We start from the raw sequence: 57,671 nt of genomic DNA, 5'->3' as shown, positions 1-57,671 counted from the left end.
CGGGTTTGCTTCATACGATAGTACAACACCAGATGTTCCTATGCTACAAAGTGTTTTTCCATCCTCTAAAATTCCTGAGCCAATTGCACCACAAGCATTATCCGCACCACCTGCAAACACACGAGTTGTTGCTGAAAGACCGGTAGCTTGTGCAACACTTAAAGAAATAGTACCAACTTCGTCATGCGAATTTAACAATGGTGGACACAGACTAGGTTCGATATCCAATGACGCACATATAGGTGTGCTCCATTCTTTCCTACTAACATCCAATAGAAGTGTTCCTGCAGCGTCCGAATACTCCATATGAAGCTGGCCTGTGAGCCTGTATCGTAAATAGTCCTTCGGGAGTACAAATGTCTTTGCCTGCTCAAATATTTGTGGTTCATGTTCTTTGACCCATAATATTTTGGGTAATGTAAAACCCTCTAAAGCAGGATTTTTTGTTATTTCAAGCAGTCTATCCTCACCTATCACATCATAAATTTGCTGACACTGAGCTGTAGTGCGTGTATCATTCCAGAGAATTGCAGGACGTAAAACATCATTTTTCTTATCTAATAGAACAATGCCATGCATTTGTCCTGAAAAACTCATCCCTTCAATATTCGCTACATCGCCTTCAAAATCCTTCAACAGTTCTTTTAATCCCAATAGCGTTTGGTCCACCCAGTGCTCGGGGTTTTGTTCACTATAGCCCGTTTTCTCCTGTATTAAAGGATAGGATTTAGATACACTTCGAACAACTTCCCCATTTTTATTAACTAGCAATATTTTCACAGCGCTCGTTCCTAAATCTACACCAATAACATATTTCATAGCTCAGCTCTCCTACCAAATGCATTCAAATTATTTACTAAATGATTGCAATAAATACTGATTGATTGTCGCCTTGATTTGCTCCAAACGTCCAGAAGTCTGTTTAATATCTTGAAGTCCCAAAGCATACGCCTCTAGCTTATGGAAATCTGTTTTGCCTTCAACAATATCTAGTCCGATACCTACTTCATACGTTTTGTAGCGTTCATCTACAACATTTTCAAGCACTTTATCATCTATCAAGTTTTGTGCAACTCGCAAACCTACTGCAAAAGCATCCATTCCAGCAATATGTGCATGGAATAGATCCTCCGGTTCAAATGATGCTCTTCTAACTTTCGCATCAAAGTTTAAACCTCCCCTGCCTAGTCCACCGTTTTGCAAAATTTCATACATTGCAAGAGTTGTAGTCCATAGATCTGTTGGGAACTCATCTGTATCCCAGCCTAAAAGTGGGTTACCTTGGTTCGCATCAACGGAACCTAACATTTTATTAATACGAGCATAATGTAGCTCATGCTCAAATGTGTGACCAGCAAGTGTTGCATGGTTTGCTTCGATATTAAATTTAAATGAATTTTCTAAGCCGTAGCTTTGTAAAAATGCATGGGCAGTTGCAACATCATAATCATATTGGTGAGTAGAAGGTTCTTTGGGTTTTGGTTCGATTAAGAATTGTGCATCAAATTCAATTTCTTTAGCATAGTCTACAGCCATATGATAAAAGCGAGATAAGTTATCCAACTCTAGTTTCATATTTGTATTTAGTAAAGTATCATAGCCTTCGCGTCCACCCCAGAAAACGTAATTTTGTGCGCCAAGCTCCTTACCAATTTCTAATCCTTTTTTCACTTTAGCAGCAGAGTATGCAAAAACATCTGCATTACTTGAAGTTGCTGCGCCATGAACAAAGCGAGGGTGCGTAAAGTTATTCGCCGTATTCCAAAGCAATTTTGCTTTACTATTTTTCATATAATCCTTTATCATGCTAACAATCACGTCTAAGTTATGATTACTTTCTTTAAGATTACTTCCTTCCGGTGCAATATCGATATCATGGAAGCAGAAGAACGGGACATCCATCTTTTCATAAAACTCAAACGATGCCTCTACTCGCGCTTTTGCTAAATCCAACCCACTAAATTTATCCCAAGGGCGGTTCATACTTCCTGCTCCGAAAGGGTCCGATCCATCCATCGTAAACGTATGCCAGTAAGAAACAGCGTACCTTAAAATTTCTTCCATCGTTTTACCGCCAATTTTCTCTTCTGGATTATAAAATTTAAACGCATAAGGATTTTTAGAAGTTGCACCTTCAAATTTAACTTTCTCGACATTTTGGAAATAGACCATTATTTTTACCTCCTGAATTTTATCTACACTAATCACCAACGGTTTTTGTGTGAAATTAGATTGTTTAATTAGTTTGTTAATCATACGAACAAAGTTGTATTATTGTAAATAAAAAGTGTATGCTATTAATAATTATTAAACTCTTGCAAATAAATTGATAACAAAGGACGGTTCTCTATGAATGCAACAAGTAGTTTTATATATAATATTGCCGAATGGATTACGAAATTTGCCTATTTAAACTTGCTATGGATTTTATTTACGATACTCGGCGGTGTGATTTTCGGGTTTTTCCCTTCAACTATTTCGATGTTTGCCATAGTGAGAGAATGGTTGAAAGGTGAAACAGATATACCATTGTTTAGCACCTTTTGGAAATGTTACCGAGATGAATTCGTTAAAAGCAACTTGTTAGGAGTCATAGTCACGCTAATTACAGTTATAATAGTATTGGATCTTTTTTACATACAATCTACTGATAGCAATTTGTTAACTTGGACTTACCTGCCATTGTTTTCTTTTATGTTAATATTCATCATGTTCCTATTTTATCTTTTTCCTTCTTTTGTACACTTCAACTTAAAGTTAGGACAAGTTATCAAAAATTCATTTTTTATCATGCTTATAAATCCAATTACAACTCTACTAATTTTCCTAAGCCTATTACCGTTTTTCTACTTAATAAGCCTTCTCCCTGCAATCGGATTCATATTTGGCGGAAGTGTATACGCTTTTATATCGATGAGGTTTAGTTTACATGCATTTCAGAAAGTCAGCGAAAAGCAAGAAGCATTAAAAATGAGCAATGAAATATAATTTCCCATAGCGTGAAGCTATTTTCTTGTTGTCTAATTCCTGTGCCTAGCCCTTCAAGTCTCTTTAGGATTCAGGGCTTACATAGGCACATGATTTTTCTTCTTACCCTTTTACAGCACTTGCAGAAATACCTTCCACTACTTTATTGCTAAAGAAGATAAAAGCAATAATGATTGGTAGTACACTTATGATAAGAGTTGCCCCTATTGCACCCCAATCCGTCATATATTGACCGATGAAATTTTGGATACCTACTGTTAATGTTTTGTATTTCTCAGAGCTTATAAATGTATTAACGAACACAAACTCATTCCAGTTATAAATCATATTAATGACTACAGTAGTTGACATTACTGGCACTGTCATAGGTAGAATAACTTGGAAAAACATTCGATTCACTGAGCAACCATCTATAACGGCCGCTTCCTCTATTTCCCTCGGTAGCGTGTAATAGAAACCAAGCAAAATCATCATCGTAATTGGTAGATTATAGGCTGTATATGTAATAACAACTCCCAGCGGATTATCTATTAAATTTACACTTAAAAACATACTGTATAGAGGAATTAGTGCTGAATGGATAGGAATCATAAGCCCTATGATGAACAGGCTAAGAACTGCCCCACTTAACTTCCATCTCATTCGAGTTATCGCAAATGTTGCCATACTGGCAAAAAGTACGGTTAACACTATCGCTAGTGCCGTGATCCAAACACTATTAAAGAAGTAAACCCCTATACCTCCATCCCACACTTTTAGATAGTTTTCCCATCTAAACTCCGAAGGTAATGCAAATGGTGAACCCGCAAATATTTCTCGATTATCTTTTAATGAGAAGATGAATAACCATATTAGCGGGACGATTTGAAACAATGCTACAACCAATAGACTAAAATATAGAAAAAAGTAGCCTACACGCTTCATATACAAACCTCCTTAATATTCTATTCTCTCTTTTGGTGTAGTTAATTTACGAACGATAAAGGTTACGATTAATGTAATGATTAAAAGCAGGAATCCAATTGCACTTCCGTACCCAAAGTTATAGCTGGAAAATGCTAACTTATACATATAGGATGCCATTACTTCACTTGCACCATTCGGTCCACCAGAAGTCATCACATATATTAAATCAAAATATTTTAACGATCCAACTATTGCTAGGACGACCGTCACACTTACTACTTCCTTGATCAAAGGCAACTTAATCTTCGTAGCAATTTGGAATGCTGAAGCACCATCGATTCTCGCCGCTTCGATTAATGACTCCGGAATATTCTTTAATGCAGCATAGTAAATCAAAATATAAAATCCCGCATATTGCCACAAAATTGGGATGAAAATTGCAAATAAAACTAAAGATGGATCTGCCAACCAAGCAGGAGGATTTTCCACTCCTATTTGTTTAAGAAACACATTTAAAATACCATTCGATGGGTTATACACTTTAATCCAAAGCTGTGCAATCGCAACAGAGGACAATAGCATCGGTATTAAATATATCTTTCTCAATAAATCCGATCCTTTTATCTTGGATGCCAAGATGAAAGATATGGTCAAATAAATGCCTAAACTCAGTGTTGAGAATATCGCCAGTAAAAACGAATGATAGGCACTACTCCAAAACTTCATATCTTGCAGACCATTTATATAATTCTCTAATCCAATGAATGTTTTATCCCCTATTCCATCCCACTCCATTAAGCCATAATACCCTGATAGAATTAGCGGAATGAATACTAACACCAGAACTAGCAACAGTGCAGGAGAAATATATAAAGCTATTAACAGTTTGTTAGACATTACCTTGTTCAAAACAGTCAACTCCTTCCTTACCAGGTAGAGAAGGGCTATCCAACTAGGCAGGATAACCCTCGTTTTTAGAAATTTCTTTTTAATCCAAAGTCTGAATAATGTCGGTTTCCACTTCAGACGGACGCTTTCCGTAGGCACGGCTTCAATCAACGAAGTCTACTTTATAATAAGTAAATTATGAAATTGACTCGTTCATTCTATTTTGAAAGGGCATCCTCATGTGCTTTTGCAAATTCTTCAGGAGTCATTTCTTTTCCAAATAGAGCTTGAATCGAGTCTAAATGTACTTGTGCTACATCTGGACTCATTTGAACATCCGCAAATAGCGTAATATTACTTGCTTCATTTAATTCATTTAAAATATCAATATACATTTCCGGAAGATCTAATGAATCAGCATCCACTTTAGTAGCAGGGATTACGCCAGCTTGTGTAACTGCTTTTTCTCCCCATTGCTTAACAAAGTACGCTGCAAAATCTTTCGCTTCTTCTTTTACTTTAGAATCCTCAGCTACGAATAGTCCAACTCCAGGACCACCAACAAAACTATTCATATCCCCGTTACCACCTACTGTAGGGAACTTCAGGTATTCAACGGAGTCTCTAAATTCCTGCGGTACAGTTTCATTCGTTGTATAGTTTGGCAAATCCCAAGTTGCGATTAGATACATTGGCACTTGCTCACTCATGAACATACTTTTTGCTTCCTCATCTGCTAATCCGTTAAATCCATTAACAAATGCACCCATATCTACAAGGTCTTGAACCTTTTGCGCTGCTTCTACTAATGCAGGATCTTCGAAAGAACCTGAGCGATCGATTGCCTTATTTAGAACTTCAGCCCCACCAAGGCGGTCCGCTAGATACATATACCAAAGTGATCCTGTCCAAGCATCTTTATTTCCTAATGCAATTGGATCAATTCCATCTTCTTTGAATACTTTTATTACATTCTCTAATTCTTCAAAAGTTTTTGGTGCTTCTAAACCTTGTTCATCAAACATCGCTTTATTATAGTAAAGAGTTACAATGTTCAACTCTAATGGTAAACCGTATGTCTTACCATCTAATGCATATGCTTCTGCAGTTCCCGGTACAAAGCTATCACTTAGTTGATCTCCAATAACATCGTCTAATGGGGCGAACATGTTACCACCAACATAAGGCTCTAAGAAACCTGCTGCCCAAGTCATTCCTACATCAGGAAGTTCTTTAGATGTCGATAAAACTCTCAGTTTATCTTTATATTGTTCGTTACTTAACACTTCGAGATCCACTTTAACCCCTTCATGTTCTTTTTCATAATCCGCTATTATTTCATTTACAACATCGTAATGCTGCTTGGAGCTTCCTTCTGGCCATAAATGCATAAACTTTATTTCTTTGTCTCCACTTGAACTTGATGATGATTCACTTGAATCTGAACAGCCTGCCAATAAATAAAATACAGAAGCAAATAATAGAACTTTAATCATTTTGTTGATTTTCATTCTTATTTCCCCCACCCCAATTATTTTTACAACAATATTCTGAATATTGTATGCGGTTTCATTGTAGCAAATAAAACTATGTTAGTCTAGTGGATAAACAAAGTTTTTTTATTCTTCGTTTATATGATAGAATGATGAAAAAAGATAGAAAGAGCTGAAGAAGGATGAAACTAAGCGCCAACCAAACATGGAATCATCATGTTGTAAAAAAAGGGAACAAATCGCTAGTTCTAGATAAAATAAAATACAACTCCCCTATCTCCAGAGCCTCTGTTGCAAGCCAAGTTGGATTAAATAAAGGAACTGTGTCTTCTTTGGTAAATGATTTACTTGAGGAACATCTTATCTATGAATCCGGTCCAGGTGAATCTAGCGGCGGTAGAAGACCAGTTATGTTACTGTTCAATGAAAACGCAGGCTACTCTATCGGAATAGATTTAGGAGTTAACTATTTACTCGGAGTGCTCACAGACCTTAACGGAAATATTCACACAGAGAAGCAAATAACATTTAAGAATTTATCTTATGAAGAGATTGAGACTAAGTTATTTGAAACAATAGAATACCTTCTTAAGTCCACACCTGAATGCCCACACGGAGTTATTGGAATTGGTGTTGGGGTACCAGGTATTGTGGATAAGGATGATAACATTCTGTTAGCTCCTAATTTAAACTGGCGTAATATAAACCTGAAAGAAGTTCTTGAAGAAAGATATAACGTTCCAATCATTATAGAAAATGAAGCCAATGCAGGTGCATACGGTGAAAAAAATTTCGGTGCCGGAAAAGACTTTGAAAATGTTATCTACGTGAGTGCTGGAATTGGTATTGGAGTTGGTCTAATACTTAATGGTTCTTTGTACAAAGGATCCAATGGCTTTTCAGGTGAACTAGGTCATATGACGATTCAAGCAGAGGGCGCTAAATGCCGCTGTGGAAATGAAGGGTGCTGGGAGTTATATGCTTCGGAGCAAGCACTCACTAGACAGGCAGAAAAGTTGGATATTCCATCAGATATGCAGGATTTAGAGGGCTTAGTAACACTTGCTGAGCACGGAAATGATGAGGTCATTGCATTATTTGAACAAACTGGAGACTACTTAGGTATTGGTATTAATAATATTATTAACATCTTTAATCCTCAGCAAGTCATTATCGGTAATAGATTAGCCTCCTCTGAAAAATGGCTAAAGGAACCGTTAAATAAAAGAGTCGCAAAACAAGCATTATGGTTTCAACAAAATGATTTACAAATCGATTTTTCTGAGCTATCGACAAGATCAACTGCATTAGGGGTTGCTGCTTTTTCCATCGAAAACTTTTTGAGTGTCAGTATTCAGCAAAACAACACTGCCCAGGAATAAAAAAATTTTTTTCTGTTTAACTATCAAAAAATTTAGACTTGCTAATTTTTTTATTCTAGTGTTATATGTATTGTTATATTGAAAAAAATTCTATTTTGGGAATTATTAGGAATAAAAATAATACTATGAAGTTTAGATTCATCATGTATTGTTACGCTACTAAATAGGCTTGAAATGGAAAAACTAGATGCAAAGGATGATGACAGTTGACAACTATACGAAATCCAATATTACCTGGCTTTAACCCAGATCCAAGTATTTGCAGAGTTGGAGAAGATTATTATATTGCCGTTTCTACTTTTGAATGGTTCCCTGGTGTTGGTATTTATCATTCCAAGGATTTAAAAAACTGGCGTTTAATTTCTCGCCCTCTTAATCGTATTAGTCAATTGAACATGATGGGAAACCCTAACTCTGGTGGGGTTTGGGCACCTGCGTTGTCCTACAGTGAAGGGCAGTTTTGGTTAATATTCACGGATGTAAAAGTGACAGAGGGACAATGGAAAGATTGCCATAATTACCTGGTCACTTGCGACACCATCGATGGAGAATGGTCTGAGCCTATCTATTTAAACAGCTCTGGTTTTGATCCATCCTTATATCATGATGAATCGGGTAAAAAGTACTTAGTGAATATGAAATGGGATCATCGTCTCCATCATCATAATTTTTATGGTATTGCACTTCAGGAATATGATGTGGAACAGCAAAAATTAGTCGGGAAATCTACTATTATCTTTAAAGGAACAGATATTAAATTAGTGGAAGCTCCTCACCTTTACAAAATTAATGGCTATTATTATTTGTTAACTGCTGAAGGTGGTACAAAATACGACCATGCAGCAACTATTGCACGATCCAAAAATTTAGAGGGACCGTACGAGGTGCATCCGGATAATCCTTTAATAACTTCATTTCCCTATCCGAGAAATCCATTGCAAAAATCGGGACATGCTTCTATCGTCCAAACCCATACCAATGAATGGTTTTTAGTACACTTAACCGGTCGTCCACTACCAAAAGAAAACCAACCTTTACTGGATCCACGAGGATATTGTCCACTTGGAAGAGAGACTGCTATCCAAAGAATAGAATGGAAAAATGACTGGCCATATGTTGTTAATGGGAACGGACCTTCCCTTGAAATTGAAGGACCTGCAATCGAGGAAGTGGTTTGGGAAAAGGATTTCGAAGAGAAGGATGATTTTAACGGGAAACGATTAAATAATCATTTCCAATCACTGCGTATCCCGCTTGACGAACATATAGTTTCACTAAAAGACAATCCTGGTCATTTGCGACTATACGGGAAAGAATCGCTTACTTCAAAGTTCACACAAGCATTTATAGCAAGACGCTGGCAGCATTTCAACTTCACAGCAGAAACAAAAGTGGCCTTTAATCCGAATACTTTTCAGCAATCTGCTGGATTAGTTAACTACTATAATACAGAAAACTGGACAGCACTTCAGATTTCCTGGAATGAGGAAAAGGGAAGAATTTTAGAACTAACTACATGTGATAACTTTACCTATGACCAACCGTTAAAAGGCAAAGAGATCATTATTCCAAAGGAACATGAATATGTTTACCTAAAAGTGGATGTTCAGACTTCTATTTACGAATATTCTTATTCATTTGATGGGGAGAATTGGACATTAATTCCTATTAAACTTGCTTCACATAAATTATCCGATGATTATATTCAAGGCGGTGGCTTCTTTACAGGAGCATTTGTAGGAATGCAATGTCAGGATACATCGGGTCAAAGTCTCCCAGCAGATTTTGATTACTTTATCTATAAAGAATTGGATTTATTCAACTAAATAATCTTTATTTATATCATAGTTACGCATTTTTTCAGTATTTCAAGCCATATTAAATAAGCATCAAAAATCGTCGAGAGGGGTTTTCTTATGAAAAATGGTACTCATATAGGAGCTAACAAAAGAGGTTCTATGGCGAAACGACCAACTAGTAAGAAAGAAGAGATTTCTCTAGAGTTAGCCGAGCTTGGTTATTTAACACCAAAGCAAGGTTCAATGTCTCCAAATCGACGTGATATGAGTGAGAGGGATAGATCTTACTAATTGAAAGATGCAAAAAAAGGACACAACGCTTAGTTGTGTCCTTTTTTAATCTACTATTGAATCAACCTTAAAATGACTTAATACATATTGTAATACTTCCGCTAAATGCGCTGTTTTTCAGTTGCACTATCTGCCTTGCTGTAACTGATAACCTATTTGAACTTAGCCGGAATCATTTCTGCAGGCAATGGACGGCTATATAAATATCCTTGGAACATATCGCATTTATAACTTTTTAATAAATTTGCCTGTTCTTCTGTTTCTACCCCTTCAGCAATGACCGGCATGTTTAAGTTATGACCAAGTGCAATAATTGTTGCGATTATACTGCGGTCTTCTTCATCCTGTTGAATACCTTGCACGAAGGCTTTGTCAATTTTGAGGTGATCAATAGGAAAACGACGTAAGTAGTTCAATGAACTATATCCTGTACCAAAGTCATCCATCGCTATCAGTACACCGATTGCTTTCAACTCATTTAGCACATGAATAGCAATATCAGGCTGCATCGCAATCGTTTCCGTAATCTCAAGTTCCAAATACTTTGGGTCAAGTTTAGTTTCTTTTAGAATCAATCCAACCTTCTCTACCAGATCGGTTTGATAAAACTGTCGTAAAGAAAGGTTGACCGATACGGGTACTGGCGGCAAACCTTGTCTCTGCCATTCCTTATTCTGGCTGCATGCTTCTCGTATAACCCATTCACCAATCGGTACAATCATACCCGTTTCCTCGGCAAGTGGAATAAAGTCAGCAGGTGAAACCATTCCCAAATCTTTACTATTCCAACGCAACAAAGCTTCAATGCCTGAAACTTCATGTGTGACCGCATCGTATTGAGGCTGGTAGAAAAGTACAAACTCTTGTTTATCCAGTGCTTTATGTAATAGTGTCTCCATGTGAAGGTCTGTCTTTGAAAGACCTTCTATTTGGGCATTGTACATTTGATAATTGTTGCGCCCCTGTCGCTTGGCGTAATACATTGCGTGATCAGAAGCCCTCATTAATCCTTTAATATCTGTGGCATGTTTTGGAAACAAACTTATACCTATGCTCGCAGTTAGAATCGCTTCAAAACCGTCAAGATCGAAGTGTTTTCCTATTTCTGATATTAACGACTGAGCTTTTAGAAGGACTTTACTTTCATTAATATTTTGCATAATAATAGTAAATTCATCTCCTGCGTATCTATAAACTGTACCATCATGGCCCATTATTTTCACTAATCGCTCCGATACTTGTTGTAATAAAGCATCTCCCATTTCATGTCCAAGATAGTCGTTGATAAACTTAAAGCGGTCAAGGTCGATCATTAAAACTGCGGAGTTATGTTTTTCTGAGGTTTGAGTCTCAATCACACTTCGCAGATCCTTCTGGAACAAGCGTTGATTCCCTAGTCCAGTTAGCATATCATGATATGCCATAAAGTTTGCCTTATCCTCATTACGCTTTATGTTTGTTATGTCTTTCCCAATACAATGAACAGCAGAGAGTTTACTTTCGATGAACACAGGGATTACTGTAATGTGTAACAAAACATGTTCACCTTTATGATTATGCAAAGAGGTCTCATATTGATGTGGACGTCCACTTTGAACCTTTTGAAAATTAGCTATTGTCTCCATTTGCTTGTTTTTATCAATGAAGGGAAGGAAAGGCTTTCCAATCAATTCTTCAGAGGGAACACCCAAAATTTTCTCTGTAGCATCATTTACGACTAGAAAATTGCCTTCTAAGTCAAAGGTAATAACAGGATCAATGTTGTGCTCAAATAATGCCCTATACCTCTGTTCACTTTCCTTTAGGAGGTTTTCTATTCGTATTTGTTCAGTAATATCACGAGCGACACAAATAACCTCTACTACTTCACCATCCAGTATAGTAGGAACTGCTGTTATATCAATATTAAAAACTGAACCTTCTCTATTGACGACCGAGATTTTAAACTCTGCTGTATTTCCTTTCAATACTTCAAAAAAGTAATCATTTGTAACATCGAGGTCTTCAGGTACAATCAAATTTCGAAAGCTCATACTAGTGATTTCATCATACGAATATTTTAAAATCTTTAATCCTGTTGCATTTGAGTTTGTGAAAATTCCCTCGGGATTAATGGTAAATACTATATCAGGGTTATGATAAAACAGTGATTCAAACTCTCTCGTCGATTTTTTTAACTTATTTCGTGTATCTTGATGTTCAGTTACATCAATAATAGTTAAAATTAAGTATCGATTCCCATCTTCAAGCTCAATTGCATGCCCTGATACTTTTAATGCTCTACCTTCCAAGTTTTTCTTTAATGGCGAAGAGTCAGCCTTATGCAGCTTTGAAGAATGTTCACTCTTCAAAGCTTCGAAGTCCGAATCACTAGGAACTCCAAACATGTCGTTCCAGTTATATAAACAGATTTCTTCTTTTTCCATACCTGTTAATTTCACAGCAGCCTCGTTTGCATATATAAAATGATCTGGATACTGCCTTTCTTTTAAGGTTAATATACATATTGGTTCAGGAAAGTTCTCAATAAATCGAACAAAATCACTTTTGCTAAACTTTGAATTTAAAGTAGAACTCTCATTATAGTAGATTTCCATCATAGTCACCTCGCTTTTAGTTACTCTTAATAACAAGTCTTTTGTAATACATACTTAAGAAGATTATAACAACCAAGAGCATGCATTACAACACGAATATAAGTACTTAGACTTATTTTTTAACTTATACATTCGCAAAAATAATTCATAATACCTATAAATAGTGACGATGAATTACCAAAAACTTATTATTGTAACTAAATACCCTCACCTAGAACTTTAGTAAACCTTTGAAGGACTCTCACCTATTAGAGAAATAAGTGCTTCAAACACAAAAACGCCCCATACCTCAAAAGGAATGGAGCGAATTTATAGGATTATTATGCAAATTAGAATGGATTAGTCGCTAATAGACTAGCTGTCTTCACGTAAATTCTTGTGTTTAATTTCAATTGAGAAACTATAAATTCTGCTATGTCTTCTGGTTGCATAAATTGCTCAATTTTATCTTTATCCACTAAAGATGATTTAGTAGCAAGTTCGGTTACTACTGTACTTGGAGTCAATGCTGTCACACGTATATTATTTCGACGAACTTCCTGTGCCAATGATTCTGTTAGCCCAATAACGCCGAATTTAGATGCACTATAAGCACTTGAACCAGGTGCTCCATTTAAACCATTCGTAGAAGAAATATTTATAATATCTCCTCCATTTTTTTCGATCAATTGCGGAAGTACTGTATGTGTCACATAATAAGTACCCATTAAGTTAACATCAATGATTTTTTTCCACTCCATAGGGTCTGTATCTACTAGTTTCACAAAGCCACCAATTCCTGCATTGTTGATCAATATATCGGCAGTTCCTAATTCATTAGTTAATTTCTCTATTGCTTGTTTCACTTCTTCTAATGAAGAAACATCAGCTGGTGCATATGCCACTTTAACACCTAAGCCATCTATTTTCTTGGCTACATCCTTTAACGCTTCCTCTGTTCTAGCTAGTAGTCCAACGTTTACTCCTTCTTTTGCCAAAGCAAAAGCTATAGCTTCTCCAATACCTCTCCCTGCTCCCGTCACAAATGCTACTTTACCCTTTAATGATTGTCCCATTTTTAGCAACTCCTTTGAAATAATAATCTATCTCCATCATAATGCTGAAAAATGGAAAACTCCAATAAACGCACTTTATTTGGTCAACCTCGCGAAATTGCACAAGCTTCTCTATGGTTAGCATCTGATGCATCATCTTACGTGACGGATACGGCTATTCACGCGGATGCAGGTTATACTTCACGTTAATTAAAATAAAACTTTGCATCTAAAAAACGAGAGAAGTGATAATCACTTTTCTCGTTTTTTTTTAGTCTTCTACCGGTAACCAGCCTTTTACATTCATCAGTCTATCCCACAATGGATCTGGAATAACTAGCTCTTCTTGCGCTTGCCTAGAAAGGGTTTTACGTATTTGATCTTCCTGACCAGCTTGAACTTTCTCCACCCAGTTTGGTTCCATCAATAATTCTCGACCTAGTGCAATGAAGGGTACACCTGTTTCAAGTGCTTCTACTACTTCATCTGGTGTATGCAATGAACCTACCCCAACTACTGGAGTACGATTCCCTACTCTTTCATGTATCTTAATAATTCTAGACTCTGTTTTATCTTCTTCACGGAAGGAGCCATTCCAAAAATGATTAACAGACACATGTAAATAATCTAAGCCTTGATCTGCTAGCTTATCTACAAAATGAAGTGTATCTTCCAATTGAATACCTGGATTACTGCCCTCTTCTGGGGATATTCGATAACCAACTACAAATGGTTTTTTTGCATGATCCTTGACTGCTTTTTTAACAGAATTTACGATCGCCATAGGAAACTTCATCCGATTCTCAAGGGAACCACCCCACTGGTCTTCTCTTCTATTTGAATGCGGCGAGAAGAATTGTTGTAATAAGTAAGTGTTTGCTCCATGGATTTCTACACCATCAAAGCCTGCTTCAATAGCTCTTCTAGTAGCATCTCCAAAGTCCTGGATTGTATTATTAATTTCATCCTCTGACATTTCTCTCGGAACTATTGCACCTTCACGTTCCGCAGCAACTGCACTTGCTGAAACAGGTTGTTTATCTGGAAGTAATTCTGGAGGTGACTGTCTGCCTCCATGATAAATTTGGATAATCGCTTTTGTACCATTCGACTGAATAGCTTTTGCTAGTTTTTTCAATCCCGGCAGAAATTTGTCATCATCTATACTGAATTGGCCTGGAAATCCCTTTCCATCCTTACTTACATACGCACAAGCGGTAATGAATGTCCCCACTCCACCAGTACGTTCTTTATAATAAGCTAGCTCTCTTTCAGAAACTTCCCCACTTTCTTCAGAGGAATAGTTAGTCATCGGCGCTACCATTATTCGATTTTTTACTTCTACACCTGATGGAAAAGTAAATTCTTGAAAAATCTTCTCGTATTTTTGCTTCATAGTTTTTTAACTCCTCTACTAGCCCTTCCGGCGAAGGACAATGTGTGATCTCTTTTTAATAGTACAGAAGTTGGCCGTAATCTTCCAACAATCTGCAATCCAAAAATCCCTATGAACAAACTATTCAATGATAGTATGCTACATAGGGATTTATTTATTGCTCTGCTCTAATTTTTTCTATTTCATTTGCCCAAGCATCGATGTTTTGATGAATGCGCTCATACTCATCATCAACCTCTTTGTCTTTAGCGGTTTTTAGTTCTTTATTGATGGCAAGTAATTGGTCCTTACGCTGATTAACCATCTCGGTAAGTTCTTCTCCTTGTTCCTTCGTAATCATCTCTTCCGTAACTAATAACTGAATCATTTCTCTGAAGCGACTACTTTCTATTGTGACTGCATTATTTAGTTTCAATGACAGTTGTCCTATTGAATATTTTGCATTAGATACCGCAAAACCATTAGGTCCTGATAGCTTAATATGAACTACATCTGTCATACTAGGGATAACCCACTTTTCAGCAATACTATTATTTAATTCTTCGCTATTATTTGCAGAAATATACTCTCCATTACCAGCTTCAGCTACTGCTTTTAACTGGTCTTCTCCTTTTTGGTCCACATTAAATCCAATAATATTCACTTTACGATTCTCGTTATCCTGCGCAAACTCTTCTGCTGCTTTAATCGGATCTCCATCACAAGTTTCTGCTCCATCACTTACAATATAGACTGTTAATGGACCTTCCATATCTTTGCTCGCCGCATTGACCGTCTGAATAGCAGCAGCTAATGGAGTCCACCCTTTGGCAGCCACCGCATCTACCGTAGTATCAAATTCTTTTTCCTTATAACTTTGGAATGGAAATACTTCATCTATTTGTGTACATGAGAGTTCTTTGTCCTTATCTTCCTGTGTTCCAGCATGTCCATAAACATAAAGGGAGACTTCATTGTCTTCTCCTAAAGTTTTCGCAAACCGTTTAACCGCAATTTTAGCAATACCCATTTTTTGCTTCCCATCTACTGAAAGTAGCATACTGGAGCTAGCGTCCAACAACAGAAAGGCTTTTGGTGGTGCAACCTTCTCATCATTCTCCTCTGCACCGAATTCTTTTGTTGGTTTTGGTAAATATGGCTCGTTCATGACCGCAGCATAGTTAATCTGCTTATCTAGTAAATCTTTATATACATTACTTCCAAAGTAATATTGTAAAGCCTGCAACATTACACTGGTATCATCTGTTGCTGTTACTACACTTTCTATCTGTTTCTTTTCCTCCGAGCTTAGTTCCCTAGCATCCTTTGGCCAGCTAGATGTTTCATAATCTAATGTATAGTCAAGTGCAAACAATCCAGGCTCCGTATGCTTCCATTCTTCTATTGTTGTGGGAATCACTACTTTGTCGATGACACTAAGGTCTGCTTCTTTAGATTTCTCCATACCTTTTTGTTCCTTTACAACTGTCTCCTCTAACTGCTCAGTGACCTCTGCTTTTTCATTTTCACTACAGCCCGAGACAAGCAATGCGAGTAAAACAACGGGAATAATTTTTCTCAACATTGAAGACCTCCTTTATTAACCTTTAGTTTCTATACGTATGTACCTAGTATTTGTTTCACTAAAAGTGAATGTGATTTTAGAAATCAGAAATAGCCCATTTGCTCACTAGACGTTATTTTGTAGAAACACTATATACTTTTAGTTCTCTATAAAAAAACTCCTGACCACATATTAAATACGGGTCAAGAGCTCTTTTGAAGAATAACTAGTTGTCATTTATGCTTTAACTAGAAATCCGCCTTCTTTTAAATATTTTTGAATACCTTCTGCTGCACGATAAGAAAGTGCACCCAGTGTACCAGTTGGATTAAAGCTACTATTATGTGGAAATGCAGATGCACCTAAAACAAATACGTTTTCAGCTTCCCACATTTGTAGGTAAGTGTTTAGCGCTGATTTCTCTGGGTCTGTTCCCATAATTACTCCACCTGTATTATGTGTGTTGGAATCTTTGTTTACGTTAAATGGACCTTGCTCTTCATTTGTATCAATAATATCTGCACCAATTTCCTCTGCAAATTTACGTGTGATAGCCGACATGTATTTACCCATTGCACGATCATTATCTGTATATTCATATGTCATGCGTAATAATGGATATCCAAATTCATCTTTAAATTCCGGATCAAGATCAAGGTAATTTTCTTTATGTGGTAAAGAAGCGCCCTGCGTTTTAACTGGGAAGTTTGAATTCGCATATTTAATAGATTTCTCTTTGAACTCAGCACCCCAGTTTGGTGTTCCTGCGGGTACACGGTTTACAGCAATTGGACGGTCGCCGTATTGTGTTGAACGAATGCCAGCTCCATGAATGAAGTCTACTTCGGAATGGTCAAAGTTATCACCCATATATTCAGCAATTTCCATTCCTAATGCACCAGCACCGCCGTACAGATTGAACTCTTTATCCTCGAAGAATAGCTGAGAACTTCCAGCAGTTACTTGGTAACAGTAATTTTTACCAATTGTCCCTTTACCTGTTTTGGGATCATAAGGAGTACCAATACCAGAGTTTAGAAGCAAACGAGAATTGTTGAATACATAACTTGCCACAACAACTACATCTGCAGGTTGTTCAAACTTTTCTCCAGTAAGCATGTCTACATAAATAACTCCGCTTGCTTTACCACCACTTTTAGTTAATTCTAAAACATTAGAATGTGTACGAAGATCTAGCTTACCTGTTTGTTTAGCAACCGGAATTACTGTAACAGCAGGGTCACCTTTAGCTCCATATTCACATCCGAAGTTTTCACAATACGCACAGTACTGACATGCTCCACGAGAGATGCCATCCGGATTTGTATAGCTTTCAGAAAGGTTAGCTGCTGGAATAACGAAAGGTTTGTATCCTAAGCTTGTTGCTGCTTTTTCGAATTCTTTCATTAATGGAGTTTTCACTAGAGGAGGCGTTGGATATGGATTAGTACGTTTCCCCCATAGTTCGACTGTTTCACCTGAAATACCAGCCATTTTTTCGAATGTGTCATAATATGGTTCCATTTCATCATAAGTTATACCCCAGTCGTTAAGACCTTCCATCCAAGCAGGAATTTTCTCGATTCCGTAACGCTCAATTGTTTTTGAACGAATTTCGAAATCATAGGGTAAGAAACGATAAGTTTGTCCATTCCAGTGACTACCTGCACCACCAACTCCGTCTCCTACTATGAATGTACCATAATGACGCATCGGTAAAGCTTTACCTGATACTGTATTTCTATAAGTAATAGTTTCTTTAGAAAGATCTTGCATTAATTCTTGACGATGTTGGTAACGAAGTTCATCATGTCCCATTGTATAATCAGCTGTTGTCCGGTCTTTACCGCGTTCTAATCCAACAACGTTTATCCCTGCTTTTGTTAGTTCAGCTGAGACTATGCCACCAGCCCAACCCATCCCTACTACTACGACAGGTACTTTAGGTAATTTTGTAACCATTTAAAAGTCAGTCCCTTCTATTATTAATGTCCCATATGAGAATTTAAACTTTGTGGTTCAAGTTCTATAAATTTTTCATCTTGTATTTCAGCCACGTATTGCATGCGTGATCCTGGATACTTACGCATACTCCAGCCAAGCATTTCATTATTACCACCATACATTGGGTCTGCATATACACCTTCAATAGTCAATGTGCGTAGTAAATTGAAAAATTGAGAAGAGGAAACCTTTCCATATAATTCAACTTTCCCTTCACTAAAAGCCAGTAGAACTTCATCTTGTTGAGTAGCTTCTAACTCTTTAAAGTCAACTTTAAATTGTTTGTTACTATACGTGTTTAAGCTGTCTAAACCAGCTAGAAACAAATCTTTACGAAGAATTTTCGTTTGTGGACCTTGGTTTTCTTCCGCTTTATAAAATGCACCCAAACGGTAATCTTTTACGTTAGAACCCCATGGACCTGCCAATTGGTGATCAATGTAAATAGCAGCATTAAGTTCTTTGGCACCAGGGCCATTTGCATCTTCAGGAAAAATACGATCCACTGCTGCTTGAGTAACCTGATATTGGCTTGGTGTGAAGAACATTAGAGCTACATTTGGATTAGCAGCAGGCGTTTTTGCGTGATTCTGAGTAACAGTATTATGTGTTGTCGATTTATCATCTTTTATTAGAAGACTTCCTAAAGCTCCACCTAAAACAACTCCGCCTACTGTCAAACCAGAGTTTTTAATGAACGTACGTCTAGACGAACGTTTATCTAAAACGGACTCTTTCTTTTCTTGTTCTGACATTATAAAACCTCCCATAAATTTAGTAATTTTCTATTTAACTAGTTAAATAGAAAATGTGCAAAATTTTTTCTTTTAATGCACAATAGAGCTCCAATTATAAACAATTGTATGTAGAGCTGAAAAAACAAGTAATGAAGCTATAAAAATAGTGTGTTTTCTTCCTGTCCAACAAAGAACAATAATGGATAAACCAATTCCAGAACCTAATAGGGCAAACCAAGGGAATGGACTATTATTAAAAAAGAGTAAAAGGGCAAAATCAGCTACGATAAAAAGGGCCAGTAGCACTTGATTGAGCATCCTCAATTCTTCTAAATTGTATTGCGTCATACTTAATCTCCTTTTATATGCAATTAAAATTATCTTAAATAATTTTTGTATACAAAAACATACTTTTTGTATACAAAAATAACATCTATTATTCTACTACACTCCTTTGTTATTTGTATATATTAAAAACTTAGCAAATGAGGATATATAATCATTGCCTTCTTTCCTATCCCTCAACTTGCTAGTTATAAGAAATATCTAATAAAATTTGCGGTAAAAAGATTTTGTTTTTCTTAGTGATGGAGAGAGACTATTAATTAGTTTCCATTAAAAGAAGCATTTAGAAAATATGGTTCTTCACTTTTTTTACTTGAATGTGCTATTTGCTTGGGCAAAACTTTAAAGTAAATTGGAGATTTAAAAGAGATTGTAAAGGAACAATTAAGTGGACTAAAAAGAAGATATCGTATAAGAGATGCAATAACATCTTATGCCTTTGGCGGAGAAATCTTAAATTTGCATATGCTGATCACTCGATGGTTATTTATTAATTTCGATGATTTCACAAGTAAATATATACAAAGGTAGCACTAATTCATTTGCAAATTGTAGAATTAGTGCTTTATGTATGTTAAAAAATTATTTATTTTCGTATTGCGGATAAATTCGTTTTTGGAAATGCAATTTGATCATCTTGGTGTACTCTAAAACTGTCCATTCCTACCGATAATCTCCAGAGTAAAATTCATGTCTTTATATAAATGTTTAGACATTAGATCACCAGCAAGTTGTTCATTTTTATTCTTAATGGCTTTGTAAATTTCTTCATGCTCATCTATTATATGTGGTCGACTATATATATCGAGCCTTAAGCTAAATAAATAGAAAATTGTCTGAGCTTGTTCTAACCTTTCAATCATTATTGGGTTTTGACATTCATTTATAATTAATTCATGAAAGCGTTGGTTTGCATTGTATATATTTTTTGACTGTCCTTCCATAAGCGAGTCACGAGATTTCTGTATGGTATTCTCAAGTTCTTTAACCTTTTCTGCTGTCATATTTTTCGCCGCTCTATTTGCTGCAAAACTTTCTAGTACTATGCGCATCTCATATATGTATATCAAATCCTGTGCTGTAGGATTATAAATATGCTTGTTCTTAATTAAACCTTCTTGCTCTAATCTTTTAATCGCTTCACGAATTGGTGTACGACTAACACCAATCTCATCAGCAAGACGTTCTTCTACGAGCTTCATTCCTCCTTTATAAGTTCCATTAAGCATAGATTCTCGAATGTATTCATAAGCCAATTTTTGCGCATTCATTTTGTTGGAAACCATATCTTAACCCCCTGAAGCTATTTTAAATTTATATACTCACTAATTATACTTTACAAATTATTTTTTTAAAGAATACTACATCCTTTGATGAAAGAAGACACCCGGTCCTTTAAGAACAGAAACATAGACATGCCGTTGATTTCCTCTCCGGGCGGACGCTTTCCGTGGGCACGGCTTCAATCTCCTCGTCACTCCAAAAACATATGCTCCTGCGGTTACTCGTCGCAAAGACATTGGTCAAAAAAAGTTGACCAATGTCCTTCCTGCGGGGCTTTCAGCTCGTACTGTTCCCACTGGAGTCTCCGCCCTGCACGCCAATCAACCATGTTCACTTTACAAAACGGATAATTGGAAACAAGTCAGCTAAATAAACGAGGATTATATGATAAAACGTCCAGATGAAATTAGCGCTAGTAATAAGGAAAATCTTATCATCAAAGCAATATTCTTTGCCAAATCACCTAGTGGAGTAATACTCATTACATTGATTGAAGTGAAAGGTGGCGACTCCGGCGGGATGAGGGAGACAGGTGAAACATCACAACGTACCCGAAGGGGCGGTGGTGGTTCATCGCTCCCCCCGCGGAGGCCAACAGGATGTTGGTCACGAAGGCGTTGCCACACGACGTGGCGCACTTAGCCTTCGTACTCCACCTGAAACGGAAATCAGCAGGATTATTCACTCTTAAAAGTGTCGAAAACCCAGTGTTCACGGGACATTTTTTTATACTTTCTTATCTTTTTCAAAAAAATACCAGCCTCTAATACAAATCGAAATTTGTATTAGAAACCGGTGCTTTATAATTATTATTTACTTGCATGGTAAGCTTCTAAGAACTCCTTCACTTTCGCTGGATCTGCAACTACCTCATTTCCAGTATCAACAAGTGGACTTACAGTAGAAACTGCTTTGTTTTTGTTTCCTTGGTAATAATTCAAAATTTCATCTTGGTTAATGGAATACAGAATAGCTTTTCTTAAATCTTCACTATTAGATACTTCACGATTTTGAGTATTGAACAACAGATAGGATACAGCGTTACTGTCATTTTTTTGAAGGGTTAATTTACTATCACCCTCTACTAGGTCATATTTTGTTTCTGGTACTCCATTGAATATATGGATTTCTCCATTACGTAATGCTGAGAGCGCGCTATCCGGATCTTGTATGAAACGTACAGTTACATTGGAGATTTTAGCTTCATTTTCTGTTCCTGTCATGTACGCTGGATTCTTCAAGAATATAGCTTCGTAATCATTTTTAAATGACAAGATGTAAGGACCGCTTGCATATAACGTATTGTTATACTTGTCACCTTCTGTAACTGTGTTTTGGTCTCCATAAGGAATATCTGTATTTACATCAAATGTTTCGACATCGTACGTATTTATGCTTTCTACTTGTTTCTTAGATACGATTCCAGCAGATTGGTGAGCTAAATAATTTAGTACTTGCGGGAAAGGATTTACAGTAGTAATTTTAACTACTTGATATTTTCCTGCTGCATTATCTGCTGTATTTTTGTCTACTACTAATTCTGTGATTTTAGCATCTAAGCCATTTTCAAGAGCTTCTTTTACAGTAACATCGCTTCCAGATTGTTTGACATCAAGCTCTGACAGGTCCGTTACTACTTCGATTGCTTCCATACTTTCATGTAAGCTATATGTGCGGTGATCTGGTACAGACTTTTCGTCTTTAGCACGGTTCATCGAGAATACAACATCATCTGCACCAACGCGTTCCCCAGTATCAACTGCTTTTTTATCTGCAACGGCAGCAAAGTTTATATCATCACGAAGAAGGAAGTAATAAGATTGATTCCCTTCGGCAATTGCATGATTAAGTGATAATGAGCCATCTGAAACAACTTTATCGTCATCTGTTAAATTTACAAGTCTTACATACATATTAGTGTTTAACGTATTAATAGAACCGTCATTTCCCTTAATCGGATCTAAAGATGTTAGTGCTCCAATTGCTTGCTGCATTATTAATGGTTGTGTTGCTCTGTTAGAAGTGTCTGTAAAGTCAATAGACTCCCATGCAACTGCACGTGATTTTGCCAGTCTTACCGTATCTGCATTTAAAATTTCTTTGTTTACACCCTGTGCTTTGAATGAATTATAAAGAGGTGCAATATATGCTTTATCCAGAACAAGATGTTGCTCTAATTGTTTATATGTTTCTGTAAAATCTTCTTCCGTTTCTGTACTTGCTTTATCAATTAACTTATCCACTTCTTCATCAGACATAATACTATTGTCACCGTCTGATTTGAATAGTGAACGTACCGCATAATCAGGATTCCCTGTAACTGTTGTCCAGCTAGATAGTGCTAAATCATAGTTACCAGCATCTTTTTGAGCTGTAAAGCTTCCGTAATCTGGTTGGATATTCAGCTTCACATCAAAACCATTTTTAATCAGTTGATCACGTACGATGTTCATATCCGCTTCCCCAGTACTCATACCTAACAGTTCAATAGCGACCGGAGTATCATCCGTTTTTACATCTTTATTATCATTTCCTTTGTCCGCTACGTCAGACTTCGTATTTACGCATCCAGCTAATATCAATACAAAGCTAAACAGTATTGCCAATAAACTTTTTTTCATATCCATGTCCTCCTATATAATATTATTTTTTTAATCCATCCTCGGATCAAAAGCATCTCTTAACCCATCTCCTAAAAAATTGAAAGATAATACAAGACCTATAATTGCTAGCCCCGGTATAATTGCTAGATAGGAATGAGATTCAAGATAAGTACTTCCTATTTTTAAAATATTTCCCCATTCTGGAATATGTGGTTCAACCCCTAGTCCAAGGAAACTTAAGCTACTAGTTGCAATTACAGCGCCACCAATAGTTAAAGTGGCTTTTACAATCATTGGCGCAAGAGAGTTTGGTACAATCTGCTTAAAAATTATAGATAAGTCAGACGAACCTAATGCACGTGCAGAATCTACATATTCATAATTCGATACCATAAGTACGTTCGCCCTCATCGTTCGTGCATAGCTTGGAATGGCACCAACACTAAGAGCTAGTATTAGATTCATCGTGTTAGCTCCGAATGCAGCAATAATAGCTATGGCAAGTAAAATTCCTGGAATAGCATACAAAATATCTAGCAATCTCATAATAATGTTATCCGCTCGTTTCGTATAATAGCCCGCTATTGCTCCAAGAAACCCGCCAATAATTAGCGGAATGATTGTAGACGCAAATCCTACCAGAAGAGATATTCTTGCTCCAAAAATAATTCTTGAAAATAGGTCTCTACCAAAATCATCAGTTCCAAAGGGATGTTCTAAGCTTGGTTTTTGTAGCAAACTTCCATAGTCATTTTCAACAGCCAAATCATAATCGAATGTATACTTGCTACAAACTGATAGAGAAAGCATAAGAATGATGAAGAACAATCCTAATATTGCAGTGGAATTCCGAGTAATTTTATTCCACATCGTGTTCCACTTCATAATTCTAGAACGATCGTAGCTGCGAGCCTTAATGACTAAACTAATACCCAGTAACAGATTAAACAAATTTCCAGTTAGTGATGAAATAATTAATAATACAGCAATGATAAGGAACCAAGATGGCGCCGATTCATCCTGTACATATTTCCCCACAAGAACTAAGGTCACTATTTGAAAAAACAGGATTCCTAGAAGAATACCCATAGCAGGAACAAAAGTATCTGTCACATACGGTTTAAATAAGTTGAAAGCCGAGACAGCAATTACGAAAATTTGTGTAAATAACATATATACAGCAAACGTATACTCTGGTGTTTTTTTCTTTTTAATCAAGTTAAAAGCAAATGATGCCGTAAAAACATTTGCACTCAATATACTTAAAAGTTGAATATATCCGAGCTTTCTTGTAGTAGGTTGTATTGCACCAAATTTCAAAAGATCTTTTTTAATTTTCCAGGTTAGGAATAATTGATATACAGTGAATACGGCGTAAACTATAAATATAGTAAAAACAAGTGACTTAATCGTTCCTTCTTTGTAGTTGAAACTATTTATCAGGAAAACCAGGCTTACTGCGAAAGAAAGAACCCATGCAAAGTTTGCTTGCGTATACTCCCGAGACAATTTCAAAGCATGTTTTTTAAATGAATTCACCTCTACACCTACTTCTAAATTACAGTTGCTTCATCTTAGATCGAATGCGAGGGTCGAAAAACGCATACAAAATATCGATGAGCACGTTTACTAATGAAATTGTTATAGCAATATAAATTACCCCACCCATGATGGCAGGAATGTCAGGAATAAACTGCTTATCAACGATATAGCTTCCTATACCACTAATATTGAAAACTTTCTCAGTAACAGCGGCTCCACCGAGCATATCCCCAAACAGCAATCCAATTACTGTAATGATGGGAATCATAGCATTACCAATTGCATGTTTCCAAAGTACCTGACGCTCATTAAGCCCCTTAGCTTTTGCCGTAATAATATAATCTTCATTTATTATTTCTAGCATAGAGGAGCGAGTCATTCTTGCAACAGATGCTGTAAGCCCCGTCCCTAAAACTATTACAGGCATAATAATAGATAACAAATTCTGAGGATTATAAGTCGCTGGTAACCATTGCAATTTAATAGAAAAATTCAAGATAAATATTAAGCCCTGCCAGAAATTCGGAATAGATAAACCAATTAACGCTATAAACATAAACGAATAATCTAAAAATGTGTTTTGTCTAGTTGCTGAAATGATTCCAACTGGTATTGCTATAACAACTGCCATCAAGAGTGAGAAAATCGCAATTGTTAAAGTGATAGGAAACTTATTAGCAATGCTTGCTGCAACGTCTTCATTTCCAGTAAAGGAAGCTCCTAGGTCAAACGTGAAAATGCCTTTTACAGCATTCCATAATTGTGCCAAGTAAGGCAGATCCAAACCATAGGTATGATTAAAAGATGCTATTTGCTCTTTTGTTGCAGCTTCTCCTAAAAGATTCGCTGCGGGATCAAAAGGTGACAAATACAAAATAGTAAACACTAGAACCGAGACCCCCGCAATAACTAAAACACTCATAACTAGACGTTCGAAAACAAATTTAATAAAGAAATTACTAATCAAAAAAAGCAGTATATACATTAGTACTCCAGGGATAAACGAAACAATTAAAAACAGTGGTTTTTTTAGTAAATCTCTAAAATACGAAATATAATTGAGCTTTACTAAACCTTGCTGTTCATACTCAGCATCAATATTTTCCGCAAGTAACTTCGAGTATTTTTCTTGTGCAAGCCTATCTACTTCACTGTTCATATGCTGTTCATCCACTGTCTCATGAAAGAAAGCATGTTTCCGGACGTATTGTTCTTTGAATTCACTTTTTAATTGTTCTTTGAGCCCTGACGTTTGTAACGAAGCATTTATTTTTTTATGAATAATAGAATATGTATCATTGTTTCTCTTCAATCGGTAGATGATAAAAATAACGACATGTAAGGGAAACCCTAGAAGAAGCAACAAATATTTATACGTATTTCTCTTCATCATTTTTTCAAATATATACGCAAGATGATCAAAAAAAACCAAATTCACCGATGGTTCTTTATTTATTCCCATCGACTATTTACCTCCTTTCTGATATATTAGAATTCCTAGTGGTATTGTATAGTATAGATTTTGAATTTTATTAAGTCAATGACATTTATTTATTAATTGAGCCAATTTCATAAAGAAGTAATTAGTAGTAAAATCCGAACAAAGTTGATTTCCTCTCTAGACGGATGCTTTCCGTGGGCACGACTTCAATCTCCTCGTCACTGCGAAAACATATGCTCCTGCGGTTACTCGTCGCAAAGACATTGGTCAAACAGAGTTCGACCAATGTCTTTCCTGCAGGGCTTTCAGTTCGTGTTGTTCCCACTGGAGTCGCCGTCTTACGCTCCAATCAACGAAGTCCACTTTAAGTAAAGGGATAATTCAGTAAAATATCACATAAGTATTCCTGGTTTTATATGATTTCCATTCTAGTCGAACGCTTGCCGATCCAAGCAATGGAATCGACTTTTAAAAACCCATTAAAAAGTTTCTTTATTAAATAAATATCCGTATTTTTAAGTAAAACAAGTAGTTATGAAATAGACATGATTAATTACATATACTGAATTAGGTAGGTGTTTATATTGGAGACTGTTCTAAGAGTGAAAGATTTAAATATCTCGTTTCTAACGAACGAAACAGAATTTGAGGCTGTGCGAGGGGTAAGTTTTGATGTGAAAAAAGGTGAAACTATTGGAATTGTTGGAGAATCCGGTAGTGGAAAGAGTGTTACTGCTCGTTCGATCATGAGACTTCTTCCCTCCCCTCCTTCTTTGCTGAAAAACGGCGAGATTGAATTTCTCGGTGAAAATCTTATAAACAAGTCAGAAAAAGAGATGGAAAGTATCCGAGGTCAGGATATTAGCATGATCTTCCAAGACCCAATGACCTCCCTTAATCCTACTATCCGAATTGGAAAGCAAATAGCTGAAAGTCTTATGAAACACCAAAAGTTATCCAAGAAGGATGCAAAAAAACAAGCACTTGAACTTCTCAAGCTAGTAGGGATTAAAGATAGTGAAGGTCGGTTCAATCAGTACCCTCATGAATTTTCTGGTGGAATGCGTCAAAGGGTCATGATAGCAATAGCATTGGCTTGCCGCCCTACTCTACTGATTGCGGATGAACCTACAACTGCACTTGATGTTACGATTCAAGCACAAATATTAAACCTAATGAAAGATATGCAGATACGTTTCGGAACATCCATTATTTTAATCACACATGATTTAGGTGTAGTTGCAGGGATGTGTGACCGAGTAGCAGTCATGAGAAATGGGGAAATTGTTGAAACTGGGACAACAGAAGAAATTTTTGAAAACCCTCAACATGACTATACAAAAAAACTACTCAATGCACTCCCACGCTTGGATGAGAAAAAAAAACCTAAACGCCCTTCTCTCCGTTCTATCGGAACAGAAGACGGAAAGCCTTTACTAGACGTACGTTCTCTTAAGCAACATTTCAATTCTGGAAAAGGAAATGTACTTAAAGCTGTTGATAACATTAGTTTCTTCATAAAACCAGGTGAAACACTTGGGTTAGTAGGAGAATCGGGGTCAGGTAAATCTACAACCGGTAGAGCAATATTACGACTCCATGAGCCAACAGATGGCGATGTACTATATCAAGGGGTAGCTATAAATAGGCTAAGTAAAAATGAAATGAAAACAATGCGTAGACATATGCAAATGATCTTTCAAGATCCTTATTCTTCATTAAATCCACGATTTAAAGTGCTGGATATAATCGGGCAAGCTCTAGATATTCATCGTTTAAGTAAAAGCAATGAGGAAAGAAAAAAGCGTGTGGAAGAATTACTCATTATGGTTGGTCTAAAACCTGAACATGCTATGCGTTATCCACATGAATTTTCTGGTGGACAACGTCAAAGAATTGGAATTGCTCGTGCACTTGCTGTAGAACCTGATTTTATCGTTTGCGATGAACCATTATCTGCTTTAGATGTCTCTATACAATCTCAAATCGTCGAGTTACTTGAGGACCTTCAGCATCGTTTAGGACTTACCTATTTGTTTATTGCTCATGATTTATCGATGGTCAAGCATATTAGTGATAGGGTAGCAGTAATGTACGCAGGAAAAATTGTTGAGCTTGCAGAAAGCGAGGAGCTATATTCTAACCCTCAGCATCCATATACAAAATCACTACTAGCTGCAATTCCAATTCCAGATCCTAAAATTGAAGCAAAGAAAAAACGGGCCCTAATGGAAGAAAATTTAGAAATAGACAAATACCAATTAAGTCAATCGGAGTTAGTAGAGGTATCCCCAGAGCATTGGGTAGCTATACCGAAATATTAAGCAAGACAGTTTTGTAAAAGGATATACTGGTATTAATACAAATCAGAATTAATTTGAATCTGCCACAGTATATAATAAGAAAAACCAGGCAAAACGCCCGGTCCTTATAGTTCAAGATCTGTTTCTAGCGTTTTCGAAGTACTCTCGACAGACTTATCGTTGTATGAATTACCGAATGTTTTGTTAGAGCTATGCTGAATCTTCTAATGGAGTACTACACACTGATTGATTGGAGTGCAAGGTGGCGTTCTTATCCTTCGTTCCTTCACCTGCAACTGAAATCAGCAGGATTATTCATTCTTGAAAGTGCCTTGATCTCAGTATTCATGGGACTTTTTTATAAACTTTCTAATTTTTCAAAAAAGCCAACTATTTTAAAATAGTTGGCTTCTTAATATTAGATTTTCTTTTTATCGTCTGTATCTTTATCATCTAATTTAAATTCTTCTGCTACATCGTCCACGATATCTTTAGTCGAGTTTTTGAATTCTTTTAACGTTTGTCCAACTGCTTTACCTAATTGAGGTAACTTTTTCGGACCGAACACGATTAAAGCAATTATTAATATAATGATTAAACCTGGTACACCGATATTTGGCATTATGTTCCCTCCTCATAACTGAATATATATAATAATCCTGTAAATTTATGCATAAGTAGTATTCAAAAGTATTGGTTGTTTTGTAACAATTACACATTATACTCCTTCGTCCCAATTTGTAAACACATAGTTATAAAAACTATTTACTGATAATGAAATCAACCACTAAAAAAATAAGATTACGTATAGTCTATTGGCATGTTTTCTCAGAGATTTAATTAGTCGTTTTGTACCACTAACATTGTGTATCCTCCATATTAATTTGTAGAAAAGAGAGTAATTTAACGTTATTTTCAGAATAAAACTATATTTTATTTTTTTTGCAAATGTGTAGAAATCGTGAAAAAAAAGGAGTAGACTTGGAAACGGTTGTTTTGTATCGGTACATTTTTAAATAGTTTATTAATCGAAGGAGAACAAAAGTGACTCAATATAATTTAGAAGAATTAAAACTCTTGAATCAAGTTCTTTTTGCATTATTTATAGCGGCAGACTTATCACTAGGTCTTTTTTTCTATAACAATGAATTCCCTTGGTTTGCATTATTAGGTTCAGGTATTGGACTAGCTATCATTGTTCTTTGCTGGACAGGAACAAAACATATATACTTTATCGCTTCTTTATTGGTTTATACTGTCTTATTCTCATTAGTATACAACTGGCATACTATCGTTCATTAATGAGTATATTTTTTTTAATTTATTATTTACCTAAATAAAGAAATTCGTTCAATTTTCTACTTATTTATACTGGAGGTTATATTATGTCAGATCAGGAAAAAAATGCTCCATACTTAGACAAACGTTCATCTAGACGTACATTTATAAAGAATTCTGGGTTAACAGTAGGTGGGGTTGTACTAGGTGGAGCTCTAGGTTCTTTACTAAGTAAAGACTCAACAACTCAAACTCATGAAACAGGTGTTCATACTACAGCAACAGCAGTAAATTTTAACCAAGCACTAATGTATTTTGACAAAACACAATTCGACACAATTGATGCAGCGGCAGAACAAATATTTCCAAAAACAGAAGTAGGACCAGGAGCAAAAGAATTACTCGTTGCTTTTTATATTGACCATCAGCTTGCTGGAAGTTGGGGACTAAATTCTAAAGAATATATGTCTGGACCATTTTATCCAGCAGAAGCTACACCATTGTTCGGACATCAAACACACTTAAACAGACAACAAATTTTCAATCTAGGGATTGAAGCTTTAAATTCAGAAGCAGCAAAACAATATAAAGCAAAGTTTTCAGAAATAACAGCGGAAGAACAGGTTGCTATTTTACAAGCTTTTGAAGCAGGTGAAGTCACATTAAATGGTGCTGTTACTTCTACATATTTCTTCTCATTACTAAAAAGTGCAACTATTGAAGGTGCTTATGCCGATCCTTTATATGGTGGGAATAAAGATATGGCAGGATGGAAGATGAAAAACTTCCCGGGCCATCAAATGAGTTATGCAAATATCATTGAAAAAGATGAATTTGTAAAAATCGAACCGACAAGCTTGAATTCACAACATAAACATTAATCGAAAGGGAGCTAATTAGACATGGCTAAGAAATTACCAAAAACAGATATAGTATTGGCAGGAGTTGGCTGGACTGGTGGTATTATCGCTGCCGAACTTACTAAAAAAGGATATAAAGTAGTAGGTTTAGAACGCGGTAAAGAAAGAAAGACAGAAGACTATCTAATGGTTCACGATGAGCTTAGATATCAACAAAGAAATGAAATGATGCAAGATCTTTCTAAAGAAACTTTGACAGTGCGTCATGACCGTTCAAAAAGAGCTCTACCTTATCGTCAACATGGTTCATTTTTAATCGGTGATGGTGTAGGTGGTTCTGGTGAACACTGGAATGGATTAACTTATCGCTTTCTTCCTTATGATTTTGAAATTTACACAAAAACTGTAGAGCGTTATGGAAAAGATAAAATCCCAGCTGATATGCCCCTACAGGACTGGGGAATTACTTATAACGATTTAGTACCATATTTTGAAAAATTTGAAGCTATGGCTGGTATCTCTGGGGAAACTAATCCACATCCAGAAGTCCCAGAGGTTAAGTATCCTACAGTTCCACTTAAAGAAACGCCTTCAATGAAAATGTTTAAGGAAGCGTCTAAAAACTTAGGATACCATCCTTACATTGCACCAGCGGCTACACTTTCTGAAAGCTACACAAATCCAGATGGAATCTCTCGGGCAGCATGTCAATATTGCGGTTTTTGTGAGCGTTTCGGTTGCGAATATGGGGCAAAAGCATCACCAGTAGTAACTGTTTTACCAGTGGCAAAAGAGACAGGTAACTTTGAAGTAAGAGCGCACTGTGTTGTTCGCAAAGTCTTACATACGAACGGAAAAGCTACTGGAGTTTTATATGTTGATACTCGAACTGGAGAAGAATATATTCAAGAGGCTGACGTTGTAGTTGTTTCAGCGTATGCACTTAATAACATTAGAATTCTATTAAACTCTCAACTTGGAAGTCCGTATAATCCAGAATCGGGAACTGGCGTAATTGGAAAGAACTACGCTTATCAAATGACGTCATCAGGTTCAACAGGTTTCTTTAAGGAGAAAGAATTTAATTTATATGCAGGTACAGGTGCACTTGCAGGAGTACTAGACGATTTTAATGGAGATAATTTTGACCATACTGATTTGAATTTTATTCACGGTGGTAACATAGCACTTGGTCATTACGGAAAACGTCCTATTTCAAATAATTCTGTCCCTAAAGGTACACCAACTTGGGGTAAAGAATTTAAAGATGAATCTATTTATTGGGCGAACCGCAGCTTGTCAGTAGGCTCACAAGGCTCAGTTATGCCAAACAAAGAAAACTATATTGACCTAGATCCTACGTATAAAGATCAATTTGGCGATCCATTATTACGTATGACATTTAACTATAAAGATAATGAAAGAAATCAACAAAAATATATTAGAGATATCACTACAAAGATTCTTGAAGAAATGGGAGCAGACATGATTAATACCCCAGGAGATCAAGGTGATTGGGATACGACAAAATATCAAACTACTCATAACACTGGTGGAGTTATCATGGGTGCAGATCCTAAAACAAGCGCATTAAACAACTACCTTCAAATGTGGGATTGTGAAAATGTATTTGTTCCTGGCGCTTCAGCATTCCCACATAATTCTGGTATGAATCCTACAGGCACAGTTGGAGCTCTTGCGTATCGTGCTGCAGAAGGTATCGAAAAATACTTAAAAACTGGTGGATCTTTAGTTTAAATAAGAGACACTTATGAAAGAGCAAAGAATAGAATTATATTTGTTAAAATATTAAAAGAATTTTACTATATATAGAATTAGCCAACAACTTGAAAAGCTACTAACCTTCTTTCGAAAAGAAGTTAGTAGTTTTTTCAATTATATTTAACATTTACTTCTCTTTACACTGCTTTTCCAATAAATAATTCTACTATTTTAGTATAGATTTCTGGTTGTTCAGTATGAACTAAATGACCTGCAAACGGCACAATCGCAACGCGAATATTTGGGTTCTTTTCAGGGTAAATAGTTGCTCCGATTGTTTCATTCGGTTTATTCTCTCCCACGATAAAAAGCACAGGGAATTCAAATTCTATTACCGCTTTTACATCCTCAAATGGATACCATTTTTCGTCCTTTCCAAAATGAATAAATTGTCTCCAATCTGACGCATGTATTTGATCGAAGTAACTACCTATTTCTTTACTAGTCAATAAGTCGGTTTGTCTTCTCACATCTACCTCATGCATTTCCAACCAGTTGTCCGGCTTTATCGGCGTAATTCCCGAAATAACTAAAGAGCTAATCCTATCAGGAAATAGTTGAGCAAATTTAATCGCGACAAGAGCTCCCAACGAACACCCTACTAGATGAATAACAGATATTTTTAAGTGATCCAGCGTTTCTAATAAATCCTTAGCCGAGTCCTCAAAAAAATTTTTGATATTGTCTGTTATAGATTGCCCATGGCCTCTTAAATCAGGAGAAACCACTTGATAACTTTTACTAAAATAATCTCTTTGGAACTCAAAATCTAATAGACCGGTTTGTAGACCAGTATGTAGAAAAACGATAGAATTACCATCACCTGTAACATTTGTATGTAATTTCAATTTATTCATACTCCTTTTACTTCATTACATATTCAGCTAATACACTTTGAACTTTATATATATTCAAGGATTTGTTGAATTTCTTCTGTATAGGAGCTACACTTCCCGACAACCATATTTTTAACTCAGCATCTAAATCAAAAGTTCCTGCTGTTTCAATTGAAAAATGAACGATGCTTCTATACGGTATCGAATGATACTCTACCTTTTTCCCCGTCACTCCTTGTTTATCGATTAATAATAAACGTTTATCCGTGAAAACAATTAAATCACGAATAAGCTTATACGCATGCTCTACCCTCTCCGAAGGAGCAAGTAAATCTTTTAATTCACTTTCAACTTGACCATTTTCTATCTCCGATGCATTCCCCATCAATCCATCTAAAATCCCCATCTATATTCCTCCTAAGTACACATTTTCATATTAATTCAAGAACTATATCCTAATCTCCTGCAAGTATAGAAACAAAGTAAATTATTTAGATCAATTTCATAATAGTGATATACGAATAATGCTAATTTACGATCTATGCGGATGCTTTCCGCTGGCACGGCATCAAACTTCTCGTCACTACTTTCCTATTCGACTTTCAGTTCGAGCTGTTCCCGCTGGAGTGACCGCCTGCCGGTCCAATCAACAGGATTAACTTTTAAATAATGAATAATAAATTGTGATATCGAAGCTTCAGTTATATCTTTAACCGTTCATCCCCTTGGTTTTCCGTTTCCTCCTGTTAAGGATTAGCATTCAACTCTTTCAACTAGTTGGTTCTTTTGTGATAGGTGTTTCCATATCATTTCAAACCAAAAGCAAACACAAAAAAATAGATACTTCTACCTGAGTAGAGTATCTATTTTTTTAAAGCAAGCTGTATAACAACTAAAAAGCAATTACTTTAGCGGAATTTCCACAATAGCAGTTGTCTCTGATTCATCTGTTGATTCAATGGAGATTCTTCCATTGTATTTATTTACTACTTCCTTCACGATAAATAATCCTTGCCCTCTAACCTGCCCTTTTGCTTCATTTTTGGTTGAATATCCTTGTTTGAAAATTTGTGCTTCCTTACCTATACATTGCCCGGTATTCGTAATGACAAATAGATAATTAGTATCGTTAACAGAACAATCAATCGTTATTTTCCGTTCCCCTTCTGGCAACTCTTTCGCCGCATCAATAGCATTATCGATTAAATTCGATAAAATAATTATTAAATCTGTGCTTTTTATTCTACCAAATGAAGCATGGGGGATTGTCATCTCCATATTTATACGATGATTTTGTGCAGCTAGCTTCTTTGATTGCAATAATATCGATAGACCAGGATGATCTATATTTAACTTAAGAGATTCAATAGTTTCTACTTCTTTAAAAAGGGTGGATGCATATTGTAATGCCTTCTCCGATTCCCCTATTTTTAGAAGCCCATGCAAAACAAGAATATGATTAGAAAAATCATGTCGTAATGATGAAACCGAGGTTATCAAAGTTTTTATCTCTGTTTGATAAGTATTCTCCGTATGACCTACTTCCTTTTTAACCTCTCTTTGATACCATTTTTGCATAAATAAGAAGGAGCCTAGCACGATGAAAATAAATAAACCATTAAATGCAAAGATTAATATATTCCTTTTTAACCCAGCCCCTTCAATCTGATTAATGGTATGTATACTAGTATCTATACCTAAATAACCAAGTATTTTCCCATCATCGTCCTTTATAGGTGCTCCAACGGATAAATAATCTCCATAATCTGGATCTTTCAGCACTTCGGTTACATATACCTGACCTTTATAGGCTTTAGTAACTTGCTCTTCCGGAACTGTACATGCAACGCCTATCTGATAATTATCTAAATTATCTATTTTACCGGAGTGCGCCAAAATCATCGTTTTAGAAACTTTAGGATTATCGACTTCTAGTGTGTAAACATATAAGGAACCTAACTTTTCGCGCACATCATTCAAATAAACTTGAATCTCTCGAAAATGTTCATTTTTCTCGGGGTTACTCAAAAATTTTTGATACGTGTCGATATCTATTGATGAAGCTATTGACCTAGCTGCTTGCAAACTTTGGTTTGCAATTGACTCTTGTACTGTATTTTTCATTTTCACGTACGAAATATAAACATTTAAAGCAGAGAAAAAGATTAATAAAACAGTAGACAAGACTAAAATTTTTTTTACTTTATGACTTTTCATATGCATATGTACTTCCTTAGCTTATTTCTATTTAAAAGTAGATTATTCGACAATTATCTTGTAAATAATGTAATTATACTATAATACATCATCAATAACCTTGTTTATGAGCATATTCCTTTTTTTGCAATAATACACTTTGAGTGTATACTACATTTGTATTGTTTTTTATGTACCATCTCAAGGAGGAATTATGATGTACAACATTGGAGATATTATAGAAACTAGAGACTTCATTATGAGTAAGACAGATCATCGCCCTGTGATTGGAATGATTTTAGGGTCAGGCTTAGGTACGCTTGCTGATGAAATTAAGAACCCCATAAAAATTCCATATAGCGACATTCCACATTTTGCAAAATCTGAAGCAATTGGTCATGCAAACGAACTAGTCATTGGAGAATTAAATGGAAAAATAGTTGCTGCCATGAAAGGTCGCTTTCATTATTATGAAGGCTTTACTTTGGACGAAGTAACCTTCCCAGTACGTGTAATGAAAGCACTTGGTATAGAAAAAGTTATTATTACAAATGCCTGTGGTGCCGTGAATACAAGTTTTAATCCAGGAGACTTAATGTTAATAACAGACCACATTAATTTAGTAGGAAGCAATCCATTAATTGGTCCAAATAATGACGAATTAGGTACACGCTTCCCTGATTTATCTGAAGTATATAACAAAGAGCTACGCAGTATTGCAACTAAAGTAGCGAATGAACAAAACATGGAATTGCAAGAGGGTGTTTATGCTTGGTGGAGTGGTCCTACATACGAAACCCCTGCAGAAATCCGTATGTTCCGCATATTAGGAGCTGACGCTGCAGGTATGTCCACGGTTCCGGAAGCGATTGTAGCTACTCACGGTGGTATGAAAGTACTTGGTATTTCATGTATAACGAATATGGCGAGTGGAATATTAGATCAGCCTCTAAATCACGAGGAAGTAATTGATGTTGCAGGTAAAGTAAGAGTTAAATTTGTTGAATTAGTAAAAGGTATTTTGGAAGAGATTTAAATTTAGATAGTTGTATTTATATTTCCATCGTCTTCATTGTTTCTTGTGTGCTTTGAACAACATGTTGGTAACTCATACCGGGTAAGTTTTAAGAGGATTGGGAAGTGTAAAGCTTCTTCCCACTCCTCTTTTTTATTTGATTTTTATCTCCGCATCCTCTTCTATCCAAGATGGGTAAAAATCAAGATCCAATCGAATCGGATTTGTAAAAGTAGTAACCGACTTATTTGGTAGTTCAAATTCGATTCTCCCTTCTCCAGGAGAGTTAGTCTTTGAACCTTTTACATAGTTAGAATAGAGTGGTGTACGTCCCTCATAGTGTATATAAAATTCTTTTTCATCAGCATCTGTAAATTTTATAAATCCAACCATATTCATATCGTAATCTTTATCGATATTTACAGTAAAACTGACACGATTATCCTTCACTTGCAAATTTGAGAATATTGATTGGGAAGGCAGTTGTATAAACTTTTTGGATTCGGTATCGATTAAAATATAGGCTTCCTCTTTATCCATTGCTGCTATTTTTCCAAATGTTAACGTTAACTTTTTTGGCTCATAAAAGTAAAAACTTTCTTTTAGTGGTACTTCCCATACATTACCTTCCTCTAGTGGTTTATATGCATTTCCAGGGATAGCAGACCATTTCCTTCCCTTTTCATCTACCAGTTCTAATTCATCAAATGGTCGAGCCAGAAGTTTTTTTGTGTTTTTAGGATTTTCTTCTATTTTAACAACCGCGCGTATTGGATCGACTATTACCTCCTTTACCTTAAGGCTTTGCCCGTCAATTTTCACTTCTTTGTTTACTATAAAATTCTTACTCTCAACATCCATCTTTTTATAAGAAAATGGAATTCTAAAATGCTCCGTCTTATCACCATTCTTCAAACCGACTACCCACGAAAGATCTTTGCCTTGTTTTACTTTCCATAAGTGTTCCGAGGTACTATAAATATCGGTGTTTTCTTCAGGAGCCAAAGGAATAGAGTGACTACCTAAGTCAAAACTATAGTTAGTAGTATGTAATCCCGACCATAATTGAATATACTTCAATCCTAGCTTGCTTATATCTATTTCCTTTGATTGAACAGAATAAAATACGACCAGTCCATTATTATCTGCTAAAACTCCATCCAGGGTTACTGTAATACCATTTTTTTCTAGAGACTTATTGATAGGCTGGTAATAGTCATTTTCTACAGCTGCAGTCAATCCTTTATCTTGCTGAATAAGAGAGAGTACCCTATCCATCCCTGGTATAGAAGCAACCTTGTTTGCGAATACAGGAGATACAGAGATTGTTGTGATAAACGAGATGAGAAGGATTGCAGCAATTACAATCGACCATGAACTCCGCTTTATTATCTTCACTCTTTTTAATGCTTGTTCTTTTTTTGCTTTCGCGAGTCCACTTTGTACAGCAAAGTGTAGCTTTTCCTTTGATACTTCCATCTTATCAATAGATTTTTTCCTCTGCTCCAGCTTCTTTTTTTCCTCCTCAAACACGTTTAACCTCTCCCTTCTCTTCAAATCCTGCCCTTAGTGCTCGTAAAGCTTTATGTAGCCGTGTTTTAATCGTTCCTTCTGGAGTATTCCACATAACGGCGATGTCCTTTATTTTGACATCTTCAAAATACTTCAAATGCAATAACTCTCTTTCGTAATCAGATAAACTTAAAAGAGCCTCCTCGACCTCCAAAAAAGTGAAATCTTCAGTTATTCCTTGTATGTTAAGTATTCGTTCCTCGAACACTTCCCTCTTACTTTTTTTGATGACATCCTGGCAATAATTCATCATAATTCGGATGAGCCAAGTTTTAAAATAAGCAGGCTCCTTCACCGTTTTTATACTTCGATAGACTCTATAAGTCACTTCTTGGATAGCCTCTAGTGCATCTCCTTCATTTTTCAAATAAGAGATAGCTGTCCGATATAGCGCTTCCTCATATGAATAGATTAATGTTAAAAATGCTTCTTCGTCGCCTTTAATCGCTTTCTTTACTAGTATTTTTTCGTTCAAGATTTCACCTCTTTTCATATGTCTCTATCTATTAGACTTACCACTTTGAAAAAAGTTTTTAGAAAGTAAAGTAATGCCCCTGTGCAAAACACAAACGTGAAAGTTTCAACATTCAAGTTTGTTACGAATTGTTTCTTACACAGAGTCGATTATAAACAAAAAAGTGACTCCATATATAGTTCTGGAGTCACTTTCCCTATTAATACAAGCTTTTCAATAATGTTTCTAGCATTACAGGCATTTCGACGAATGCACTGTCTACATGCAATCTTTCGGTTTTTTGATGCGCGTCTTTACCGAAAGGACCAACATTTAATATGGGACCTTTCAATTGTGCCATGTCTTCAAATGGGATACTGTATGTGTCTCCCCAAACCGGCGTGTTATTTTCGAAAGCTGTCCATCCATTGGAACCATCATCATAATTTACGTAACTTAAATCACAAATTCCGTTAAAGTAGTGGATTTGGTCGATTTTATTATTGAATGATTGCGCTGATTTCTTCATTAGCTCAACCGCTTCCACTATAAGCGGATCATTGGATGTATTGACTGCTGGATAGTAAGGTGGGGCGAATAGGATTACTGTCGCAGGAGCTAATTCTTGGCACTGGATCATCAAATTATCAACAATCCTCAATGATTTGTCACGATCGTCCCAATCTTCCTGCACAAGTGTCTCTTGTTTTAATCGTTCTACTTCTTCCGTTCCTAGTTTTTGATTTGCATAGAGAAGCAGTTGTTCATAACGAAGTACTTTGACTTCCCCTACACCTTTTACTCCCTCACGTTGGCATATCTTCTGATAGTCGGCATTTAAAGCACTCATCGCCTCTGTTGCCACCTGTTCAAAAAGATCCATCACTTCCGATGCAGTACGTTTAAATAAAAATACATTATACAATGATACTGCACGATATGGTGTTTGTGTAGAATAGGACAGCTTTAAATCTTTTTGCTGCAAGGAAACTGGAAGCGGAGTACTTTCTCCAAGATCCGTCTCACGGAATAATGAATTCCATTCCATACGTTGGGTCAAATAGGATGCAATATAGTTCGCCGTCATCCCTTTCATAGGCTCTCCAACATGCGTTTCTTTCCCATAAAATAAAGCGGCGGGCATAATTTTACCAATCGTTCCTGAATAAATATACTCCGCGATATCTGTTGGGTTTTGAGAAAACGATGGTTCACTATTCAAAAATAATTTATAAGTCAACCCAAATTCCTCACGAAGACGTACTAACTGAGTCACCGCTGCACGCATTCCTGCAGAATTCACTTCCTCATCCGGAACGGTCGTCAATACAAGATTGATCGGCCACTTCTCGACACTTGCTTTTTCTATCAATTGCATATGGAGAGCAAGCCCCATTTTCATGTCCATCGTGCCTCGACCAAACAAATACTTTCCAGTTTCCAAATCGATACGAGCTGATTCCGGTAAATCACTCGGATCTTCCATTAGCTTCTTTGTCAATTCTTCTGGAAAATAAGCGAGTGGCTGTAAAGCACCATATTCCTCTGTTTGAACCGTATCAAAATGACTGATCAAAACGACCGTTTCAACAGCACCTGGATGTTTATACAATGCAGTTACCGCATATCTGCCCAGTCCTGCATCAAGCAACTGCAAATGACTCGGGTGTTCTTGAAAATACTTTAATTCTCTTAATTTATCCAATGTTTTTGGAGCAAAAGTAGTTTCACCTTCTGTTAAAGAAATACTGTCCCAACTAACTAATTCGCATAACAACGTCCTAAGCTTTTCTGATGTACTCCATAATAATTGACTCATTAAAATTTCTCCTTTATTACTAATGCCCAACAAAACAGTAATTCTGAATATTCAGATAAAAAAGATTTTAATTCTCTTGAACCACGTTACTATTTGTTAATTCTGCTTTATTATTCTTCTTTTCTAATCTCAATTTGTAGAATAGCATACAGGCGATGAAAAACCCTACTCCATAATAAAGGCCTACGCGCTGTGTCGGATCAAACGCTAAAAATACTAATATCAGTAAACAAAACGCAATACAGATTATCGGAACTAATGGATAGAAGCGAACTTTATAACCTAAATCATCCAGTTTTCCACCATTCTTCATATACTGGCGACGGAACATTAATTGAGATGCCGCAATACCCATCCACGAAATAGTGACGGAAATACCTGCAATAGACATCAATAACACGAATACTGTATCTGCCTCCATTACACTTGTTAATAATGACAGTAAAGAAAACGCCATTGTGAATATTAAAGCATTAAGTGGAACTTTTCGTTTAGATAAACGACCGAACACATTTGGTGCCATACCTTCTTTTGCCATAGACCACAATAAACGGGTGGAAGCATATAAACATGAATTCCCTACTGATAAAATAGCAGTTAAAATAACAAAGTTCATAATACTACCAGCATACGGTATTCCCGCTAAATTCATTAAAGTAACAAATGGACTTTCAAGCAATCCAAGTTCGGATGCTGGGAATATAGCAGATAATACAATAATAGAGGCAATATAAAACACGACGATTCTAAAAAGAATTGTTCGAATAGCTTTTGGGATATTCTTTTCTGGATTTTCCGTTTCTCCTGCTGCAATACCTACTAACTCAGATCCTTGGTAGGAGAAGATAACATTCATCATTGTCACAAAAACAATAGCAATCCCGGCTGGAAACAATCCTGTAGGAGCTAAATTAGTCGCAAATGGTGTGGCTCTTTCTTCCAAAGGAATAAGACCGAAAATTGCTGCAGCACCAATGATTATAAACAGTACTACCGCCACGACCTTAATACCTGCAAACCAGAATTCCGCCTCAGCAAAAGCTCTCGTTGTAAGCGCATTCAAAGCAAATAATAAAACCATGAAAATTGCACACCAAATCCAGATTGGAATATCTGGGAACCAATGCTGCATTAGTATTCCAGCGGCCGTAAACTCGACACCAGCTGTAGCAGCTGAACCAACAAAATACATCCATCCAAGTGAAAATCCTGCAGATGGACTAATAAATCGCGTCGCATAAGTTTGAAAAGAACCTGTTACCGGCATATGAACAGCAAGCTCTCCAAGACAGACCATTACCATATACAAGATTAACCCACCAAATAGGTAACCAAGTATAGCCCCTCCTGGACCTGCCTGATTAATCGTATAACCTGCATTTAAAAATAATCCAGTCCCAATTACCCCACCAAGTGACAACATAAGTAAATGACGGCTTTTCATCGAGCGATTTAATACATTTTGTTGGGCTGAATCCCTATTATTAGACATACTATTCCCTCCCCCTTGTTATCTCTTTAACTTAATAAAATGCGCTTATTATTTCTGATTATTACAGTATTATTACGGGTGTCTGGCACCCGTAATAATTATTTAGAATCTCAATGATAGGCAGCTTAGACCGCCGTCTTGCTTGCGAACTTCAGACATATCAAGTTCAATTGTTTCATAGCCAGCTTCGTTGATTTTGCGTTTTGTTTCGCTGTAACCTTCTGGAATAATTACATATTCGTTTACACGAATACAGTTTGCTGAGTATTCATCTTCATTAGTTATAATGATTTTGTCGTATGATTCAAAAGCTGGATGATCGACAAATTCACCTGCAACGACCATTTTGTTATTCCCTAAATAAGCGATACCAGTTTTCAAATGGAAGAATTTTTGTAACGGGATGATTGTTGCTTCAAATCCTTCGCCTTCTAGAATTTCTTTTAACTGGCGTGCACCTTCTTCATTGGTACGTTCAGAAATTCCAATATAGAATTTATTGTCCGCTTGAAGAATATCCCCACCATCAAGTGTTCCAGGTGATTTTATATAATGAAACTTCTTATAAAAATCTTTTAAAGCGCTTTCAATTTCAACAATTTCTCCATTTCTAGATTCCGCTCCCGGATTTGTAACAACAGCAAATCCAGATGTTAGCACTGCAGTATCCTCTACAAACGTCGAATCTGGGAATTCTTCACTTGCTGAAAGCAGCGTTACCTCTACTCCACATTTTTTTAGTGCTTCCACGTAAGCCTTATGCTGAACTAGTAGTTTTTCATAATCCGGTTTCCCAAGATTGGAAGTTGTTAATCCTTCTACATAGCTTTTACCTGGCGTTTTTGCAATTACATGTTGAAATTTACTCATTTCATGTTCCCCCTTAATTTCTAATGACTGGACTTGTTAGACATGTTGGACCACCAGTGCCTAATACACTGATTTCTCGTCCTTTGTATTCATAAACTGTTGCTCCCGCATCAAGCAATTGCTGTTTCGTCGATTCATTGCCTTCGACTATTACACAAACACGTGGTGCAAGCGCTAGTACATTACATCCAAGATTATCGTATTCTGTTTTTGGTACCTCTACTAATTGAATACCACGCTCTATCAGTAACTGACGGAAAAATACTGGCATTAATGGTGAATGTACTGCTGCCAAATCTTTATCAACCATACTGATGAAAGACATCAAATGTAAGCATTCTGCTTCTCCTTGATCATGTGGAAGCTGCACTACGATGAACTCATCTACATATGGAGCTGTTATTTCTTTTAGTTGACGAATGGCTTCGTCGTTTGTACGATATCCGCGACCCACTACAAGAGTTTTATCATCTAACCAGACGATATCTCCACCGTCTGATACTGCTTCACCAGTTAACTCTCCAATAATCGGAATCTCTTTTTCTTGTAAAAAATCTTTATAAATGGCTGCTTCAGGCTGTCTTATTTTCTTGCCTGATTTTAAAATAATGGCACCAGCTGGCGTAAGTTTCACTGGGTCATGTGCGTAAATTGAATCTAAACCTACTTTGTCCGATTTCGGCAGATAATCGATTTGTGGTACATGCTTTTCTAAAATTTCGATGAATGTTTTATATTCACGCACCGCTTCTTCAAAATTAGGTTCTTCTAGGTAATTGAATGATCTCCACTTATCCGATAAGTGTTCTTGACTAATAAAAGCTTCGTTCGGATGTTTTACAATTACTCTCTCTAATTTTTTATACATAGATGAGTTAAAAGACATTTCTATCCCCCTTTTTTCCGCGTACCGGAAAACGTTTCTGAATAGCGGAAATATTATATTTAAAATATATGCGTTTCATGATATGATGTCAATATATTTTGAATATTAAAAAGCTGTTTTTTAGAACAATATAAAATAGGCGGTGATTCACATGCAATCCATTACTCGCGCGATGTCTGTTGCAAAGGTTTTAGCAGCGCATGCAAATGATAAAGGAATAAGTATTTCTGAGCTTTCCAAACAATGTGAGCTCCCACTGAGCACGATGCATAGATTATTACAAGCGATGATTAAACAAAGCATGGTAGAGCAAGATGAGCACTCCAAGTTGTACCGTCTTGGCATGGTTTGGTTAGAGTATGGTCTACAAGTGTACGATACGATAGACTACGTCAGTAAAGTTAGACCCGAGCTAGAACGCTTGTCTAAAGAAGTAGAAGAGAGTGTCTATTTAAGCAAACCTGTTGGGATAGAAGCAATGATTGTAGAAAGAATTGATAGCGAAAATAATCCAATCCGAATATACGACCAACTAGGATTGCGTATTCCTCTGCACATCGGTGCTGCCAACAAATCAATACTTGCAGCCATGCCTAGTTCCCAATCAGAAAGTATATTGTCACAGCTTTTACCAGCAGGTGAAATCCCCAACTTTTCACAAACACTTAGCCAGATTACGAAGCAGGGATATGCAATAAGTCACTCTGAACGAACCGAAGGCACTTCTTCAGTCGCAGTCTCTATCAAGGACAGTCTTGGACAAATCATCGGTGCTATAAGCGTTGGTGTCGTCAGCTTCAACCTAACGGAAGAAAGACTCGCATTCTTAACAAGTAAAATAATCGAAACCGGGAATAATATTTCCGCTAAACTAAAATCTAGTAACTGAAACTACAGCAGAATCCGTTAGTCTTTCAGATCGCTGCCTAACTGGAAGAAAGAAAAAAAAGAGAGAAACCGTCTTATTTGACAATCACTCTCTTTTAATATAACAACGTAAATATCCCTGCGCGCGAAACAAACATTATTGTTTCTTACACAGGGTCGATTTGAAAAAAACAAAAAGAGTGATCCCAAAGGACCACTCTTTTTGTGCTGTCATAGCTGCTCGGAGGAGAAGAAAGGAAGTTTCAAATCCTTTGGCACCTGTTACCCGAGATTTTATAGATTTTTTATCGCTAAAAGTTGAACGTTAGGATGTAAGAGAGTTGATTGTTAAGCTTTTAACTTTTAAGGTTGAGCTTTAAGCTTTTTACCTTACTCAGTAATTGATTTTGGGAGCAGGGATTTACCCAGACCCTGCAAACGGGGAAACTTTCTTCTTTTTCGCTATAACAGCAAGTTCCAAACTTATTTATTGTTTAATAGTGATTAACGTACGTGCATTAATTTCACTTAGCGCTACATCCACGTCATCTTCAAAAGACTCAATATCTAAAGCCATCTTTGTTGCGATTTCTTTTACATGAATTGGGTCAATTAATTTAGTTTCCTCGGATTCCCAAAACAACTTTTTGTACCCTTCAACCGCAGTTAAGTCTGTTTTACCATCTTTTGAAATCATGTTATTTAACTGAGTGTCTAATCTATCTTGGGCAATTTCGTTATTAACTTCTACCTTTTCTTGAGACTGAGCATAATCGGTATTCATTTTACGAAGGAGTGTTTTTTCGATTTCAATAAAGTTTTTACGCTCAATTGCATCTGCCACCGTCATTTTGACTCCAGATACTTCAACAACAGTTCTTGCATTAGATTCTACAATCGATTTTTTGATTTGCTTTCTACGATCCATTAAATCTTTTATAGATTGTATACTTTCTTTGGCTTCCTTTTCAAACGCCTCAACAGTCTTAAAACCACGAATATTCTCTTTTGGTTTTTTAGACGCTGCGAAAGTTGTCTCGTTAATCTTCTTTAAAATGCGTGCATCCAATGTCTTTAACTCGCGTAAAGCTTTTGTAATTGAAATTTCCATCGGCATTTCACTCCTCAGTTGTCTCTTTATGGTAATTATTAGTCTATCGGAGATTACTAGGTTATTCAAGTAACCACATCATATGCTGCAGAGTATTAAACGATTCAACTTTTTGTCTCTCTTATTTCTTGGATATCGCTCAAGTACTGTACTGTTCATACTATTTATTAATAACTTTTGATCTCTTTTCATGGTTTGACATTTTTAGTTGTATTTTTCATCTCCAGGTTCATTTGTATTAATTCTTTACGGTCTATCATTCGTACACGGTTTTTCTTGGCCAGTGTCAAGGCCTGCGTTGTATAGGTACTATTCGTTATAACCCATGCCACTCCTGCATTATACATATTGATGGATGGAATAACTTCTTGTACAGCTTTTACACCAACTGCTTTCTTATAGCGTTTTGCTTGAACCACGATCGTTTCTTGTCCTTTGTTTAATATTAAATCTGCTCCAAAATCCCCTGTTGAAGGTGTATAAGTGACCTTGTATCCTTGATACTGAAAAAGTGTGCCTAGATAATCTTCAAATTGTCGGCCAGTCATTTGATCAATCTCCGCTATACCAGATTCCCGCATCCTTTTTTCAAAACTAGCTGTTCTCCATCCCATGATTATAATTATTACAACTACTCCAACACCTATTGCAACCCCTACCCCTATAAATGACTTTGTAGTATACCAACCTATTAACGCTGCTACAATAATTAGAAACCCGGTCAATTCGTCTACTATTTTCTGATCCTTTTTGGTTCGATTACGCATTAAATACACTTCCTTCTAAAATAGCTACCTTTGATTCAACATGGAACAAAGTATTTTTTGTATTATTTTTTCAACTATATAATTTATATATTGGTATTTTAAGTATTATTTTTAATCTATTTTAATTATACGACATTCCTATATAACATCCAGTACCTGTAAAAAATGTTTTTTATACCTCTTTTTTAGATCTATCTAGAAATAGATATATGTAATAAAAAAGATAAAGTGGTCACTGTGCAATAAATTAATAAAACTAAAAAAACCTCCCAAGATTATGGAAGGCTAAACTTTTCACTTTTCATAAAATCATTCAGACAGAAGACGCTTCTCCTTTACTATTACTACTTGATTCAAAATAAGCGCCCCAATCATCTGAATAACCGTTTTCACGATAATTTGACCTACAATGGCAGCAGGAACTGCTTCCCATGGAAGAAAATTTGCTCCAAGAGGACTTAAGCCAATTACAACAAAAATTACAGAATCTAGGAATCCGCCAACTATCCCGCTATAGAATACACGCCATGCCATTGGTAATTTTAGTCTTGTGTAAATCTCTGTATCTGCTGTTTCAGCTACAACAAATGAAATTGCCGAAGCAAGTACAATTAATAAAGTATCCCCCAATATAAATGAGGCTAGTGCAGAAAATGCTAAAGCCACAAAAATAAATAAGTAGGTTTTTGCTCTCCCATATTTATTTTGTACAAGGTCTCGGAAAATAAAAGTAGCTCCCACGAAAAGTGTTCCCATAGGGACGATAAACATGGCAAACTCTAATGGTGCAAAAGCTGCTGTTACGACATTAGCAGTCACTATTGATATTAAATAAAATAAGATTCTCATGCTATTACTCCTTTAGTAGATTTTGAACTCAAGTACTCGTTCAGTCCTTTATTTCTCAGCTTACACGCCGGGCACTTCCCACAGCCATCTGCTATTACTCCGTTATAACAGGTCAACGTTTTCTTTTGGACAAACTCTAGTGCTCCAAGTTGATCTGCCAGCTCCCATGTTTGTGCCTTGTTCAACCACATGAGTGGTGTTTCAATCACAAAAGTAGAATCCATTGTAAGATTTAGCGTTACGTTTAATGACTTCACGAAAATATCACGACAATCTGGATAGCCACTAAAATCAGTCTCACACACACCAGTTACGATATGCTTTGCTCCGACCTGGCTAGCTAAAACACCGGCAAAAGATAAAAAGAGCAAATTCCGACCAGGTACAAAAGTCGACGGCAATTCACCTTTTTCTCCGTCCTCTACTTTTATGTCATCTCGCGTCAATGCGTTCGGTGCAAGCTGGTTTAAAAGTGACATATCCAGTATGTGATGCTTTACACCGATTTCCTTCGCTATCTCTTTTGCACATTCAATTTCAAGACTATGTCTTTGCCCATAATCAAACGTCACTGCCTCGATTTCTTTAAAACGTTCCTTCGCCCAAAACAGACAGGTCGTGCTATCCTGACCACCACTAAACACTATAATTGCTTTTTCCTGCTTCATCCGTAAACTCCCTTATACTGAAAAAACAGCACCCAAGAAAGAATGCTGTTATCTTCTTAGTTTTTTTAAATTGTCTAGCTTCAGCGCCTAGCCCCTCGTGTCGCTTTAGGCTTTCAGTAAAGGCATAAAGAAGCCTTTACGTGTAATCCTTCCAGCGCTTTTCGGGACTTACATAGGCACTTCCGCTTTTCTAAAGAGGGTAGCTAAAACCTCTTCCTTAAAAGGATTATTCAATTATCGATTATCAATTTTCTCTGGATACAGATCGTGGTTCATCAATCGAAAATCCGCCATTTCTACATACTTCGTCCCCGGTCTTCCATAGTTACACCACGGATCAATCGAAATACCTCCGCGTGGTGTGAATTTACCCCAAACTTCGATATACCTTGGATCTAGCAATTCAATTAAATCGTTCATGATAATGTTCACACAGTCCTCATGGAAATCTCCGTGATTTCTAAAGCTGAACAAATACAATTTTAACGATTTACTTTCTACAATTTTTTTATCCGGAATATACGAGATATACATCGTTGCAAAATCGGGCTGATTTGTAATTGGGCATAAACTTGTGAATTCTGGACAATTAAACTTCACAAAATAATCCCTAGTAGAATGAAGATTATCTACCGACTCCAATACCTCAGGTGCATAATCAAATGAATATTTTGTGCCTTGGTTACCTAACAATGTTAAATCCTTTAAACCTTCATCATGACTTCTTCCAGACATAATAAAAAACCTCCTATAAAAAATGTTTCCCAACACTTTCAAAAGAGGCTTCTTTGAACCAATCTATGCAAACAAAAGGATAAAAACAAAAAAGCCACGTCCAAATTTATATGGACATGGCGAATAGTCATGTATCCATAGTTTTTTATAGAGGGTATAAGCTATGAACCTCTCCCGGTCAAGTACGGGTACTCAATCATATTATAGAATATTGACCAAAACGTCAAATAGGTATTTTAGTCATTGGATATTCAAATCTTATTTTAAGAGATTCAAATTTTTTTATAATATCATGCATAAACTCAAACTATATTGACTATATTGTTAATAGAATAAGAGATTAAGGAGGAACAATAATGAAACATCAACTTTACTTACCGGAACAATTACCAGAAACAACAGAAGAGTTATTAAAGTTAATATTACAAACTATCTTAGCCTAGGAGAGATTTAGATTATCAAAGAGACTCAGAAACATAGAAAAGTAGATACCTCTACTTATGTGGAGATATCTACTTTTTGTATTTAATTTCAGCTTGTCTATAAAGTGTCCCATTACTATCCTTGAGTAAGGCTAAATACTCTTACCACTTAATTATTTTCTACTGGCAATCTCTACTACAATTAATGGTATTTCATCTTCCTTCCATACATTATCCTTAAGTCTTGAGTACAGAGTAGCTATTATTGTATGCAGCTATTGTTTTGTAACCTAAACTATAATTACATGCCCCCCCAATCTCCTTTTGCTAAATTGTATTAGAATCTGTATGGTTTTACTTAATAGATAAAACACGAAATAATCAGTTAATTACAATCATTTGATGTTTCTTGCTGTTCATTACTCTAAAATCAGATATGATAAAGATATAAAATAAATTTAGGGTGATAATTTAATGAAAAAGTTAGTCCATGTTGTTGGGGCAATTATTGAAAATAATCAGCATGAAATATTTTGTGCGTTAAGAAGTCCGTCAATGTCACTTCCAAATCTTTGGGAATTTCCTGGTGGAAAAATTGAGTCCGGAGAAACTCCAGAGCAGGCTTTACAGCGAGAAATTACAGAGGAATTTAATTGTGCAATTGAGATTGGTCATAAGGTTGAAGATACTACTTATGAATACGAAAAATTTATCGTTAGACTAGAAACTTATAAAGCAAAACTATTAGAAGGTATCCCTATTGCAGCAGAGCATGCCGACACTAGGTGGGTTACTCGGGAAAACTTACATAAGCTTAATTTTGCAGCTGCTGATATTCCTGCAGTTGAAAAAATAGTAAGTGAAAAAATAGTAAGTGAAAAAATGTAATTCGGAAAATATGAATGAAATGACGTGATTAATATGGAACAATTGATTCGCAAAATGAAGAATTCATTATATAAAGGATTTATCGATCAAAGTAATCCAGTAACAGGACACTTTAAGCCTAAGCTACTATCAAATAAAGCTCATGAAAATGTTCTATCTACACTTCTTCAAGAAATGAAAACATGCGAAACCTTCACTTTTTCCGTAGCTTTTATTACCGAGGGTGGTTTAGCTACATTAAAAACTATGCTATTCGATCTTCAGCTAAAAGGTATAAAAGGCCGTATTCTAACGTCTACTTTTCTAAATTTCAATCAACCCAAAATGTTTAAAGAACTATTAAAACTTGAAAATGTAGAAGTCCGTCTAACTGGCGTCAAAGGCTTCCACTCTAAGGGATATATATTTGAACACAAAGACTATTATTCTTTAATAGTAGGAAGCTCAAATTTAACGGATAGCGCTTTAAAAGCTAATTATGAATGGAATGTCTATTTAACTTCTTTAGAAGATGGAGAAATCATTCATCATTTTAAAAATCAATTTGAAGAGGCTTGGAGCGAGGCTATCCCTTTAACCATAGATTGGATTAATCATTACAATCTTAATTATGAACAACAGCCTTTCATTAAACAGGCATCCTCAAATGTATTTGAATTGAACACAGACTATCTCACAAACAGTTTATCCGATAGTCTTACTATTCAGCCAAATAAAATGCAAATAGACGCTCTGAAACAGTTAAGAACTCTTCGTGAAAACGGTGCTAAAAAGGGATTAATAATCTCTGCTACTGGTACAGGAAAAACATATCTATCTGCTTTTGATGTTCGTAACTTCACACCTAAAAAAATGCTATTCGTTGTACATAGAGAACAAATTTTGAAGAAGGCACTTCAAGATTACCAAAAAATATTAGGTGGACACCCCGATGATTACGGATTACTTTCGGGTAATTCTAAAGATACAGGTGCTAGATACTTATTTGCAACAGTTCAAACTCTATCATCGCAATCACATTTACAACAGTTCCCAAAAGATGAATTCGACTATATTTTAATAGATGAAGTACATCGTGCAGGTGCAGATTCTTACCTGAATATTATTAATTACTTTGAACCCGATTTCTTACTTGGAATGACAGCCACTCCTGAACGTACGGACAGTTTTAACATTTTTGAGCTCTTTGATTACAATATCGCTTATGAAATTCGACTACAGGCTGCTCTTGAAGAAGAAATGCTTTGTCCATTTCATTACTTTGGTGTGACAGATTATGAGAGGAATGGGGAAATAATCGATGATACATCTACCTTGCAGCACCTTATATCGCATGAACGTGTCCACCATATCCTCGAAAAAATTAATTACTATGGGTATTCTGGGAAGAGAGTACGTGGATTAATTTTCTGTAGTTCTAAACAAGAATCACATGCTCTTTCAGCAGAGTTAAATACCCAAGGATTAAAAACTACTGCCCTTACTGGTGATAATTCACAATTTGAAAGAGAAGATGCTATTCGTAAATTAGAACGATACGAGCTAGATTATATTTTAACGGTGGATATTTTTAACGAGGGTATTGATATTCCTTTTTTAAACCAAATTATCATGCTTCGTCAAACACAATCAAGTATAATTTTTATTCAGCAATTGGGACGTGGATTACGCAAGCATAATGAAAAAGAGTATGTTACTATTATTGATTTCATCGGTAATTATAAAAACAACTATCTAATCCCAATTGCCCTTTCAGGCGATCAATCCATGAACAAAGATAATGTTCGACGTAAAACGGTTAACACTGACTATATCCAAGGAGTTTCAACAATAAATTTTGAAGAAATTGCTAAAAAACGTATTTTTGATGCAATTGATAATAAAAATTTGAAATTGTACAATATGGAGTTTCTCACGACTCCTTACAAAGAGTTAAAAAATCGACTGGGGAGAGTCCCTCTTCTAATTGATTTTATTAAAAACAATTCTATTGATCCTGAAGTAATCTTTATAAAAAAGAAAAATTACTTTGATTTTTTATTAAGTATGAATGAACCTATAACATATATAAATGATTACGAGCAAGCAGTATTAACAATGTTTTCTCAGGAACTCATAAATGGCAAAAGAATTCATGAAGTATTATTAGTTCAAAATCTCATAGAAAAAAATAAAGTATCTAAAACTGATTATCTAAAGTTATTAAATGATTCTGGAACTTATAGTAATAAAGAAACCATTGATTCTGTAGAAAATTTACTATCTTTAAACTTTTTCGTAAAAACTGCTCAGAAAACTTATGGTTCAAAACCAATAGTAATTTTAGAAAATGGAAAATACCAGCTAAACAGTGAACTACAGAAAAGTCTAGAAAATGATCAATTTAGGGAATTATTAGAGGATATAATACTCTGTAGTTTAGAAAAAAATAAAAGATATAGCAAACAGACTCCTCTGACAATATATGAAAAATATTCAAGAAAAGACGTGTGTAGACTTTTGAATTGGAGTAGTAATGAAGAAGGCACCTTAAACGGCGGCAGAATTAAAATGAACTCTTGTCCTATATTTGTAAACTATCATAAAACTGACAATGATAATTTAGAAGTGAAGTATATGGATGAGTTCTTGTCAACCGACATTTTCAAATGGTGTTCAACTAAAAACAGAAAAGTTACAGCTAAAGATATTGCTCCAATAGTAAACTCTTCTGTAGAAAACACAAGTGTTCATTTATTTGTAAAAAAACATAATGGTGAAGGAAAAGATTTCTATTACCTCGGTGAAGTTATGGTAGATTCAGATAGTGCAGAAAACGATACTCTTATGGATCAAGGAAAAGTATATAATGTAGCTACTATGAACATGATTCTTGAGCAACCTGTCCAGTACGATATATTTCATTATTTAGTGGAAGAATAAGAATAAAAATACGAATAGCAAGATTGAAAAGAGTATCTAAATATTCTGTAAAGGTGAAAATGCTCCTTTTATAGGGTACCAGTTTCTAAAACAATTCTAAAATGTATTAGGACCTGGACCTTTCACTATTCTTTCTAACACTTTATTAATTTTTTTCATCCATCTTTTGCTTTAGATATTCAGCAATTTCTGTTTGTCCTCTTTCAATAGCAAATTCATAAGCCCCCATATCTTGCATAGTATTCCCAGTATACTTAACGTTAATATCAATACCATTCTGAACAAGATACTTTACTATATTGAGGTGTCCTCCATAAATCGCTGAGAATAGAGGATTTCTATTTGGGTCACTAGTATCTAATATTGCACCATTCTCAAATAAGTATTCTACAATACTAATTTCACCTTCACTAGCTGCATTTGCAATAGGTGCTGACTTTGGTACACCTTCGTTTATGTTAATATCCATACCAGAATCAACTAAAAATTTTATCATATCCAGTTTACCTGCTCTAGTCGCAACATGTAGCCACGTTCCAAAAGGTGTTATAAAATCAAGCAAGCTTTTATCAGTAATAATTATCTCTTTCACTCGTTCTATGTCACCATTCTTAATTAAATCATAGATTTTTATGGCTTTTTCCTTATTATCCATGGAATCCTCCTAAAATATCTTTATTTCATTGATGCAGCTTCTTCACCTAGCAGCTTAAGCATTTCAACAATTTTTTCACGATTACCTCCAAAACTATCTACTTCATTCAACTTATCAACAATATGTTGAAGACGTTCTATACTGTGTTGTCCTGTAATTCTATTTGGTGCCCAAATAAGATTTTCTTTGCCAATTATCGGTTCTATTCCATACTTCTTTAATATTTCTTGACCTTCTCCAACAAGTTCTTGTTGCTTCTGGCCAAGACCCTTTTTAAATAAAATATGATGTGCATGTGGATCCACCATATCGGTAGGCGGGCCACTTATTAGCCTTTTAAGATACTTACCAAAATCTATTTTAATTAATGCTTCATCATATATTTTAGTAATGCCTAATTCGGACATTTTTTTACTAATTTCGGAAAGCTCATCTACACTAAAAGTATTATTCTGAATAGCATTTTTAAGCTTATTCATCTTAGCAGAATCTACTTTCCCCTTTACAATAATATCATTAGTATAATCACTTATAGTTTTATCCGAACCCCTAAAACCACTCTCCACTCTAACTATAGAATTTATTCGATCCCTCAAATCCGCCGCATTCACTACGTTATAAGGAACTTCACCTGCGATTGCAAACTGCGGACGGGGTCCGTAGGGTAATAGTTTAGCTAATGAGTCTGAGGCATTGTTGGCGGCTCCGACTACTTTTGGAGCAACTGCCTTTGTGACCGTGACCCCTGATTTGGTAAGTGCACCGACACCTTTTGTTCCAACTACTGAAGTGGCAACCGTGCCTAATGCATAGGTTACCCAGTGAGCACGGGAATTGGCATTTCCATTTACCATATCGCGTTCGTAGGAAGTAGTGATGGCCGATTTTATCGTGTTGTATGTCTCTTTAGGATTAGTAACTGCCACTATCGTAGCATCTATTGTGGCTTTTGGATCCTGAACTATATCTACAATACCAGTAACAAAATCTTTCCCTACATCAAATAAACCACTTAAAATTCCATCTACTATTTCTAAACCTGTATCTATAACCGACTTATCTTCCTCTTCTTCACGTATACACATTTCTCCTTCAACCGTTGGCGTGGAAATGGTTAATGGGCGACTACATGCAACTAACTCCGCCCAATGATCTGTTTGAAAATGGATATCCGTGAGATTACTTGTGAACATCTCTTCCATGTTACGGATCCACGTATCCATTGCCTGCATGTCTTGCTCGAAAGGTAGTAAAGCGGCTGTCTGTGTTGCATCAAATTCTAGTAGCCTACTTACTGTATCGTCTCGTTTTCTTTTGGCATCTAGAACGCCTTGCTGCACTCCACTATCATCCAGGTATGGAAGGGCTACGATATCGCTGACCTGGTCCATGAGACTGTTTGACTCATTCTTTAGATCTTCAGTCAGTTGTGCGATTGTAGTAAGTCCCAGCTCTACCTCACCTTCCAGAAATTGTTCCACAATATGGCCAGATGTATCTGGTTCAAGTGTATAAAGAGCACTTTCCATTTGTTGAAGCACTTGCTTATAACCTGCAGCAGAAACGAAGAATCTAGGCAATCCATTAGCCTTTTCTGCCACTTTTAAACAAATTCTCCTATGAATCTTCTGAATATTCATTAAAAAATATTGTGCATTCCACATTCTTTCGTTAATATTAATTTATAAAATTATTAGGAGAGATATATATTGGGAATTATAACAATGCATTTTCTATTTAATCTTTCGTTACTAATGATTTTATTTTTTGTTTTTTTTCTATTAGATAAGAGAGTCGGTAGTATCCATTTACATAAACGAGCGGGATTATTTTATTTTGTTTTTTCGTTAGTAATTTGTACTGTATTTTCTTATCCCATACAAAGTGAGTATGTTCTGGATCTGAGGATAATTCCTTTTTTATTGGGTGGCTTATATTTGAGGTTCAGTCCTATACTAGGATTTTTGGTTATTCTATTTCGGGCATTCCATGGAATAGACGTTGGATTCTTTATAGCAGTTGCATTTTATACCGTGTTTAGTTTTTTTATATGGTATATTTCTCCTTGGTTTTTAAAACTCACTTCTAATATACGAATACTTTTTTCCACTGGTATTACTTTACTGATAAGTGTTGGTATCTTATTCACTATAGCATTAAACAAAGTATCTCCTGACCAATTTATAGATATATTCATCGCCTATGTGATAGTCCCTCCACTTGGGGTTGCCATTATTTCTTCCACCATTGAAATAAGAGAAAAGAATCAACAGTTGCAACAACAGTTAGTAATCGAAGAAAAGTTGGCTGCAGTCGAACAAATGGGGGCTGCAATATCTCATGAAATTAGAAATCCGTTAACTACAGCAATTGGATTTATTGAGCTCCTCGACCAAGTTTCTCTTGATAATAATAAAAGAACCAAATATATCTCCATTATAAAAGATGAATTAGATTCTGCAGAAGGTATCATACAAGATTACTTAACCTTTTCTAAACCAATTATTGAATCAATAGAAGAACTAGATATTCAGAATGAACTTACGCATATTTTAAAATTACTACATCCTCTGGCTAATTATCATTCAGTAAAGGTTTCTACTGATTTTTCTACCTATGGAACAATCCAAGGGGACAGATCGAAATTCCACCAATGCTTCATTAATATTATAAGGAATTCAATCGAATCCATGCCTTATGGCGGTGCATTATTGATCAAGACAATTGCTACCCAGAATAAGATAACTATTTCTATACAAGATACTGGAACAGGATTGAGCAAGGATCAAATTAACCATCTAGGAGAACCACACTATTCTCCGAAGGGACCTAAGGGAACTGGTCTTAGCATGATGGTTGCTTACAGTATATTACGTGCTATGAAAGGAACAATTGAAGTTCAAAGTGAGATTGGCAAAGGCACCATCTCCCTATTTCATTTTAAGCTCCATAAAACTAAGGTATAGAGAAGATGAATCTTTTTACATAAAATAGTCTTGGAGGAATAATATCTTGGAATTAACAGTATATTTCTTTTTCAACTTATCCTTATTAATTGTAATACTTTTTTTGGGAGTTTTATGGGCAGAAAAATCAAAAAGATTTTGGTCTCACCAAGCTATTTTCATCAGCCTTTTAATAATTAGTTTAATGCTTTGTTTTATTTTTACTTATCGTATAGAAGGCAGTAATGTCGTTTTTGATTTAAGAAAAATTCCGTTCATTGTCGGCAGTTTGTATATGGGTTTTGGTCCTTTTTTAGCTGCATTCATTATGCTCGTAAGAGGTTTTTTTGGAATTGATTATGGGTTTTGGATGACGGTACTTTATTATGGAGGGCTTGCTATTCTTTTTTGGCGAATCTCTTCATGGTTTTTAAAACAATCTCCCAAGCAGCGAGTTCTTTTTTCCGTAGGCGTAACATTTCTGTTCAGTTTTGCCCAAACTTTTACAATGGGAATTTGGCACTTACCTCATAGTAGTACCGAGGTTTGGTTTGCTTATTTAGTCATTCAACCCATTGGAGTCGGAATCATTTCTTATATTATTGAAGAAATTATTATGACTATTCAATTGCGCCAACGGACTATGAAATCCAAACGGCTAGAGGCTGTTGAACGAATGGGTGCAGCTATTAGTCATGAAATTCGTAACCCCTTGACAGCAGCAATTGGTTTTGTTCAACTTTTGCAAAATGATTCTATTTCAAAAGAAAACTATACTCAATACCTTTCCATTATTAAAAACGAGCTAAAATCTGCTGAAAGAGTCATTCAAGAGTATTTGAATTTCTCTAATCCTGAAATTAAATCGATGGAACCCCTACTTCTTCAGGAAGAACTAGAACAAGTAGTTCAATTGCTACAACCATTGGCAAAGCGAAATTCGGTCAAAATAGTTTCTATGTTTTCACCAGGAGAGGAGATTGAAGGAGACAAACAAAAATTTCATCAATGCTTAGTAAATATCATGAAAAATGCAATAGAAGCAATGCCAAAAGGAGGAATTTTAACGGTAGAAACGGAGAGCACACAAACAACTGTAAGTATTCTCATTAAAGATACTGGCTCAGGTATGACACTTGAACAGGTGACCCGTTTAGGTGAGCCTTATTACTCAACAAAAGGAAGTAAGGGGACAGGTCTCGGCAT

Annotated in this window: 48 protein-coding genes and 1 riboswitch (2 of these 49 cut by a window edge); of the genes, 15 read left to right on the top strand and 33 right to left on the bottom strand. The window is 35.9% G+C overall.

Annotated features, from left to right (window positions below):
* Window positions 1–819: the 5' portion of a xylulokinase gene (gene xylB / locus MKY29_RS01995; protein ID WP_340878837.1), read on the bottom strand. Its footprint begins 681 nt before the window's first position; the window shows 819 of its 1,500 coding nt (coding positions 1–819); the start codon lies at window positions 817–819; the stop codon falls past the left edge of the window.
* A gap of 30 nt (window positions 820–849) precedes the next feature.
* Entirely contained in the window at window positions 850–2,172 is a 1,323-nt protein-coding gene (gene xylA / locus MKY29_RS01990) for a xylose isomerase (protein ID WP_340878836.1), read from the bottom strand.
* Between the two features lie 177 nt (window positions 2,173–2,349).
* Between xylA and MKY29_RS01985 the strand changes: the two genes are divergently transcribed.
* The gene (locus tag MKY29_RS01985; RefSeq protein ID WP_093493408.1) at window positions 2,350–2,988 is read left to right on the top strand and encodes a YesL family protein; all 639 of its coding nucleotides are present in this window, start codon (window positions 2,350–2,352) and stop codon (window positions 2,986–2,988) included.
* Between the two features lie 102 nt (window positions 2,989–3,090).
* Here the strand turns inward: MKY29_RS01985 and MKY29_RS01980 are convergent, their stop codons facing one another.
* The 3 genes from MKY29_RS01980 to MKY29_RS01970 all read right to left on the bottom strand — a co-directional run bounded on the left by MKY29_RS01980 (window position 3,091) and on the right by MKY29_RS01970 (window position 6,293).
* The gene (locus tag MKY29_RS01980; RefSeq protein WP_090565010.1) at window positions 3,091–3,912 is read right to left on the bottom strand and encodes a carbohydrate ABC transporter permease; all 822 of its coding nucleotides are present in this window, start codon (window positions 3,910–3,912) and stop codon (window positions 3,091–3,093) included.
* A 12-nt stretch (window positions 3,913–3,924) separates the two neighbouring features.
* Entirely contained in the window at window positions 3,925–4,803 is an 879-nt protein-coding gene (locus tag MKY29_RS01975; protein ID WP_090565012.1) for a carbohydrate ABC transporter permease, read from the bottom strand.
* 197 nt (window positions 4,804–5,000) lie between these two features.
* The gene (locus MKY29_RS01970) at window positions 5,001–6,293 is read right to left on the bottom strand and encodes an extracellular solute-binding protein (RefSeq protein ID WP_241597563.1); all 1,293 of its coding nucleotides are present in this window, start codon (window positions 6,291–6,293) and stop codon (window positions 5,001–5,003) included.
* A 164-nt stretch (window positions 6,294–6,457) separates the two neighbouring features.
* Here MKY29_RS01970 and MKY29_RS01965 point away from each other — a divergent pair, with 164 nt between their 5' ends.
* The 3 genes from MKY29_RS01965 (at window position 6,458) to MKY29_RS01955 (ending at window position 9,747) form a co-directional block, all read left to right on the top strand.
* Window positions 6,458–7,657 (top strand): ROK family protein, encoded by a 1,200-nt coding sequence (locus MKY29_RS01965; RefSeq protein ID WP_340878835.1) that lies wholly within the window; start codon window positions 6,458–6,460, stop codon window positions 7,655–7,657.
* Between the two features lie 206 nt (window positions 7,658–7,863).
* The gene (locus MKY29_RS01960) at window positions 7,864–9,483 is read left to right on the top strand and encodes a glycoside hydrolase family 43 protein (protein ID WP_093493402.1); all 1,620 of its coding nucleotides are present in this window, start codon (window positions 7,864–7,866) and stop codon (window positions 9,481–9,483) included.
* Between the two features lie 90 nt (window positions 9,484–9,573).
* Window positions 9,574–9,747, top strand: coding sequence for a hypothetical protein (locus MKY29_RS01955; protein WP_241597570.1), 174 nt, complete (start codon window positions 9,574–9,576; stop codon window positions 9,745–9,747).
* Between the two features lie 152 nt (window positions 9,748–9,899).
* Here MKY29_RS01955 and MKY29_RS01950 read toward each other — a convergent pair whose 3' ends face one another.
* Together MKY29_RS01950 and MKY29_RS01945 are read right to left on the bottom strand one after the other, a co-directional pair.
* The gene (locus MKY29_RS01950; RefSeq protein ID WP_269915593.1) at window positions 9,900–12,344 is read right to left on the bottom strand and encodes a sensor domain-containing protein; all 2,445 of its coding nucleotides are present in this window, start codon (window positions 12,342–12,344) and stop codon (window positions 9,900–9,902) included.
* A 329-nt stretch (window positions 12,345–12,673) separates the two neighbouring features.
* Window positions 12,674–13,399, bottom strand: coding sequence for a 3-ketoacyl-ACP reductase (locus MKY29_RS01945; protein ID WP_093493398.1), 726 nt, complete (start codon window positions 13,397–13,399; stop codon window positions 12,674–12,676).
* Window positions 13,400–13,450: 51 nt separating this feature from the next.
* On the opposite strand from MKY29_RS01945, the gene MKY29_RS01940 reads away from it, so the two are divergent.
* Window positions 13,451–13,588 (top strand): SDR family oxidoreductase, encoded by a 138-nt coding sequence (locus MKY29_RS01940; RefSeq protein WP_445677859.1) that lies wholly within the window; start codon window positions 13,451–13,453, stop codon window positions 13,586–13,588.
* Window positions 13,589–13,649: 61 nt separating this feature from the next.
* On the opposite strand, the gene MKY29_RS01935 is transcribed toward MKY29_RS01940, so the two are convergent.
* The 9 genes from MKY29_RS01935 to MKY29_RS01895 all read right to left on the bottom strand — a co-directional run bounded on the left by MKY29_RS01935 (window position 13,650) and on the right by MKY29_RS01895 (window position 26,294).
* Window positions 13,650–14,774, bottom strand: coding sequence for an NADH-dependent flavin oxidoreductase (locus MKY29_RS01935; protein ID WP_340878834.1), 1,125 nt, complete (start codon window positions 14,772–14,774; stop codon window positions 13,650–13,652).
* A gap of 154 nt (window positions 14,775–14,928) precedes the next feature.
* On the bottom strand, window positions 14,929–16,338 hold the full coding sequence (locus tag MKY29_RS01930; RefSeq protein ID WP_340878833.1) for a VWA domain-containing protein: 1,410 nt from the start codon (window positions 16,336–16,338) through the stop codon (window positions 14,929–14,931).
* 216 nt (window positions 16,339–16,554) lie between these two features.
* Window positions 16,555–18,279, bottom strand: coding sequence for a GMC family oxidoreductase (locus MKY29_RS01925; protein ID WP_340878832.1), 1,725 nt, complete (start codon window positions 18,277–18,279; stop codon window positions 16,555–16,557).
* 23 nt (window positions 18,280–18,302) lie between these two features.
* Window positions 18,303–19,076, bottom strand: a complete 774-nt coding sequence (locus tag MKY29_RS01920; protein ID WP_093493390.1) for a gluconate 2-dehydrogenase subunit 3 family protein — start codon at window positions 19,074–19,076, stop codon at window positions 18,303–18,305.
* 72 nt (window positions 19,077–19,148) lie between these two features.
* Window positions 19,149–19,406 (bottom strand): hypothetical protein, encoded by a 258-nt coding sequence (locus tag MKY29_RS01915; RefSeq protein WP_269923263.1) that lies wholly within the window; start codon window positions 19,404–19,406, stop codon window positions 19,149–19,151.
* 644 nt (window positions 19,407–20,050) lie between these two features.
* Window positions 20,051–20,689, bottom strand: coding sequence for a GntR family transcriptional regulator (locus tag MKY29_RS01910; RefSeq protein ID WP_093493387.1), 639 nt, complete (start codon window positions 20,687–20,689; stop codon window positions 20,051–20,053).
* Between the two features lie 807 nt (window positions 20,690–21,496).
* The gene (locus MKY29_RS01905; RefSeq protein ID WP_093493384.1) at window positions 21,497–23,308 is read right to left on the bottom strand and encodes an ABC transporter substrate-binding protein; all 1,812 of its coding nucleotides are present in this window, start codon (window positions 23,306–23,308) and stop codon (window positions 21,497–21,499) included.
* A gap of 30 nt (window positions 23,309–23,338) precedes the next feature.
* Window positions 23,339–24,829, bottom strand: a complete 1,491-nt coding sequence (locus MKY29_RS01900) for an ABC transporter permease (RefSeq protein WP_241597607.1) — start codon at window positions 24,827–24,829, stop codon at window positions 23,339–23,341.
* Between the two features lie 19 nt (window positions 24,830–24,848).
* A complete protein-coding gene (locus MKY29_RS01895) occupies window positions 24,849–26,294 on the bottom strand; it encodes an ABC transporter permease (RefSeq protein WP_241597609.1) in 1,446 nt (481 codons plus the stop codon).
* Window positions 26,295–26,857: 563 nt separating this feature from the next.
* Between MKY29_RS01895 and MKY29_RS01890 the strand changes: the two genes are divergently transcribed.
* Window positions 26,858–28,597 (top strand): ABC transporter ATP-binding protein, encoded by a 1,740-nt coding sequence (locus tag MKY29_RS01890; protein ID WP_093493382.1) that lies wholly within the window; start codon window positions 26,858–26,860, stop codon window positions 28,595–28,597.
* A 397-nt stretch (window positions 28,598–28,994) separates the two neighbouring features.
* Here the strand turns inward: MKY29_RS01890 and MKY29_RS01885 are convergent, their stop codons facing one another.
* Window positions 28,995–29,201, bottom strand: a complete 207-nt coding sequence (locus tag MKY29_RS01885; protein WP_093496688.1) for a twin-arginine translocase TatA/TatE family subunit — start codon at window positions 29,199–29,201, stop codon at window positions 28,995–28,997.
* Between the two features lie 419 nt (window positions 29,202–29,620).
* On the opposite strand from MKY29_RS01885, the gene MKY29_RS01880 reads away from it, so the two are divergent.
* The 3 genes from MKY29_RS01880 to MKY29_RS01870 all read left to right on the top strand — a co-directional run bounded on the left by MKY29_RS01880 (window position 29,621) and on the right by MKY29_RS01870 (window position 32,472).
* Window positions 29,621–29,878: a hypothetical protein gene (locus MKY29_RS01880; protein WP_241597616.1), complete on the top strand. Its 258-nt coding sequence runs from the start codon at window positions 29,621–29,623 to the stop codon at window positions 29,876–29,878.
* Between the two features lie 83 nt (window positions 29,879–29,961).
* On the top strand, window positions 29,962–30,735 hold the full coding sequence (locus MKY29_RS01875) for a gluconate 2-dehydrogenase subunit 3 family protein (protein ID WP_340878831.1): 774 nt from the start codon (window positions 29,962–29,964) through the stop codon (window positions 30,733–30,735).
* Window positions 30,736–30,756: 21 nt separating this feature from the next.
* A complete protein-coding gene (locus tag MKY29_RS01870; RefSeq protein WP_093496685.1) occupies window positions 30,757–32,472 on the top strand; it encodes a GMC family oxidoreductase in 1,716 nt (571 codons plus the stop codon).
* A 161-nt stretch (window positions 32,473–32,633) separates the two neighbouring features.
* On the opposite strand, the gene MKY29_RS01865 is transcribed toward MKY29_RS01870, so the two are convergent.
* The 3 genes from MKY29_RS01865 to MKY29_RS01855 form a co-directional block, all read right to left on the bottom strand.
* Window positions 32,634–33,344 (bottom strand): alpha/beta fold hydrolase, encoded by a 711-nt coding sequence (locus MKY29_RS01865; RefSeq protein ID WP_241597622.1) that lies wholly within the window; start codon window positions 33,342–33,344, stop codon window positions 32,634–32,636.
* Window positions 33,345–33,360: 16 nt separating this feature from the next.
* Window positions 33,361–33,738 carry a PH domain-containing protein gene (locus MKY29_RS01860; protein ID WP_241597624.1) on the bottom strand — a complete coding sequence of 126 codons (378 nt, stop codon included), beginning with the start codon at window positions 33,736–33,738 and terminating at the stop codon, window positions 33,361–33,363.
* A gap of 497 nt (window positions 33,739–34,235) precedes the next feature.
* Complete coding sequence (locus MKY29_RS01855) at window positions 34,236–35,549, bottom strand: sensor histidine kinase (RefSeq protein WP_340878830.1); 1,314 nt, start codon at window positions 35,547–35,549, stop codon at window positions 34,236–34,238.
* Between the two features lie 196 nt (window positions 35,550–35,745).
* Between MKY29_RS01855 and MKY29_RS01850 the strand changes: the two genes are divergently transcribed.
* Window positions 35,746–36,564, top strand: coding sequence for a purine-nucleoside phosphorylase (locus MKY29_RS01850; protein ID WP_241597629.1), 819 nt, complete (start codon window positions 35,746–35,748; stop codon window positions 36,562–36,564).
* Between the two features lie 132 nt (window positions 36,565–36,696).
* Here the strand turns inward: MKY29_RS01850 and MKY29_RS01845 are convergent, their stop codons facing one another.
* The 6 genes from MKY29_RS01845 to MKY29_RS01820 all read right to left on the bottom strand — a co-directional run bounded on the left by MKY29_RS01845 (window position 36,697) and on the right by MKY29_RS01820 (window position 43,636).
* Window positions 36,697–38,076 (bottom strand): DUF4179 domain-containing protein, encoded by a 1,380-nt coding sequence (locus MKY29_RS01845; protein ID WP_340878829.1) that lies wholly within the window; start codon window positions 38,074–38,076, stop codon window positions 36,697–36,699.
* Complete coding sequence (locus tag MKY29_RS01840; protein WP_241597635.1) at window positions 38,069–38,590, bottom strand: sigma-70 family RNA polymerase sigma factor; 522 nt, start codon at window positions 38,588–38,590, stop codon at window positions 38,069–38,071. Before MKY29_RS01840 ends, MKY29_RS01845 begins: the two co-directional genes overlap by 8 nt.
* A gap of 199 nt (window positions 38,591–38,789) precedes the next feature.
* On the bottom strand, window positions 38,790–40,388 hold the full coding sequence (locus MKY29_RS01835) for a M20/M25/M40 family metallo-hydrolase (protein ID WP_241597638.1): 1,599 nt from the start codon (window positions 40,386–40,388) through the stop codon (window positions 38,790–38,792).
* A 67-nt stretch (window positions 40,389–40,455) separates the two neighbouring features.
* Window positions 40,456–41,880, bottom strand: a complete 1,425-nt coding sequence (locus MKY29_RS01830; RefSeq protein ID WP_241597641.1) for an amino acid permease — start codon at window positions 41,878–41,880, stop codon at window positions 40,456–40,458.
* Window positions 41,881–41,982: 102 nt separating this feature from the next.
* Window positions 41,983–42,750 (bottom strand): dimethylarginine dimethylaminohydrolase family protein, encoded by a 768-nt coding sequence (locus tag MKY29_RS01825; RefSeq protein WP_340878828.1) that lies wholly within the window; start codon window positions 42,748–42,750, stop codon window positions 41,983–41,985.
* 13 nt (window positions 42,751–42,763) lie between these two features.
* Window positions 42,764–43,636 carry a dimethylarginine dimethylaminohydrolase family protein gene (locus MKY29_RS01820; protein ID WP_340878827.1) on the bottom strand — a complete coding sequence of 291 codons (873 nt, stop codon included), beginning with the start codon at window positions 43,634–43,636 and terminating at the stop codon, window positions 42,764–42,766.
* Between the two features lie 151 nt (window positions 43,637–43,787).
* Here MKY29_RS01820 and MKY29_RS01815 point away from each other — a divergent pair, with 151 nt between their 5' ends.
* Complete coding sequence (locus MKY29_RS01815) at window positions 43,788–44,525, top strand: IclR family transcriptional regulator (RefSeq protein ID WP_340878826.1); 738 nt, start codon at window positions 43,788–43,790, stop codon at window positions 44,523–44,525.
* A 465-nt stretch (window positions 44,526–44,990) separates the two neighbouring features.
* Here the strand turns inward: MKY29_RS01815 and MKY29_RS01810 are convergent, their stop codons facing one another.
* The 5 genes from MKY29_RS01810 to queF form a co-directional block, all read right to left on the bottom strand.
* On the bottom strand, window positions 44,991–45,614 hold the full coding sequence (locus MKY29_RS01810) for a hypothetical protein (protein ID WP_090565060.1): 624 nt from the start codon (window positions 45,612–45,614) through the stop codon (window positions 44,991–44,993).
* Window positions 45,615–45,802: 188 nt separating this feature from the next.
* Entirely contained in the window at window positions 45,803–46,381 is a 579-nt protein-coding gene (locus MKY29_RS01805) for a restriction endonuclease (RefSeq protein ID WP_340878825.1), read from the bottom strand.
* Between the two features lie 309 nt (window positions 46,382–46,690).
* Window positions 46,691–47,230, bottom strand: coding sequence for a VUT family protein (locus tag MKY29_RS01800; RefSeq protein ID WP_269923251.1), 540 nt, complete (start codon window positions 47,228–47,230; stop codon window positions 46,691–46,693).
* Window positions 47,227–47,898 carry a 7-cyano-7-deazaguanine synthase QueC gene (gene queC / locus MKY29_RS01795; protein WP_340878824.1) on the bottom strand — a complete coding sequence of 224 codons (672 nt, stop codon included), beginning with the start codon at window positions 47,896–47,898 and terminating at the stop codon, window positions 47,227–47,229. Before queC ends, MKY29_RS01800 begins: the two co-directional genes overlap by 4 nt.
* A gap of 234 nt (window positions 47,899–48,132) precedes the next feature.
* The gene (gene queF, locus MKY29_RS01790; RefSeq protein ID WP_093061915.1) at window positions 48,133–48,633 is read right to left on the bottom strand and encodes a preQ(1) synthase; all 501 of its coding nucleotides are present in this window, start codon (window positions 48,631–48,633) and stop codon (window positions 48,133–48,135) included.
* A 131-nt stretch (window positions 48,634–48,764) separates the two neighbouring features.
* A riboswitch (PreQ1 riboswitch) is annotated at window positions 48,765–48,811 on the bottom strand.
* A 718-nt stretch (window positions 48,812–49,529) separates the two neighbouring features.
* Between queF and MKY29_RS01785 the strand changes: the two genes are divergently transcribed.
* Window positions 49,530–49,943, top strand: coding sequence for a (deoxy)nucleoside triphosphate pyrophosphohydrolase (locus MKY29_RS01785; RefSeq protein ID WP_340878823.1), 414 nt, complete (start codon window positions 49,530–49,532; stop codon window positions 49,941–49,943).
* A 33-nt stretch (window positions 49,944–49,976) separates the two neighbouring features.
* Entirely contained in the window at window positions 49,977–52,865 is a 2,889-nt protein-coding gene (locus tag MKY29_RS01780; protein ID WP_340878822.1) for a DEAD/DEAH box helicase, read from the top strand.
* 145 nt (window positions 52,866–53,010) lie between these two features.
* Here the strand turns inward: MKY29_RS01780 and MKY29_RS01775 are convergent, their stop codons facing one another.
* A complete protein-coding gene (locus MKY29_RS01775) occupies window positions 53,011–53,520 on the bottom strand; it encodes an ankyrin repeat domain-containing protein (RefSeq protein WP_090565072.1) in 510 nt (169 codons plus the stop codon).
* Window positions 53,521–53,540: 20 nt separating this feature from the next.
* Window positions 53,541–55,160 carry a T7SS effector LXG polymorphic toxin gene (locus MKY29_RS01770; RefSeq protein WP_340878821.1) on the bottom strand — a complete coding sequence of 540 codons (1,620 nt, stop codon included), beginning with the start codon at window positions 55,158–55,160 and terminating at the stop codon, window positions 53,541–53,543.
* A 69-nt stretch (window positions 55,161–55,229) separates the two neighbouring features.
* Between MKY29_RS01770 and MKY29_RS01765 the strand changes: the two genes are divergently transcribed.
* Together MKY29_RS01765 and MKY29_RS01760 are read left to right on the top strand one after the other, a co-directional pair.
* Complete coding sequence (locus MKY29_RS01765) at window positions 55,230–56,486, top strand: HAMP domain-containing sensor histidine kinase (protein ID WP_340878820.1); 1,257 nt, start codon at window positions 55,230–55,232, stop codon at window positions 56,484–56,486.
* 46 nt (window positions 56,487–56,532) lie between these two features.
* A protein-coding gene (locus tag MKY29_RS01760; RefSeq protein WP_241597726.1) for a sensor histidine kinase crosses the window boundary here: on the top strand, window positions 56,533–57,671 show its 5' portion. The gene runs 160 nt beyond the window's last position; the window shows 1,139 of its 1,299 coding nt (coding positions 1–1,139); it begins with the start codon at window positions 56,533–56,535; its stop codon lies off the right edge, out of view.

The sequence above is a fragment of the Psychrobacillus sp. FSL K6-2365 genome (assembly GCF_038003165.1).
GTDB lineage: Bacteria > Bacillota > Bacilli > Bacillales_A > Planococcaceae > Psychrobacillus > Psychrobacillus psychrodurans.
The sequence above is the reverse complement of the archived record's forward strand: the minus strand, read 5'-3'. Positions and strand labels throughout refer to the sequence as shown.

What these genes read in the sequence shown, in the direction of transcription:
- MKY29_RS01965 (WP_340878835.1), top strand. Translation starts at nt 6,458, where the DNA reads ATGAAACTAAGCGCCAACCAAACATGGAATCATCATGTTGTAAAAAAA.
- queF (WP_093061915.1), bottom strand. Translation starts at nt 48,633, where the DNA reads ATGTCTGGAAGAAGTCATGATGAAGGTTTAAAGGATTTAACATTGTTA.
- MKY29_RS01910 (WP_093493387.1), bottom strand. Translation starts at nt 20,689, where the DNA reads ATGGTTTCCAACAAAATGAATGCGCAAAAATTGGCTTATGAATACATT.
- MKY29_RS01815 (WP_340878826.1), top strand. Translation starts at nt 43,788, where the DNA reads ATGCAATCCATTACTCGCGCGATGTCTGTTGCAAAGGTTTTAGCAGCG.
- MKY29_RS01830 (WP_241597641.1), bottom strand. Translation starts at nt 41,880, where the DNA reads ATGTCTAATAATAGGGATTCAGCCCAACAAAATGTATTAAATCGCTCG.
- MKY29_RS01850 (WP_241597629.1), top strand. Translation starts at nt 35,746, where the DNA reads ATGTACAACATTGGAGATATTATAGAAACTAGAGACTTCATTATGAGT.
- xylA (WP_340878836.1), bottom strand. Translation starts at nt 2,172, where the DNA reads ATGGTCTATTTCCAAAATGTCGAGAAAGTTAAATTTGAAGGTGCAACT.
- MKY29_RS01825 (WP_340878828.1), bottom strand. Translation starts at nt 42,750, where the DNA reads ATGAGTAAATTTCAACATGTAATTGCAAAAACGCCAGGTAAAAGCTAT.
- MKY29_RS01945 (WP_093493398.1), bottom strand. Translation starts at nt 13,399, where the DNA reads ATGGGACAATCATTAAAGGGTAAAGTAGCATTTGTGACGGGAGCAGGG.
- MKY29_RS01915 (WP_269923263.1), bottom strand. Translation starts at nt 19,406, where the DNA reads ATGACGCAATACAATTTAGAAGAATTGAGGATGCTCAATCAAGTGCTA.
- MKY29_RS01775 (WP_090565072.1), bottom strand. Translation starts at nt 53,520, where the DNA reads ATGGATAATAAGGAAAAAGCCATAAAAATCTATGATTTAATTAAGAAT.
- MKY29_RS01870 (WP_093496685.1), top strand. Translation starts at nt 30,757, where the DNA reads ATGGCTAAGAAATTACCAAAAACAGATATAGTATTGGCAGGAGTTGGC.
- MKY29_RS01810 (WP_090565060.1), bottom strand. Translation starts at nt 45,614, where the DNA reads ATGGAAATTTCAATTACAAAAGCTTTACGCGAGTTAAAGACATTGGAT.
- MKY29_RS01785 (WP_340878823.1), top strand. Translation starts at nt 49,530, where the DNA reads ATGAAAAAGTTAGTCCATGTTGTTGGGGCAATTATTGAAAATAATCAG.
- MKY29_RS01895 (WP_241597609.1), bottom strand. Translation starts at nt 26,294, where the DNA reads ATGGGAATAAATAAAGAACCATCGGTGAATTTGGTTTTTTTTGATCAT.
- MKY29_RS01930 (WP_340878833.1), bottom strand. Translation starts at nt 16,338, where the DNA reads ATGTTGAGAAAAATTATTCCCGTTGTTTTACTCGCATTGCTTGTCTCG.
- MKY29_RS01770 (WP_340878821.1), bottom strand. Translation starts at nt 55,160, where the DNA reads ATGAATATTCAGAAGATTCATAGGAGAATTTGTTTAAAAGTGGCAGAA.
- MKY29_RS01970 (WP_241597563.1), bottom strand. Translation starts at nt 6,293, where the DNA reads ATGAAAATCAACAAAATGATTAAAGTTCTATTATTTGCTTCTGTATTT.
- MKY29_RS01955 (WP_241597570.1), top strand. Translation starts at nt 9,574, where the DNA reads ATGAAAAATGGTACTCATATAGGAGCTAACAAAAGAGGTTCTATGGCG.
- MKY29_RS01860 (WP_241597624.1), bottom strand. Translation starts at nt 33,738, where the DNA reads ATGGGGATTTTAGATGGATTGATGGGGAATGCATCGGAGATAGAAAAT.
- MKY29_RS01855 (WP_340878830.1), bottom strand. Translation starts at nt 35,549, where the DNA reads ATGAAAAGTCATAAAGTAAAAAAAATTTTAGTCTTGTCTACTGTTTTA.
- MKY29_RS01950 (WP_269915593.1), bottom strand. Translation starts at nt 12,344, where the DNA reads ATGGAAATCTACTATAATGAGAGTTCTACTTTAAATTCAAAGTTTAGC.
- MKY29_RS01925 (WP_340878832.1), bottom strand. Translation starts at nt 18,279, where the DNA reads ATGGTTACAAAATTACCTAAAGTACCTGTCGTAGTAGTAGGGATGGGT.
- MKY29_RS01800 (WP_269923251.1), bottom strand. Translation starts at nt 47,230, where the DNA reads ATGAGAATCTTATTTTATTTAATATCAATAGTGACTGCTAATGTCGTA.
- MKY29_RS01875 (WP_340878831.1), top strand. Translation starts at nt 29,962, where the DNA reads ATGTCAGATCAGGAAAAAAATGCTCCATACTTAGACAAACGTTCATCT.
- MKY29_RS01940 (WP_445677859.1), top strand. Translation starts at nt 13,451, where the DNA reads ATGGAAAACTCCAATAAACGCACTTTATTTGGTCAACCTCGCGAAATT.
- MKY29_RS01935 (WP_340878834.1), bottom strand. Translation starts at nt 14,774, where the DNA reads ATGAAGCAAAAATACGAGAAGATTTTTCAAGAATTTACTTTTCCATCA.
- MKY29_RS01780 (WP_340878822.1), top strand. Translation starts at nt 49,977, where the DNA reads ATGGAACAATTGATTCGCAAAATGAAGAATTCATTATATAAAGGATTT.
- MKY29_RS01835 (WP_241597638.1), bottom strand. Translation starts at nt 40,388, where the DNA reads ATGAGTCAATTATTATGGAGTACATCAGAAAAGCTTAGGACGTTGTTA.
- MKY29_RS01920 (WP_093493390.1), bottom strand. Translation starts at nt 19,076, where the DNA reads ATGTCAGAACAAGAAAAGAAAGAGTCCGTTTTAGATAAACGTTCGTCT.
- MKY29_RS01820 (WP_340878827.1), bottom strand. Translation starts at nt 43,636, where the DNA reads ATGTCTTTTAACTCATCTATGTATAAAAAATTAGAGAGAGTAATTGTA.
- MKY29_RS01980 (WP_090565010.1), bottom strand. Translation starts at nt 3,912, where the DNA reads ATGAAGCGTGTAGGCTACTTTTTTCTATATTTTAGTCTATTGGTTGTA.
- queC (WP_340878824.1), bottom strand. Translation starts at nt 47,898, where the DNA reads ATGAAGCAGGAAAAAGCAATTATAGTGTTTAGTGGTGGTCAGGATAGC.
- MKY29_RS01985 (WP_093493408.1), top strand. Translation starts at nt 2,350, where the DNA reads ATGAATGCAACAAGTAGTTTTATATATAATATTGCCGAATGGATTACG.
- MKY29_RS01905 (WP_093493384.1), bottom strand. Translation starts at nt 23,308, where the DNA reads ATGAAAAAAAGTTTATTGGCAATACTGTTTAGCTTTGTATTGATATTA.
- MKY29_RS01805 (WP_340878825.1), bottom strand. Translation starts at nt 46,381, where the DNA reads ATGCGTAATCGAACCAAAAAGGATCAGAAAATAGTAGACGAATTGACC.